Raw genomic sequence first — 56,626 nt, 5'->3', positions numbered from 1 at the left:
GCCGGGGAAGGGGCGTCGGTCGACCGGCGAGCGGGAGAGGGCCGGACCGTACGCACGCCGCACACACGGGGGAAATCTACGGAATGTGCAGGGTGTCGGTAACTTCCCGTCACTTTAGTCCACCCTGCCATTCGATCGATTCCCGATCAATCAGCCGGGCAGCGCGTCGCCCTGCCCGCCGTTCACCCGGTCGAATGGACAGCTGTGAGGCTTGTGGGTTACCTCACAACAAGTCTCGTTGACGTTCTTTGTCCCTTCTCACAGCACGACGGGGCCAGAGGTGAGAGCTAACGTCATATCCATGTCGACTTCCGCGCACTCTCCCGTCGAGCTTTCCGTGCCCGCTGCCGACCCGGCCCGCACCGGGGGCACCGTCACCGACCGCCTCGTCGAGGCGAACGTCCGGTACGCCGCCGAATTCGACGACCCGGGCATGGACGCCAAGCCGGTGCTGCGCGTCGCCGTGGTCGCCTGCATGGACGCGAGGCTCGACCTGCACGACGCACTCGGTCTGTCGCTCGGCGACTGCCACACCATCCGCAACGCGGGCGGCGTGGTCACCGATGACGTGATCCGTTCGCTGACCATCAGCCAGCGGGCTCTCGGCACCCGCAGCGTCATACTCATTCATCACACGAACTGCGGCCTGGAATCGATCACCGAGGAATTCCGCCAAGAGCTGGAGGTGGAGGTCGGTCAGCGTCCGGTCTGGGCGGTCGAGGCATACAAGGACGCCGACCAGGACGTACGGCAGTCGATGCAACGCGTGCGCACCTCGCCGTTCCTGCTGCACACCGACGACGTCCGCGGCTTCGTCTTCGATGTGACCAGCGGCTTGCTGCGCGAGATCCTTCCCGTCTCCTGACCACCCGGACGGGTGTTCGTCGGGAACCGATAACCCCACCGACCCCGACATATCGCCCCCACTTGTCCACAGGCGAGTGACACGAAGCGGTAACGGCAACAAGAATGCGCATGTGGCATCCCGCCGGACGTTTCCGGAGGGGTGTCCGTGTTTCGGGGTGGGCCGGCCGCTGCATGCGCGTCGGCCCGTGGATGGGGTATCCCCTGCTCCTGGTGAGCGTGGGGCAGGGCCGAGGAGGGCCGGGTGACGACCTATGACGATCGAGCGAGCCTCACAGATCTGACCACGACTGCGGAGCGGGTGCGCAGGTCGGTGGAGAGCGTGATCGAAGGCAAGCCTGAGGTCGTACGGCTTTCGCTGACCGTGCTGCTGGCGGAGGGGCATCTCCTCATCGAGGATGTCCCCGGGGTCGGGAAGACAATGCTGGCCAAGGCGCTGGCGCGGTCCATCGACTGCTCGGTGCGGCGCATTCAGTTCACACCGGACCTGCTGCCTTCGGACATCACCGGTGTGTCCATCTTCGACCAGCAGCGGCGCGACTTCGAGTTCAAACCGGGCGCGATCTTCGCCCAGATCGTGATCGGCGACGAGATCAACCGGGCCTCGCCGAAGACCCAGTCGGCACTGCTGGAGTCGATGGAGGAGCGCCAGGTCACCATCGACGGGCACACGTACGAGCTGCCCGACCCGTTCATGGTGGTGGCCACCCAGAACCCGGTGGAGATGGAGGGCACCTATCCGCTGCCCGAAGCCCAGCGCGACCGGTTCATGGCCCGGGTGTCGATCGGCTATCCGAGTGCGGACGCCGAGCTGCAGATGCTCGATGTGCACGGCGGGACCTCGCCGCTCGACGATCTGCAGCCGGTGGCGCACGCTCACGACATCGTGAAACTGATCGACGCCGTACGAACGGTCCATGTGGCCGACGCCGTGCGGCGGTACGCGGTGGAGCTCGTCGGGGCCACCCGCAGCCATCCCGATCTCCGGCTCGGCGCCTCGCCGCGAGCCACCCTGCATCTGCTGCGCGCGGCGAAGGCCTCCGCGGCGCTGAGTGGCCGGGACTACTGCCTGCCGGACGATGTGCAGGCGCTGGCGGTCGCGGTGCTCTCGCACCGGCTGCTGCCGACGGCACAGGCCCAGCTGAACCGTCGTACCGCCGAGCAGGTCGTGCTGGAGATCCTGCAGCAGACTCCGGTACCCACCGCCGGCGGCGGTGCCGCCCAGGTGCAGCCCCAGCACCAGCCGGGCCGTCCGGTGTACAGCCGGCAGCAGCCCGGCGTACGGCGGGTGTGATGACCTCCGGGGGGCCGGCCGCGATGGACGACGGCGACGACAAGGGCGGTCTGCGGGCCGCTCTGAGCGGGCTGACCACGCGCGGGCGGTCCTTCCTCGCGGCCGGTATCGCCGCGGCGATCTGCGCGTATGTGCTGGGACAGGCGGATCTGCTGCGGGTCGGGCTGCTGCTCGCCGCGCTGCCACTTGTCTGTGTCGTGGTGCTCGTCCGCACCCGTTACCGGGTCGCGGGCACTCGGCGGCTCTCGCCGTCCCGGGTGCCCGCGGGCACGGAGGCGCGGGTCCATCTGCGCATGGAGAACGTGTCGCGGCTGCCGAGCGGGCTGCTGATGCTGCAGGACCGGGTGCCCTATGTGCTCGGGCCGCGGCCCCGGTTCGTGCTGGACCGGGTGGAGGCGGGCGGCCGTCGCGAGGTCTCCTACCGGGTGCGGTCGGATCTGCGCGGGCGCTATCCGCTGGGGCCGCTGCAGCTGCGGTTGAGCGATCCGTTCGGGATGTGCGAGCTGACTCGTTCGTTCAGCGCGTACGACACCCTCGTCGTCATTCCGCGGACCGAGCCGCTGCCGCCGGTACGGCTGGCGGGCGAGGCCTCCGGGTACGGCGAGGGACGGCAGCGTTCGCTGGCGCTGGCCGGTGACGACGACGTGATTCCGCGCGGCTACCGGCACGGCGACGATCTGCGCCGGGTCCACTGGCGCTCCACTGCGCGCTACGGCGAGCTGATGGTGCGCCGCGAGGAGCAGCCGCAGCGGGCCAGGTGCACGGTGCTGCTGGACACCCGACGGATCGCCTATCAGGGGACGGGGCCCGACTCCGCCTTCGAGTGGGCGGTGTCCGGTGCGGCATCCACGCTGGTGCACATGCTGGAGCGGGGCTTCGCGGTCCGGCTGCTGACCGACGACGGGAACGCGGTTCCGGGCGAGGGCGAAGGAGGCTTCGCCGGATCGACGCAGGAGTCCGCCGACTCCGCGGGGCTGATGATGGACACCCTGGCGGTGGTCGATCACTCCGACGGGGGCGGTCTGTCACGTGCGTACGACGTGCTGCGCGGCGGCAACGAAGGGCTGCTGATCGCGTTCTTCGGTGATCTGGACGAGGAGCAGGCGGCGGTGGCGGCCCGGATGCGGCAGCGCAGTGGCGGCGCCGTCGCGTTCGTACTGGACAACACGGCCTGGGCGCAGGGCGCCGTCGCGCCCGCGGGGGCGGACACGGCGTTCGAACGGCGGCTGCGGCTGCTGCGCGAATCGGGCTGGACGGCGGTGGCGGTGGCGCCGGGGACCGGTCTCGCCCGGTATTGGCAGCAGGCGGGACACCAGGGCCTGGCGACGCAGTCCGCTGCCGTCGGCGGCACCACAGGTGGCACGACAGGTTTCTCCGGGGGATGGTCATGAGCGGTCGTGGTCGGCTGACGCTGTGCGCTTTCGCGGCGACGCTGATGGCGGCGGGCTCGATGCTGCCGCTGGTCGAGCCCGCCGGGTGGATCCTGCAGGCCGCGTTTCTGCTGGCGGTCCAGAGCGGGATGGGCGCGCTCGCCCGCCGGGTGCCCATGCCCCGGATGCTGATCGTCGCGGCGCAGACACTGGTCACGCTTGTTCTGCTGACGATGGTGTTCGCCAGGACTCAGGCGTTGGCCGGTGTCCTGCCGGGTCCGGAGGCCGTCCAGCGGCTCGCGGCTCTGCTGACGTCGGGCGCCGAGGATGTCGGGAGGTACGCCGCTCCGGCGCCCGTGACGGACGGCATCCGGCTGATGCTGATCGGCGGTGTGCTGCTGGTCGGCCTGGCCGTGGACGCCCTCGCTGTGACGTTCCGCAGCGCGGCCCCGGCCGGTCTGCCGCTCCTCGCGCTGTACTCGGTGGCCGCGGGACTTTCCGAGGGCGGAGCGGACTGGCTCTGGTTCCTGCTCGCGGCCGGTGGCTATCTGCTGCTTCTGCTGGCCGAGGGCCGGGACCGGCTCTCCCAGTGGGGGCGGGTCTTCAGCGGCGCGGCCGGCCCCGCCGGCGGACCGGCGGTCGGTGCGGCGTTCTCCGGCAGCCGCCCGACGGCCCCGGTCCGCACCGGACGCCGCATCGGCGCGCTTGCGCTGGGGATCTCACTGGTCGTACCGGCGGCGCTGCCCGCGCTCGACAGCGGTCTGCTGGCCGGTACGGGCGACACGAACGGCAAGGGGAGCGGCGGAGGCACCATCTCCGCGGTCAACCCCCTGGTCTCGCTGCAGAACAATCTGAACCAGCCGGAGAACCGCGAGGTGATGTCCTACCGCACCGATTCCGGTGACCCGCAGGGCTTCTATCTGCGGATCCTGGCCCTGGATCAGTTCAACGGAAGCGAGTGGCGGCCCTCCACGCGCAGTCTGAAGGATGTACCGAAGCGGCTCCCGACCCCGGACGGCCTCGGCCCGGACGTCCTGGCCACGGAGATCAGGTCGAACATCTCCGCTTCCCGTTCCTACCAGCAGACCTATCTGCCGCTCCCCTACCCCGCCACCGAGGTCAGGATCGGCGGGCGCTGGCGGTACGAGCCGATGGGGCGGACGCTCGTCGGTGACCGCGGGGAGACGACCCGCGGTGCGCAGTACCAGGTCTCCAGTCTGATGGTCCAGCCGACCGCCGACCAGCTCGCCGCGGCAGGCACCGCGCCGGCCGCTCTGCAGCGCGAGTACACCAGTGTCCCCGACTCCCTGCCGAAGGTGGTCAGGCAGACCGCGGACAGGGTGACGAAGGGCGCCGCCAACAACTACGAGCGGGCGGTGAAGCTGCAGAACTTCTTCGCCTCGGAAGGCGGCTTCACCTACGACACCTCGGTGAACTCGGGCACCGGGAGCGCGGCGATCGGCCGGTTCCTGAAGGACAAGCGGGGCTTCTGCGTCCACTTCTCGTTCACCATGGCCGCGATGGCGCGGACGCTGGGCATTCCGGCCCGGGTCGCGGTGGGCTTCACTCCCGGCACTGCGCAGCCGAACGGTTCGGTGTCGGTGGGGCTGCGCGATGCTCATGCCTGGCCCGAGCTGTATTTCGAGGGCATCGGGTGGACCCGTTTCGAACCGACCCCGACGCGGGGCACCGCCCCGTCCTACACCCAGTCGGACGCCCCCGCCGGCGGCACGTTCGACCCGGCCCAGCCGGAGAAGGGCGCCTCGGCCGCTCCGACGGTCGCGCCGTCCGTCGCGGACAGCTGCCCGGCCCAGATGCGCAAGCAGGGCGAGTGCGGCAGCTCGGCGGTGCCGGGGGTAGCGGCTCCGACGGATTCCGGGACGCCGACAGGCACCGTCCTCGGGCTGGTCCTGGCCGCCCTGGTGATCCTGGCACTGCCATTGCTGCCAATGCTCTGGCGGGTTCGGGCGCGCAGGCGCCGGCTGAGTTTCTCCACCGGGCGTACGCCGGCTGATGCTACGGCCAGAACACTGGCGGCCTGGCAGGAGATCATCGACACGGCGTGGGACCACGGCATCGAGCCGGATGACTCCCGGACCCCGCGCAAGGCGGCGGCCCGGGTGGTGCGGCTGGGGCAGCTCGGCCCCGACGAGGCCGCCGCGGTACACCGCGTGGCGGGGGCGGTGGAGCAGGTGCTCTACGCGCCGGAGCCCCGGTCGGGTACCGGGCTCGCCGAGGACGTGGAGACGGTGCGCGCCGGACTGCGGGCGTCGGCCGGGCGGTTCGCCCGGATCCGCGCAGTCGCGGCACCACGCTCGGCCGTTCGGGTGATCTGGGCGGCCTCGGACCGCTGGGCGGCGTTCACCGGCAGGTGGGCGGCGCGGTGGGGCCGGGACCGGTGGACCGGTTGGCTGCGACGGCCTTCCCGCCAGCAGGGGTGACGGGGCCGGCCTGCGACCCGGCTCCGTCACGCCGGCAGGGGTGACGGTGGCCCTGGCCTGCGGCCCTGCCTCTGTCCTCAGTCGCCGGACGGGCCGGTAGGCGCCCCGGGCCCGCCCGGCAGCCTTTCGCCCCCGGCAGCGGACAGGCTTGAAGCTTCCTGGGACCCGCTCCTGACAGTCCCTTGCCCTGAATGGCCGGACAGGTTTGGAGCTTCCTCGCGCTGCCCCGGCTGGAGGTGCGTCCTCAAGCGCCGGGCAGGCTCGATTTTCGGGCCTGCCCGGCATTTGAGGGCAGCGGCGGGCCGAAGGCCGACCCCGGGCACACATGAGGGGCGGCCGCAGAAATTGCAGCCGCCCCTCACCCAAGACTGTCCGAGGCCCTATTGGCCCTGCTCGTCACGGCGGCGCTGCCACCGCTCCTCGATCCGATTCATCACGGTCCGGCGTTGCCTGGGCTGACGGCCCTCGCCGCCGCCTCCGGCTGCCTGTCGCTCGCCCGGCTTGGGCGCCTTGCGCCAACCTGTGACCGCAAGGACCGCGCAGCCGAGCATGACGAGGAACCCCACCACGCTGATCCAGATCTGCTGGGCGACCATTCCGGCCATGAGGAGCGCGATACCCACCAGGAAGCCTGCGACCGCCTGGTAGACCCGTCGCCGGGTGTACGTACGCAGCCCGCTTCCCTCGAGCGCTGTCGCGAACTTGGGATCTTCGGCGTACAGCGCTCGCTCCATTTGCTCGAGCATTCGCTGCTCGTGCTCCGAGAGCGGCACGGAGTCCTCCTCGTCGTCGGCCGCGGGGGGCGGCCGGTATGCGGCCCTTCCAGGATAGGCAGGGAATCGCCCCCGTGAAACCCGCCCTCTTTGCCAATCAGCCCGTCCGGGCCGCCATGACGGCCCAGCTGCTGAGGCGTTGATTCCCCAACCTCCGATCCGTCATGCCGGATGGTGTCCCCCGATCATACGTGGCGAAGCCCCCGATCGGGCGTCCTGGGACGTACTCCATCTGCGGCTGCGTCCCTGATCAGCCGCGCTACAGCTGAGCTACCACCCGTCGGCGGCCGCGCACTCAGGCGCGCTTCGTGCCCAGAACGTGCAGCTGCGTCGCGACCGAGTGGAAGGCGGGCAGTTCGGCCGCGGCCGCCTCCAGCTTGAGCAGGGCCTCCATGGCACCGGGCTCGGTGTCCACCAGGACGCCCGGTACGAGGTCGGCGAAGACCCGTACGCCGTGGACCGCGCCGACCTCGACGTCCGCCGCGGAGACCAGCTCGGTGAGCTGCTCCGCGGTGTAGCGCCGGGGCATCGGGTCCCCGTCTCCCCAGCGGCCCGCCGGGTCGCTGAGCGCCTTCCGGGCCTCGGTGAAGTGACCGGCGAGCGCCCGGGCCAGGACCGCGCCACCGAGCCCGGCGGCGAGCAGGCTGAGCGCACCGGACGGACGGAGCGCCTCGACCGCGTTGCGCACACCCTCGGCGGGGTCGTCCACGTACTCCAGGACTCCGTGGCACAGCACCGCGTCGTAACCACCGGGCTCCACCACCTCGAACAGGCCGTGGATGTCGCCCTGGACCCCGCGGACCCGGTCGGCGACCCCGGCCTCGGCGGCTCGGCGCTCCAGGGCGAAGAGCGCGTTGGGGCTGGGGTCGACGACGGTGACCCGGTGGCCGAGACGGGCGACCGGCACCGCGAAGTTGCCGGTGCCGCCGCCGGTGTCCAGGACGTCCAGGGCGTCCCTGCCGGTCGCCTTGACCTGGCGGTCGAGGGCGTCCTTCAGGACCTCCCAGACCACAGCGGTACGGAGGGATGCGCGGGGGCGCAGCTGGTCCGACACGGCAGATGACTCCTCGGCACGGTGCCGCCACTGACGGCGGAGCGTGAACAGTGCAGGTGGTACAAGTGCTGTCCACCCTATTGCCTCGCGCCCCCGTCGCCGTCATCCTGCGTCGGGCCGCTCCCTCCGGGCCTGCGGGAGCACCGGCTGAAGCGCCAGCAGCCGCTCGACCAGGCGCAGGAACATCGCCGCGTCACGCAGCAGATCGTCGGCGTCCCGCCGGCTGGCAGCGCCCGGTATACCGGCTTCCGCGCGGGCCCTGCGACGGGCGCCGGAGGCGAACAGCGCGCTCCATTCGGTCAGCTCGGGGGCTATTTCCGGGAGAACCTCCCAGGCGCTGCGGATCCGCTCCCGGCGCCTCCGGGAGGTCTCGGGGCGGCCCCGCACGGCGAGCACGGCGGCAGCGGTGCGCAGCGCGGCAAGGTGGGCGGTGGCATACCGCTCGTTCGGCACATCGAGAACGGCGGCCTCGTCGAGGCCGGTGCGGGCCTGGGCGAGCAGATCGAGGGCGGCGGGCGGCGCCGCGGTACGGCGCATAACGGGATGGACATCGCTTGCCGGACCGGTCAGTGAGGGGGCAGGGCCGTCTGCGCGGCGCCGGGGTGCGGCTGCTGCGGACGAGTGGGCCATGACGAAACCTCCTGTCTCGTGCAACGGCTCCGTGGCCGTATGTATCCATCGTGAGGGGCACCACTGACAATCGGGCCCGCCCACCCCCTGACCTGCCGTTTTGCTTCGATCGCGAGTTCGGGATACTTTTTAGACTGACCAGTCAGTCTAAAAAGTAGGGGAGGGTCTGTGGACAGCCCGCACGGTGCAGCTGTCACCGCCGAGGATTTGGGGCTCGAGGGACCACGCGGCTGGGCCTTCCGGGGCGTGGGCATCAAGGCCGGGCCCGGCTCACTCGTGGCGATCGAGGGCCCGTCCGGCTCCGGCCGCACCTGCCTGCTGCTCGCCCTCGCCGGCCGGATGCGCCCCACCGAGGGCCAGGCGGAGATCGACGGACTGCGTCTGCCGCGCCAGATGGCCGCCGTACGCCGCATCAGCGCACTGGGCCCGGTGCCCGGGGTCAACGAGCTCGACCCGGCCTTCACCGTCGCCGAGCACCTGCGGGAGCGGGCCCTGCTGCAGCGCCGCTTCGACGGTTCGCTGCGCGCTCTGCTGCGTCCGCGCGCCGAGCGCATCGCCACCGCGCAGGAACGGATCGACGCGGCGCTGGACGCCGCCGGACTAGACCCCGCCGCCATGCCCAAGGCCGAGCGGACCTCCGTCCGGGATCTGGAACGGCTGGAGGCGCTGCGGCTGTCCATCGCCCTCGCGCTGATCGGCCGGCCCCGGCTGCTCGCGGTGGACGACACCGATCTCAAGCTCTCCGACGCCGAACGGGCCCAGGCCTGGGAGCTGTTGCGGTCCATCGCCGACAGCGGGACGACCGTGCTCGCCGTGTGCAGCCAGGCGCCCGAGGGCGCCGTCACCGTACGTACCGACACCACGGCCGCACCGGCGGACGCGCAGGACACCTCAGCCGAGGAAACCACGACCGAGGAGGGACCGGCCGATGCGTTCGCCGAGACTGGCCGCGCTTGAGCTGAAGCGTTTCGGCAGGGGAAAGCTGCCGGTCGCCGCACTGATCGCGCTCCTGCTTCTGCCGCTGCTCTACGGCGCCCTGTACCTGTGCTCCTTCTGGGACCCGTACAGCCGCCTCGACAAGATCCCGGTCGCGCTGGTCAACGACGACAAGGGCACCACCGCCGCCGGAAAGCACATCGCGGTCGGCGACGAGATCACCGGCGAGCTCCTCGACTCCAAGACCTTCGAGTGGCACGAGGTGAGTTCCGCCGAGGCGCACAAGGGCGTCGAGGACGGTACGTACTACCTCTCGCTCACCATGCCGTCGGACTTCAGCAAGCGGATCGCGTCCAGTTCGGGTGACTCCCCCGAGACCGGTGCCCTCCAGGTGCGGACCAACGACGCCAACAACTACATCGTCGGGCAGATCTCCCGGACGGTGTTCTCCGAGGTGCGCACCGCCGCGTCGACCACCACCTCACGCGGCTTCCTCGACCAGATCTTCATCAGCTTCTCCGACCTCCACGATGCGACGGCGGAGGCCGCCAAGGGCGCCGACGACCTCAAGGGCGGCATCGGCAAGGCGAAGAAGGGATCGCAGGATCTCGCGGACGGACTGAAGGACGCCAAGGCCGGCAGCAGCAGTCTGGCCGGTGGGATCGTCAAGCTGAACAAGGGCGCGGGCGACCTCGAAACCGGCTCCCGGCAGGTCGCCGACGGCACCCAGCTGCTCGCCGACAAGGTCAACGGGGTGGCGGCCGACGTCCGCCCGTTCCTGAAGGACAACGGCAAGTCCATCGGCGACACCGCCCGGCTGGTCGCCGACACCTCGCAGACCGTACGGGACAACCTCGACCTGATGGTGAAGGCGGCGCCCACCGCGGCCACCGCGGCCCACACGGCCTCCGACGAACTGGCCGAGGTCTACCGCACCACGTGCACGGAGCAGCCACTCGCCGACCCCACCGCCTGCCCGCCGCTGAAGCGCGCGAAGACCGCGGCGGCCGATGTCGCGAAGGTCGCCGACGATGTGAATGTGCTGGTCACGAACCAGAACGGCGATCTGAAGAAGCTGCGCACCCAGCTGACCACGCTGCAACAGCAGGCCAACGACCTCGCCGAGAGCGCGCCGCACCTGGACGAGGACCTCAAGTCCGCCGTGAAGAAGGTCAACACGCTCAACACCGGCGCCCACAAGGTCGCCAAGGGAGCGGACGAACTGCACACCGGCCTGGCCACGGCCAAGACCGGCTCCGCCGACCTGGACACCGGGGTGAGCAATCTCAAGAAGGGCGCGAACGACCTGGACGGCGGGCTGATCCGGCTCAGCGACGGTTCGGCCACCCTCGCCCAGGGACTCAACGACGGCGTCGGCGAGATCCCCGACTACGGCAAGAAGGACCGCGACGCGCGTACGGAAGTCATGGCCGACCCGGTACAGCTCGCCTCCAAGTCGCTGCACGCGGCCCCCAACTACGGGACCGGCTTCGCCCCTTACTTCATCCCGCTCTCCCTCTGGGTCGGTGCGATGGTGGCGTACATGCTGATCCAGCCGCTCAATCGGCGCGCACTCGCCGCCGGGGCCTCCGCGTGGCGGATCGCCTTCGCGGGCTGGCTGCCGGTGGCCGCCATCGGTGTGCTGCAGGTGGCCGCCCTGATGTCCGTACTGCACTGGGGGCTCGGTCTGCAGATGACCCGTGCCGCCGGAACGATCGGCTTCCTGGCGCTGGTCACCTGCTGCTTCGCAGCGATCGTGCAGTGGCTCAACGCCCGGTTCGGGGCTGCGGGACGGATTCTTGTGCTGGCGGTGCTGATGCTCCAGCTGACCTCGGCCGGGGGCACCTATCCCGTCGAGACCAGCCCCGGATTCTTCAACGCGATCCACCCCTACCTGCCGATGAGCTACGTCGTCGAGGGGCTGCGCCGGCTGATCACGGGCGGCGGGCTCGGTCCGGTCTGGCAGGGCTGCGCGGTGCTGCTGGCCTTCACGGTGGGGGCGCTCGCCCTGACCGCGGTCGCCGCACGCCGCAAGCAGGTATGGACCCTGGACCGGCTTCACCCGGAGCTGAGCCTGTGAGCACACCCGGACCTGTGAGAATCAGGGGCATGGAAAGCAGTAGCACCACGCGCCGCCAGGCCACCCGGCAGAAGCTCTACGAGGCGGCCGTGACTCTCATCGCAGAGAAGGGCTTCTCGGCGACCACGGTGGACGAGATCGCCGAGCGCGCCGGGGTCGCCAAGGGCACGGTCTACTACAACTTCAAGAGCAAGACCGAGCTCTTCGAGGAGCTGCTGCGCCACGGCGTCGGGCTGCTCACGGCATCGCTGAGCTCGGCGGCGGAGGAGACCGAGGGGAGCGGCGGCACCCGGGTCCAGGCCCTGGACGCGATGATCAGGGCCGGCCTGGTCTTCATCGACCGCTATCCGGCCTTCACCCAGCTGTACGTCGCAGAGCTGTGGCGCACCAACCGGGCCTGGCAGTCGACCCTCCTGGTGGTGCGTCAGGAGGCCGTCGCCGTGGTCGAGAAGGTGCTGCGCGAGGGCGTGAAGAACGGTGAGCTCAGCGAGGAGATCGACATCCAGCTGACGGCTGCCGCCCTGGTCGGCATGGTGCTGGTGGCGGCCCTGGACTGGCAGGCGTTCCAGCCGGAGCGGTCGATCGACGATGTGCACTCGGCGCTGTCGCTGCTGCTGCACGGGCGCGTCAGCGGGCGCTGATCCCCGAGGGGGCCGGCCCCCGCTGCCGGGACACCCCCGCCGCGGCCGCCCGCACCGAGGCACAAAGACGCCGGTCCGGCGAGGCTCGATCCCCCCGAGCCTGCGCCGGACCGGCGTCTGCTGTGCAGCCGGAGAACCTTCCCCCGTGACCCCCGTTTTCCCCCGTGGTCCCCGGGCTCTCCGTCGTGCCCCCGCTCCGGAAGGAGTGCCGCGCCCGTTCCGCCGCCCCGTGTCGGCGGTGCCGGTGCCGCGCCCCTCTCCGTGGGCTCAAGTCTCCCGTCCGCGCAGGTGGGAGCCCATCCGCGCACCTACTCATCTCGTTGCCTAGGTACGGATACTCAGGGCTGCGCACCGAACCCCACTCCGGGCCGATCGCCGTCTGGTTACGATCGCGTCCGTGTCCGTACTCCCTCTGGTGTTCACAAGCGGCTGGGCGAGCGGGATCAACGCCTATGCGGTGGTCCTGCTGCTCGGTGTCTTCGGCGCGACCGGGATCACCGACGAGGTGCCCGCATCGCTGCAGCGCACCGATGTCCTCGTCGTGGCCGGTGTGCTCTTCCTGTGCGAGGTGGTGGCGGACAAGGTCCCGTACGTGGACTCGGTCTGGGACTCGGCGCACACCGTCATCAGGCCGGTCGCCGGTGCCGTCGTGGCGGCGCTGCTGGCCGGCGAGAGCGGTTCGCTGCCGGAGCTCGCGGCCGGGGCCGTGGGCGGTTCCACCGCGCTGATGAGCCATCTGGTGAAAGCCGGCACCAGGATGGCGGTCAACACCTCCCCCGAGCCGTTCAGCAATATCGCGGTGAGCACGGCCGAGGACCTGGGCGTCGCAGGAATCGTCACGTTCGCGATATTCCATCCGCTGGCAGCTGCGGGCATCGCCGCGGCACTGCTGCTGCTCGGCATGGTGATACTGGTCTTCCTGGCCTCCCGGATCCGCCGGTTCCTGCGCCGCAGGGCCCAGCGCCGCGAGGAGAAACGCCTGGCCGGGACCGGTGCGCACTGGCCACTGGACTGAGTGTCGGAGGCGGCCGCTAAGGTCACTGACATGGCACGAATTGCGGTGATCGGCGCCGGGATGGGCGCGATGGCGGCGGCCGCCCGGCTCGCCGTGGCAGGCCACCGGGTGACGGTGTACGAGCGGTCGGAGACCTTCGGCGGCTCGGTCGGCCGGTATGTCCATGAGGGCTTCGCCTTCGACACCGGTCCCACACTGCTGCATCTGCCCGCGGTCTACCGCGACCTGTTCGTGAAGACGGGCAAGGAGCCGCTGGAGCGGTGCGTCACGATGACCCAGGTCGATCCGGCGAGCCGCCACATCTTCGCGGACGGCACGGCGGTTTCGCTGCCGAATGCCTCACGGGCCGGGGTGGTCGCCGCCCTGGACACCGCGCTCGGGGGCGGCGCGGGCGTGACCTGGGGCGAGTTCCTCGACCGGGCGCGCGATGCCTGGGACCGGTCCCGGCGTCCGCTGCTGGAGGAGCCGTTGCGCTCGGACTGGCAGGTGCTCGGCCGTGATCCGTATCCCGCGCTCCGGCAGCGCCGGCTGCTGCGCTCGGCCCGTCAGGCGGGCACGGTGACGGAGGTCGGCGCGTGGGAGCTCTCGGACCCCCGGCTGGCCGCCCTGTTCGACGGGTACGCCCTGTCGTACGGGCTCGACCCCCTGCGCGCCCCGGCGGCGGCCGCCCTGCTGCCGTACATGGAGGAGACCTTCGGCAGTTGGTATGTCTCCGGCGGGATCCGGGCCCTGGCGCAGGCGGTGTACGAGCGGTGTCTGGCCCGGAAGGTGGAGTTCGTCTTCGGCGGCGAGGTGGCCCGGGTCGTCGAGAAGGACGGCCGGGCGGCGGGCGTCGAGCTCCTGGACGGGACGGTTGCCGAGGCCGGCCATGTGGTGCTGGGGGCGCGTCCGAATCCGGACCTGGTGCCCGGTCAGGAGCTGTGGCGGGACGGCGATGTCGCGGTGCAGCCGGGGCAGGGAGTGGTGCCGGGCCGCTTCCTGGTCCTGCTGTCGCTGCGCGGCCCCCGGCCCGCGGATGCCGTGCACCGGACCCTGGTGCACCCGGCGGTCGGCGGGGCGGAGCGCGAGGCGGTGTTCGGCGGAAGGCTCGCCGACCGCCCGACGGTGACGGTGCTGCGCCCGGACGACCCGTCGACCCGCCCCGACGACGCGCACGAGGCGGTGACGCTGATGGCGACGGTCGCCCCGCACGGCGCGGTGGACTGGACGGACGCGGCGCTGCGCGAGCGGTGCGCCGAAGCATTGATCGAAGCGGCCGACGCAGCCGTGCCCGGCATACGGGAGCGGCTGCTCCACGCCGAGGTGCGGACCCCGGCCGAGACGGCGGCCGACACCGGCGCCGAGGGCGGCTCGGTGCCCGCGCCCGCGCTGGCCGGGGCGGGGGGCGCGTATCTGCATCCCGGCAATCGCACCCGGCTGCCGGGGCTCTACGCCGCGGGCGGCTGGTCTCATCCGGGTGGCGGGCTCGCCCACGCGGGGATGTCGGGGGCGCTGGTCGCCGGGCTGATCGTGGAGGGGGACGGGTTCCGGGGCTCCCAATGAGGGAGAGGCCGCCGGTCGGCGGTGCCACCGGGGTGCCGGGCACGTCCGATCTCGGTCACTCCCGCGGCACCCTGCTCCTGCCGGTCCGAGGTCAGTAGCGGTACTGCTGCTCGTTGTAGCCGGTGTCGTAGCCGTTCGGGTACGGGGCAGGCTGTGCGGGCTCCTCCGGAGGTGCGGGCGGGTACTGCTCGCCCTCGCGCTGCTGTGGCACCCAGACGCCGCCGGGCGGGGTGTCGGAGGCGTACTGCTGCTGGCCGCCGTGGCTGTCGTAGCCGTTGCCGTAGCTGTCGTACGCGGCGTGCTGCGTGGAGCCGCCGGTGGTGCCGGTCCCGATGTAAGGGTCGGAGTACGCGGCGTACTGCTGCTGGCCCGTGCCGTAGTCGTACTGCCCGGCGAACGAGTCCTGACCGGCGAACGAGTCCTGGCCGGGCGCCGCGTACGTGGAGTGGTCGGCGTAGGGGTCGTACGCCGCGTACTGGGGCTGCTGCTCGGGCTGCCGGCCCCGGTTCTGTCCCTGCTGCGACTGCGGGTGAACGCTGTAGACGCCGTACTGCCCGGTGTCGTCCGGCATCGGCTCCGGCTCGTAGACCGCGGCCCCCGGTGCCGTGGCATCCGCCCGCTGCGGGACCTGCTCGTCGTACTCCATCTCCAGGTCCGACACCTCGAGCGTGGGCCCGCGGCTGCCCCGGTCGCCCCCGCCCCGGCGGCGACGGCTCTCGCCGGGGCTGCCCCCTATCGCCCAGCCGGTCGAGAAGCCGCGCCTGAAGGACAGCGTGACGTACGTCTGACCGGTTGCGAACGCGATCGCGCCGACGGCGATGACGAACACGGACGGCATCAGTACGCCGACGACCACACAGCCGAAGCCCGCGAAGGCGAGCAGACGCCAGCGAAGGCGCGCCTTGTACTGCAGGAGCACCTCGCCGAGCAGCCACAGCGCGACGATTCCGAACGCGATATAGAGGACTGTCCAGCCCATGCCCGCCCCCTCCTACGGCCACCGCCCCGTGTCGTGGCGGGTACGGCCGGTCACGACTGCTTGTGCAGTCCGAGATTTTCGTAGATTTCGAGCGTCGCCGTCGAGTTGTTGAGCGTAATGAAGTGCAGTCCGGGCACACCCTCGGATCGCAGCCTCGCGCAGAACTGCGTTGCGAAGTCGATGCCAATGGAGCGTACAGCGGCGGGATCGTCCTTGGCGGCGAGGATGCGTTCTTTCAGCGCGGAAGGGAAAGACGCGTTGCTGAGCTGCGCAAACCGGTCCAACTGCTTGACGCTGGTCAGCGGCATGACCTCGGGGATGATCGGCGTTTCGCAACCCGCAGCGACCACGCGGTCACGCATCCGCAAATAGTCCTCCGGATTGAAGAACATCTGGGTGATCGCATAGTCGGCGCCGGCGCGGCACTTGTCCACGAAATGCAGGGTGTCGGTGTCCCAGTCGGCCGAGCGCGGGTGCATCTCGGGAAATGCCGCGACGCCGACGCAGAAATCGCCGGATTCCTTGATGAGCCGGACGAGATCGGCCGCGTACCGCACCCCCTGCGGGTGCTCGACCCACTCGCCCATCGGGTCGCCGGGCGGGTCTCCGCGCACGGCGAGGATGTTCCGGATTCCGGCGTCGGCGTACTGCCCGATCATGTTGCGCAGCTCGGCGACGGAGTGGTTCACCGCCGTGAGGTGCGCGACCGGGGTGAGGGTGGAATCGGCGGCGATCTGCTGGGTGGCCTTGACCGTCCCGGCCCGGGTGGAGCCACCGGCCCCGTAGGTCACGGAGACGAAGCTCGGCCCCACCGCCTCGACACGGCGCAGCGCATTCCAGAGGTTCCGCTCGCCCTTCTCGGTCTTGGGCGCCCAGAACTCGAACGAATACGAAGTCTTGCCGGTCGCAAGGAGCTCACGCACCGTGCGCGCGTGATCTGTCCTGGTAGAAGGTGTGCCAAGGGCCATACGGGCAGGTTAACCAGAGCGCGACGACCACAGGACCAGACCAGCGGTAATTGCCCGAATTGACTGGTTGTTTGTCCACCCTTCGGACATCTGGCCGGATCACGCTCCGGTGCGCGCCCGGACTCGCTTGGCCAGCTCGGCGGTGGCGGCGGCCGGGTCGGTGGCCTCGGTGATCGCCCGTACGACGACCACCCGGCGCGCTCCGGCGTCCAGCACCTCGTCGAGATTGCCCGCGTCGATCCCGCCGATGGCGAACCACGGACGCCGCTGGTCGAGCGAGGCGGCGTACCGCACGAGGTCCAGGCCCGGGGCGTGGCGGCCGGGCTTGGTCGGGGTGGGCCAGCAGGGGCCGGTGCAGAAGTAGTCCACCCCGGGCTCGGCGACGGCCGCGTCGACCTCGGACTCGGCGTGGGTGGAGCGGCCGATCACCACGTCCTCGCCGATGATGGCGCGGGCGGCGGGGACCGGCAGGTCGCCCTGGCCGAGGTGCAGCACATCGGAGCCGATGGCGTGGGCGACATCGGCCCGGTCGTTCACCGCGAGGAGGCTGCCGTGGCGCCTGCAGGCTTCGGCGAAGACCGTCAGGTGTTCGAGCTCCTCGGCCGCTTCCATGCCCTTGTCGCGCAGCTGGACGATGTCCACCCCATTGGAGAGGACGGCGTCGAGGAACGCGGAGAGGTCACCTTGGCGCCTGCGGGCGTCCGTGCACAGATAGAGCCGGGCATCGGACAGCAGCACGCGAGGCGTGGACATGATGCGGTTCCCCCTGGAGAGCGTTGCGGAGCGGCTGTCGGTACGGAGCGGGGGTACGGGCCGCGCACTGCTGCGCGGCCCGCCCCTCACATACGGCCTGCGGTCAGACGGCGAGCGCCTGGGCGCGGCGCTTCACCTCCGTGCCGCGATTCTCGCTCAGTGCCTGGGCAGGGGTGCCCGGCAGGGTCGGGTCGGGAGTGAAGAGCCATTCCAGCATCTCTTCGTCGGTGTAGCCGTCGTCCCTCAGGAGCGTCAGGGTTCCGGAGAGCCCCTTGACCACCTTGTTGCCGTCGATGAAGGCGGCAGGCACCTGGAGCGCCCGGTTCTCACCACGTCGTACGGCGATGAGCTGGCCCTCCTTGACCAGCTGCCGCACGCGCGTCACCTCGACATCGAGCATTTCGGCGATGTCGGGAAGGTGGAGCCAGGCGGGGACGAGAGCATCGATCTTTGCGTCAATCTCGGTCACAGGGACAAGCGTGCCATCCCGGACCGACAGCCGGTAGCCGGACTCAGCCCTTCAGGGCGTCGCGGACCACGTCCGCGACGCGGCAGTGGCTCTGCCGGTCGCGGGTGACCCAGCCGTGCGCGGTCGTCAGGGAGCGCGAGTAGCAGGCTCCGGTGTCCGTGGTGCCCCGATACTTCTCGGTCGAGGCTCCGTCGGCGGACTGGACCACACCACCCGTGCGGACGAGGTTGCCGGTCGAGTCCACGGTGTCGTCCGTGACCGCGTCCGTGTGCCACGCGTGTGCGGAGCCCTTACGGGACGTGTCGACGAGCACACGGCGCTGGGTGACATCGGCCCTTATGTCGTAGTTGTTGTAATCGCCGTACACCGGGATGTCCATGTCCACATCGATGGGGTAGGACCAGATGTGCCGCTGCGCGTCCGTGCGCCCGCGGGTCTTGGTCGTCACCGTGGTGGAACCGTGGTCACGCTGATGCATCACCTGATGGCTGCCCGTGCGGGAGACGTTGTCCGTGTTGGTGTAAGCGAACTTCTGCTCGACGGTGGTGGTGACCCGGCCCTTCGAGGTCTCGACGTAGCCCGAGATCTTCCAGGAGCGGCCGGTCGACACGGAGACGTCGGTGGAGCCGTCCTTGCCCGGGGTCTGGACGGTCTTCACGACCGGGGTGTGACTGAGCGTGTTGGTGGTCACCTTGCCGCTCGTGCGGGACGCGTGCGCGTCCGTGTCGAGGAAGAGCGAACCATCGACGGTCCAGCCGTCGGCCGCACCGTACGGGGTGATGCTGATGGCGTGCGGCTTGCCGTCGGCCAGCAGACCCGCGAAGGGGGTGAGGTCGATGTCGTACGCCTCGGTCTTGAACTGGTCGATGGCCGGGATCGGGCGCCACAGGGTCGGCACGATGCCGCCGGAGTACACCACGGGGTACGGCTGGGCGAGACCGGCAGGCTGTCCGTCCACCGCGACCTGCACCTCACGGTAGGGGCCGCCGCCGCAGAGATAGTCCGGAGCGGTTTCCGCCAGGTCGCTGGGGACCGCGTCGAACCACTGCTCGTCACAGCCGCCCCCGCGTGCGTAGACCTCCAGGCGCGCGTTGGTCAGATTGCGCGGGAAGGTGACCTCGGTGCGGGTGGAGCCGCCCTTGCCGACGTTCATCCAGGGGGCGCCGCCGGAGCCGGTGTCACCGAGTGGGACAATGCTGTCAGCCGTGGTGGCGGCCGGGTGGCGCTTGTCGGCCTGATAGTACGTGACCGTCAACTTGATCTTGTACACGCCGGTGTACGTCTCGTTGACGACATTGCCCAGTTCGAGCTGGAGCTTCTGCGGGTCCTTGAGGAGCGGCGCGAAGTCGGTGATGTCCTTGGCGACGTGCCAGCTGATGCCGTCGTCGTCGGGCTCGGCGGTGCTGGTGCGGAAGACCTCCGCGCCACCGATGAAAACCGCGGCGAGGCGGTCGTACTGACGCCCCTTCACGCTGCCCGACCAGTCGAGGACGACCTTGTTCCACGGCCCCTTGCACTTCTCGGGCGGGGTGAGCTTGGTGGTGTACGGCGGTCCGCCGAGGGTGTAGCCGAAGTCGTGGTCGACGGCCGTCACCGAGCAGTGCTTGGTGTCCGGGCGGGAAACCGGCGGCAGCGCGTCGATCGGGTCCTGGTAGTCGACAGCCGGGTTGGAACCGGGCTGGGGAGCGGTGCCCGCGTACGCCGGGGCGGCGAGTGCGCCTCCGACGAGGGCGATCGACGCCGAGGCCATGGAGATTCCGCGCAGCGCGCGGGCCCATCTGTGTCGAAACATGCGCATCCTTCGAAGAGACATGAAATGAGCACCCTAAAAGATGCACAGTGCACTAACTTTCGCCTCTCCCCAAGGGGTCGTCCACATGGCGGACGTCAACGTCCGTTACCCGTAGGCCTACTGACGAGTCGCCGACTTCAGCGGTACGGACGGGTCACCGGCCCGCTCCGGATCGAGCCGTGCCCCCGCCTCGATGAGCTTGCGCCCCTGCGCCAGATCGCGTGGCCGGCCGACGGCGAGGACCGCGACCAGGACGCCGCCCCGCAGCCAGCACACCGACCAGGAGGGACCGGCCGGATCGCCGCGCCACAGCAGGGTGTCGGCGCTCCCGTGGTGGCCCGCGTACTGCACGAACCGGTCGAACTGCTCGGACCAGAAGTACGGCACGGGGTCGTACGTCTGCGGCGCCGGGCCGTCCTCGGCCACCGCCCCGATGATGTTGGCGGCGGCGGTCCGAGGGCCCTGGAGGGCATTGTCCCAGTGGTGGATGAGAAGGCGTTCGCCGTACCGCAAGGAGGGGAACGAGGCGCAGTCACCGACCGCGTACACATCGGGGAGCGAGGTGCGCAGCGCCCCGTCGGCGGTCACCGATCCGTCGGGGCCGAGCGCGATGCCGGAGCCGGCCAGCCAGCCCGTGGCGGGCCGTGCGCCGATTCCGACGACGACCGCCCCGGCCGGGATCGTGCGGCCGTCCGCGAGGATCACCCGGCCGGGTTCGATGCGGGCGACCCGGGCTCCGGTGAGGAGTCCGGCGCCGCTCTCGGCGTACCAGGCGGCCATCGGGGTGGCGACCTCGGCGGGCATGACGCCCGCGAGGGGCCGGTCGGCGGCCTCGACGACGGTGACCTCGCAGCCCGCGGCGCGGGCCGCGGTGGCGAACTCGGCGCCGATCCAGCCCGCGCCGACGACCACGACGCTGTGCTGCCCGTCGAGTACGGGCCGCAGCCGTGCCGCGTCGTCGAGGGTGCGCAGCAGATGGACGCCGGGAACGCCCTCGGCGCCGGGCAGGACGACCGGTTCGGCGCCGGTCGCGATCACCAGGACGTCGTATGCAACGGGTCCTGACGGGGTGTCCAGCTCATGCGCGTCCGGCCGCACACCGGTGACTTCGCGGCCCAGCTGCAGATCGATGTCCAGCGCCTCGAAGTCGACGTCGAAGGCGGAGTCCTCGGCCTTGCCGAGCAGTACCGCCTTGGACAGCGGGGGCCGGTCGTAGGGCTGGTGCGGTTCGGCGCCGATCAGGGCGACGGAGCCGGTGAAGCCCTGTTCCCGCAGGGCCACCGCCGTCTGCACACCGGCCATGCCCGCGCCGACGATGACGACGCGGCGCCCTGCCTGCCGGTCCGGCTGCTCTGACTGCTGCTGCTCGCTCACCCGTACACCTTAAGCACCTGACGGATCGTCAGGAAAGGGGGGAGCTCTTCGACCGTGCTCGTCCCGCTGCCCTGCAACTCGGTGCACAACTGCTCGACCAGCGCCCGGTTTTGGTGAACATGGGCACGATCGAGTGAACGGCGTGACGATCTGTGGGTATGCCCGGCTGGGTGTGCGTAACGTGTGTGGCGCGATCTGGGACGCCGGGTGTGGCGTCGTCAGCAGTCGGGGCCCGTATCACCGGAGTGATGGTTCGGGGCCTCCTCGTCGCCTCTGGCCACACCCACCCAGGTCGTGGGGATTCCGCCCACCTGGGACGGACCGCATACGGGATATGCGTCGCCGCCCAGGACGCGAAAGCGGAGGACCAGCGCACCCAAGACCGTTCGGGGCGTGCCGGTGGGACAGGACCCGTTCCTGCTCACTGCCCAGGAACGGTTTAGGGTGGCCAACGTAAAACACTCGCGGGAGCCCGGACGCACCGGGCTGAGAGGGAGGCTGGGCGGCCTCCGACCGTACGAACCTGATCCGGGTCATGCCGGCGAAGGGAGGGGTTGGGCACCCATGCGTTCTTCTCGGAACGGAAACGGATCCGACGTCCTTGTCATCGGGGGCGGGATCATCGGTCTGGTGACCGCCTGGCGGGCCGCGCAACGCGGACTGCGCACCGCGGTCGCCGATCCTGAACCGGGTGGCGGAGCCGCCCGGGTGGCGGCCGGCATGCTGGCCGCCGTCACCGAACTCCACTACGGCGAACAGATGCTGCTCGGCCTCAATGTCGCCTCGGCCGCCCGCTATCCGGCCTTCGCGGCCGAGCTGGAGGCGGCGAGCGGACAGGAGACCGGCTTCCGCACCTGCGGCACCCTGGCCGTCGCGCTGGACTCCGACGACCGTGCCCATCTGCGGGAACTGCACGTCCTGCAACAGCGTTCGGGCCTGGAGTCGGAGTGGCTCACCGGCCGCGAATGCCGCCGCCTGGAGCCGATGCTCGCGCCGGGCGTCCGCGGCGGTCTGCGGGTCGACGGCGACCACCAGATCGATCCCCGCCGGCTGGCCGCCGCACTGCTGACCGCCTGCGAGCGGGCCGGGGTGGTCTTCCACCGCGGCTGGGTGGAGCGCCTGACGGTGATACGCGACCGGGCCGCCGGAGCCGTGCTCGCCGGGGGTACGGAGCTCGCCGCCGACCAGGTCGTGCTCGCCGCGGGCAGCCTCAGCGGCCGGCTCCCGGGGCTGCCGGACGAGATCGTGCCGCAGGTCCGGCCGGTGAAGGGGCAGGTGCTGCGGCTGACCGTGCCCGCCGCGTACGCACCGTTCCTCACCCGGACGGTCCGGGCCGTGGTCCGGGGCAGCCACGTCTATCTCGTACCGCGCGAGAACGGCGAACTGGTCGTCGGCGCCACCAGCGAGGAGATGGGCTGGGACACCACCGTCACCGCGGGCGGCGTCTACGAGCTGCTGCGGGACGCCCACGAGCTGGTGCCCGGCATCACCGAGCTGCCGCTCACCGAGACCCGGGCCGGCCTGCGCCCCGCCTCCCCCGACAACTCCCCGCTGCTCGGCCCCACCGCCCTGCCCAGCCTCCACCTCGCCACCGGCCACCACCGCAACGGGGTGCTGCTGACCCCCGTCACCGGTGACGTCATGGCAGAGCTCCTCACCACAGGCGAGGTGCCCGAGGTGGCCCGCCCCTTCACCCCGCACCGTTTCTCGTCCGCCGCCGTCCGGGTACGTCAGGAGCAGCCCGCATGACCGATCCAGCGCCCCTCTCCGGGCCCGCGCCCCTCTCCGTGTCCGTGAACGGCGAGGTCCGCCTCCTCGCCGCGGGCACCACCCTGGACACCCTTGTCGCCACCCTGACCGCCACGCACTCCGGCGTCGCGGCCGCCGTCAACGAGACCGTCGTCCCACGCAGCCGGTGGTCCACCGCGACGCTCGCCGACGGCGACCGGATCGAAGTTCTCACCGCGGTCCAGGGAGGCTGACCATGTCCGACGATCTCTTCACCCTCGGCGACACCGTCTTCGGCTCCCGGCTGATCATGGGAACCGGCGGGGCGCCCAGCCTCGACGTGCTGGAACGCTCCCTGACCGCCTCCGGCACCGAGCTCACCACCGTCGCGATGCGCCGCCTCGATCCGACCGTGCAGGGCTCGGTGCTCTCCGTGCTCCAGAGGCTCTCCATCCGCGTGCTGCCGAACACAGCGGGCTGCTTCACCGCGGGCGAGGCCGTGCTGACCGCCCGGCTGGCCCGCGAGGCGCTCGGCACCACCTGGATCAAGCTGGAGGTGGTGGCCGACGAGCGGACCCTGTTGCCCGACCCGATCGAGCTGCTGGACGCCGCGGAGACTCTGGTGGACGACGGCTTCACCGTGCTGCCGTACACCAATGACGACCCGGTACTGGCCCGCAGGCTCCAGGACGTGGGGTGCGCGGCGATCATGCCGCTCGGCTCCCCCATCGGCTCCGGCCTCGGCATCCGCAATCCGCACAACTTCCAGCTGATCGTCGAGCAGGCCCGAGTACCGGTGATTCTCGACGCGGGCGCCGGGACGGCCTCGGACGCGGCGCTCGCGATGGAGCTGGGGTGCGCGGCGGTGATGCTGGCGTCCGCGGTGACCCGGGCCCAGGAGCCCGAGCTGATGGCTGCGGCGATGCGGCATGCGGTGGAGGGCGGGCGGCTGGCGTACCGCGCCGGCCGGATCCCGCGCCGCCATTTCGCCGAGGCCTCGTCGCCGGTGGAGGGGCGCGCGGTGCTGGACCCGGAGCGCCCGGCGTTCTGACCCACCGGACCGCCGCCGGCGGCTGCGGCGCGCATGTCCCTGTCACGGCTCGGCTGCAGTACGGCCCCGGGTCTGCCCCGGCCCGTGAGCCGTGTCCGTGGCGGCTCGTAGACTCGCATGCGTGGATACGACCCTCCAGGACCCTCTCGTCGGGCAGCTGCTCGACGGCCGCTACCGTGTCGATGCCCGCATCGCCGTGGGCGGCATGGCCACGGTCTACCGGGCCGTGGACACCCGGCTGGACCGGGTGCTCGCCCTCAAGGTGATGCACCCGGCGCTCGCCACGGACGCCTCGTTCGTCGAACGCTTCATCCGCGAGGCCAAGTCCGTGGCCCGGCTCGCGCACCCCAATGTCGTCGCGGTCTTCGACCAGGGCGCCCAGGGGCAGTACGTCTACCTCGCCATGGAGTACGTCGCGGGCTGCACCCTGCGCGACGTGCTGCGCAAGCGCGGCGCCCTGCAGCCGAGGGCCGCACTGGACATCCTGGAGCCGGTCCTCGCCGCCCTCGGCGCCGCGCACCGCGCGGGCTTCGTGCACCGCGACATGAAGCCTGAGAACGTCCTGATAGGGGACGACGGCCGGGTCAAGGTCGCCGACTTCGGTCTCGTACGGGCCGTGGGCGCCGTCACCAACACCACCGGGTCCGTCCTGGGCACCGTCTCCTATCTCGCCCCCGAGCAGATAGAGCACGGCACGGCGGACACCCGCACCGATGTGTACGCCTGCGGTGTCGTCCTGTACGAGATGCTGACCGGCTCCAAGCCGCACGCCGGCGACACCCCCGCCCAGGTCATCTACCAGCACCTCAACGAGGACGTCCCGGCCCCGTCGGCCGCCGTCCCGGGGCTCCCGGTCGAGCTCGACGACCTGGTGGCCGTCGCCACCGCCCGTAACCCCGAGGTCCGCCCGTTCGACGCGGTGGCGCTGCTCGCCGAGACCCGCGAGGCCCGCTCCGGCCTCACCGACGCCCAGCTGGACGCCGTGCCTCCGCAGGCTCTCGCCGAGGTGCACGACGCCGCCGAGGACCGCACGAGCGTGATCCCGCGGCTGCTCCCGGCCGACCAGGGCGTCGCGCACCACACCAGCCGACTGGAGATGCCCCCGCCGACACAGCCCGCGCCGCACGGCCTGCGCCGCCGCGGACCGCGGCGCTCCGTCATCACCGTGGTCGTCGCGGTGCTGCTGGCGCTGGGGATCGGCACCGGTGTCTGGTACATCAACTCCGGGCAGTTCGCCCGGGTCCCCTCGGTGCTCGGCCAGACCGAGAAGACCGCCCAGGCACGGCTCTCGGACGCCGGCCTGGAACTCAAGAGCGTCGAACGGGCCTACAGCGACACCGTCGAGCGCGGCAAGGTCATCAGCAGCGACCCCGAGTCCGGCGCCCGCATCCGGGGGAACGACGCGGTGACGCTCATCGTCTCGCGCGGCCCGGAGATCGTGAAGGTGCCCGATGTGCAGGACCTCTCACTCGGGGATGCCAGGCGTGCGCTGAAGGAGGCGGGTCTGGTGCCCGGCATGGTCACCAAGGAGTTCAGCCAGGAGACGGGACGGGGCGAAGTGATCCGCACGGATCCGGCGGCGGGCACCGAGCGCCACCCGGACTCCGCGGTCGCCCTCGTCGTCAGCAAGGGCGCTCCGGTCGACGTCCCGGATGTCACCGGCCTGTCCATCGAGGACGCCACCGCCGCGCTGGACGAGAAGGGGCTGAAGGCAAAGGTGCTGCCCGACCGGGTCAGCTCCCCCGAGGACGCGGGCGACATCGCCCGTCAGTCGCCGGGCGAGGGCACCGAGGCCGCCGAGGGCGACACCATCACGCTCACGGTCTCCAAGGGGCCGCGGATGATCGACGTGCCGGACGTCATCGGGAAGGACGTCGACGACGCCACGAGCAGGCTTGAGGACGCGGGCTTCGAGGTCAAGGTCGACCGCCCGTTCCTCTCCTTCGGCGACACCATCGACAGCCAGTCCGTCGACGGCGGCAAGCAGGCCCCCGAGGGCAGCACCATCACCATCAGGACCAAGGGACTCTAGATCCATATGCGCAATCCAGTCGGCGGCCATGTTCCCGTGGCCGGCGGCCTCGCCAAGGTCGGCCTCCCCTACGCCCGCGAGATGGGGGCGGAGGCCGTCCAGGTCTTCGTCGCCAACCCGCGCGGCTGGGCGACGCCCGCCGGCAACCCGGCCCAGGACGAGCAGTTCCGCGCCGAGTGCGCCGCCGATTCCATACCGGCGTACGTCCACGCCCCGTACCTGATCAACTTCGGTTCGCACACCGTGGCCACCGTCGAGAAGTCCGTGGACTCGCTGCGCCACTCACTGCGCCGGGCCCGCGAGATCGGCGCCCTGGGCGTCGTGGTGCACACCGGATCGGCAACGGGCGGCCGGCCGCGCGAGCAGGCCCTTGCACAGGTACGCACGCACATGCGGCCGCTGCTGGACGAGCTGACGCACGACGACGATCCGTATCTGCTGCTGGAGTCGACCGCCGGGCAGGGGTTCTCGCTCTGCTCGCGGACCTGGGACTTCGGCCCGTACTTCGACGCACTCGACGCCCATCCCAAGCTCGGCATCTGCCTCGACACCTGCCACATCTACGCGGCGGGCCACGATCTGACGGGCCCGACGGGCATGCGGCAGACACTGGACCTGCTGGTGGACACGGTCGGCGAGGGCCGGCTGAAACTGATCCACGCCAATGACTCCAAGGATGTGGTGGGAGCGCACAAGGACCGGCACGAGAACATCGGCGCCGGGCACATCGGCGAGGAGCCGTTCCGGGAGCTTTTCACTCATCCGGCGACCGCCGGTGTACCGCTGATCATCGAGACGCCGGGCGGGAAGGAGGGGCATGCGGCGGATGTGGCGCGACTGAAGCGGCTGGGCGACCGGGGCTGAGCGCCTCGCCCACGCAGCGATTCCCCCGGTTGAGGAATACCCCATGGGGGTATACGGTTCTTGCTGTCGGCAGGAACCGCTACTCGGCATTGGGGGATCGCCATGAAGCGCGACACGCAGCACGAACAGCACAGCCACCATGAGCGGGGCGAGCAGCACGGGCAGCACACAGATCACAGCCAGCACATAGACCACGGTGAGCACGCAGCCCACTCAGGTCACACCGACCACACCGGCCGCCACCCCGGCAAGGCCGGCTGGGCCATGGCCGCACAGGCCACCCTGCACTGCCTCACCGGATGCGCCATCGGCGAGATCCTCGGCATGGCGATCGGCACGGCGCTCGACTGGGGCAACATGGAGACGATGGCGCTCGCGATCGTCCTGGCCTTCTTCTTCGGCTACACGCTGACGCTGCGCTCCATCCGGAAGGCGGGCGTCGACTTCCGTACGGCCCTGCGGGTCGCCCTCGCCGCCGACACACTCTCCATCGCGGTGATGGAGCTGATCGACAACGGCGTGATCGCACTGTGGCCGGGCGCCATGGACGCCACTCTCTCCGACACGCTGTTCTGGGGAGCGCTCGCACTCTCGCTCGCCGTCGCCTTCGTCGTCACCACACCGGTCAACAAGTGGATGATCGGCCGCGGCAAGGGCCACGCGGTGGTGCACCAGTACCACCACTGAGGGCGGACCGGGCCGGCCCGGGAGCCGTCAGGTCAGAGCTCGGGACCTTCCCCGGACTCTTCCTGGTAGGAGTATCGCTGCTCGCGCCACGGGTCGCCGATGTTGTGATAGCCGCGCTCCTCCCAGAAGCCGCGGCGGTCGGCCGTCATGTACTCGACACCCCGGACCCACTTGGGCCCCTTCCAGGCATAGAGGTGCGGCACGACGAGCCGGAGCGGGAAGCCGTGCTCGGCGGTGAGCAGCTCACCGCCCTTGTGGGTGGCGAAAAGCGTTCGGTCCGAGGCGAAGTCGGAGAGCCGAAGGTTCGAGCTGAAGCCGTACTCGGCCCAGACCATCACATGGGTGACGTTCGGCGCGGGTGGCGCGAGTTCCAGGACCGTGCGGGCGAGCACCCCGCCCCATTCGGCGCCGAGCATGCTGAATTTGGTGACGCAGTGCAGGTCGGCGACGACCGAGGTGAACGGCAGTACCGAGAACTCCTGGTGGTTCCAGCAGTGCTTCTCGCCGTCCGCCGTGGCGCCGAAGACCCGGAACTCCCAGCGGTCGGGCTTGAACTTGGGGACGGGCCCGTAGTGGGTAACCGGCCAACCGCGCTGGAGTCGCTGTCCCGGCGGAAGCTCGGACTGCTCCGACGCGCTGATTTCCCGGCTTTCCGGCTGACCCATGACTCCATGGTGACAGACAGGCAGGGGTGGTCCCGACCAGGGCAAGTTCAATTCGGGCAACTCGTACTAAGCATGTACTTACTGGACGATCACCGGGTGCGGTGCGAGGATGCGGCCAACTTGCCCCGTTCACCGGTTGGAAGGAGCCTCTGCGATGCAGGGCGACCCCGAGGTCCTTGAGTTCCTGAACGAGCAGCTGACCGCCGAGTTGACCGCCATCAATCAGTACTTCCTGCATGCAAAGATGCAGGACAACTTCGGCTGGACGAAGCTCGCGAAGTACACCCGCTCCGAGTCGTTCGACGAGATGAAGCACGCCGAGATCCTCACGGACCGCATCCTCTTCCTCGATGGGCTGCCCAACTACCAGCGGCTGTTCCACGTGCGGGTGGGTCAGACCGTCACCGAGATGTTCCAGGCCGACCGCCAGGTCGAGGTGGAGGCGATCGACCGCCTCAAGCGCGGGATCGAGCTGATGCGCGGCAAGGGCGACATCACGTCCGCAAACATCTTTGAGTCGATCCTGGAGGACGAGGAGCACCACATCGACTACCTCGACACCCAGCTGGAACTGGTCGAGAAGCTCGGCGAGCCGCTCTACATCGCCCAGCAGATCGAGCAGCCCGACAGCTAGGGCCTGTCCGGCGGATCAGGCCGCTTCGGGGAGCCGGATGCCCGGGGCCATGCCGGGAGCGATACCCGGATCGACCTCGGGGACGGTGTCCGTGGCGGCGTCGGCGGCAGTGTCCGGCGTCCGCTTCCGGTCGATCAGCTCGCGGCGCGGGCAGGCACCGCGGCCGAGCACGGCCTGGATCGCGCGGACGCAGCCGCCACAGTCCGTGCCCGCCTTGCAGGCGGAGGCTATCTGCCGGGGCGTGCATGCCCCTGCTTCCGCATGTTCCTTGACCTGCTTCTCCGTAATGCCGAAGCACGAGCAGACGTACATGCGGTTCACCTCCCGGCGGGATCGGTCGTCGGCGCCACCCCGTTAATCGGTGAGGCCAACCTAACCTTACCTGCCGCCCCAAGCCCTTGAAAGCCTCCGAACGCCCTGTGGGGCACGGATCACATCGATCCGTGCCCCACAGTCGTACGCGCGCTGCCTGCGGTGATGCCTACTGGTCCCGGTACATCTCGGCGACCAGGAACGCCAGGTCGAGGGACTGGCTGCGGTTGAGCCGCGGGTCGCATGCCGTCTCGTAGCGCTGGTGCAGATCGTCCACGAAGATCTCGTGTCCGCCACCGACGCACTCGGTGACATCGTCACCGGTGAGCTCGACGTGGATGCCGCCCGGGTGCGTGCCGAGACCCTTGTGCACCTCGAAGAAGCCCTTGACCTCGTCAAGGACGTCGTCGAAGCGACGGGTCTTGTGGCCGGAGGCGGCCTCGAAGGTGTTGCCGTGCATCGGGTCGGTCACCCACGCCACGGTGGCACCGGAGGCGGTGACCTTCTCGACCAGGTCGGGGAGCTTGTCGCGGACCTTGTCGGCGCCCATGCGGACGATGAAGGTCAGCCGGCCGGGCTCGCGCTCGGGGTCGAGGCGTTCGATGTAGCCGAGCGCCTCGTCGACGGTGGTCGTCGGGCCGAGCTTGATGCCGATGGGGTTACGGATCTTCGAGGCGAACTCGATGTGCGCGCCGTCCATCTGGCGGGTGCGCTCACCGATCCAGACCATGTGGCCGGAGGTGTCGTACAGCCGGCCGGTGCGCGAGTCGGTGCGGGTCAGCGCCGACTCGTAGTCCAGCAGCAGACCCTCGTGCGAGGAGTAGAACTCGACCGCCTTGAACTCGGCCGGGTCCGTACCGCACGCCTTCATGAAGTTCAGCGCGTTGTCGATCTCGCGGGCGAGCGCCTCGTAGCGCTGGCCGGACGGCGACGACTTCACGAAGTCCTGGTTCCAGGCGTGCACCTGGCGCAGGTCGGCGTAACCGCCGGTGGTGAAGGCGCGGACCAGGTTCAGCGTGGAAGCGGATGCGTGGTACATCTGCTTCAGCCGCTCGGGGTCCGGGACGCGGGCCTTCTCGGTGAAGGCGAAGCCGTTGACGGAGTCGCCGCGGTAGGTCGGCAGGGTGACGCCGTCGCGGGTCTCGGTCGACTTGGAGCGCGGCTTGGAGTACTGCCCGGCGATCCGGCCCACCTTGACGACGGGCACGGAGGCCGCGTAGGTCAGGACGGCACTCATCTGGAGCAGCGTCTTCAGCTTGGCCCGGATGTGGTCGGCCGACACGCCGTCGAAGGCCTCGGCGCAGTCACCGCCCTGCAGCAGGAACGCCTCGCCCTTGGCGACGGCTCCCATGCGGGCACGCAGCTGGTCGCACTCGCCCGCGAAGACGAGGGGGGGATACGACGCGAGGTCCGCGAGTACATCGCGCAGAGCCTCGGCATCGGGGTACTCGGGCTGCTGCGCCGCGGGAAGGTCTCGCCAGGTGTTGCCACCGGCGACGGAGGTATTGGCGTTCACGGTCACACCGACAACATTACGGGGTTCGGCGGTGCGTCCATCCGTAGGCTCAATAGTTGAGACGCGCGCTCGGATGACGTGGTCATCCGTTAGGGTTCGGAACATGTTCGCGCAGACAAACCAGAACTGGTGGTGGACCGCTCATCCGGCGGCCCACTGATCGATCGCGCGCAACAGACCACGCGAAGGCCGCCCGAGGGGCGGCCTTCTCTGCGTTTCGGGAGCCGTTCCTCCATCCGGAAGGAACACCCCAATGTCTCAGCCTCACCGCACCGACCTCGTCATCGAGAGGCTCCTCCGCGACGACTGCCCGCCGTTCGCGCTGCTGCGCCGGCGCACCCCCGGCCGCGACCAGGACACCGTCGAGGTGCTGATCGGCCGGGTGCGGGAAGCGGACCGGCTCGCCGATCTCCCGGTCGGTGCGCTGCCCTCGCTCGCCCTGGTGCCGTTCCGGCAGATCGCCGAGCGCGGTTTCGATGTGCGCGACGACGGGACGCCGCTGTCCGTGCTGGCCGCGGAGGAGACGTACGAGCTGCCGCTGTCCGAGGTGCTGGACCACCTGCCGGTCCATGACGTGCGGGTCGAGGGCGGCGCCTTCGACGTCCCCGACGAGGAGTACGCCGGGATCGTCCGGCGGGTCATCGAGGACGAGATCGGGCAGGGAGAGGGAGCGAACTTCGTCATCCGGCGGACCTTCCGGGGCGAGATCCCCGGCTTCGGCCGGGCCGACGCACTGGCCCTCTTCCGGCGGCTGCTGGCCGGTGAGCGAGGCGCGTACTGGACGTTCGTCGTGCACACAGGTGACAGCGGGCCCGGAGGGCCCTCGTCATCGGGGCGGCGGGCGACGGGTGGGCGGACGCTCGTCGGTGCCAGCCCCGAGGTGCATGTGCGGATGTCCGGCGGGACGGTCGTGATGAACCCGATCAGCGGGACGTACCGCTACCCCGCCGAGGGCCCGACCGCCGAGAATCTGCTGACCTTCCTCTCCGACCGCAAGGAGAGGGACGAGCTCTCCATGGTGGTCGACGAGGAACTCAAGATGATGTGCACCGTCGGCGACATGGGCGGGGTGGTGGTCGGGCCGCGGCTCAAGGAGATGGCCCATCTCGCACACACGGAGTACGAGCTGCGCGGGCGTTCCTCGCTCGATGTGCGGGAGGTGCTGAAGGAGACCATGTTCGCGGCGACGGTCACCGGCTCCCCCGTGCAGAACGCCTGCCGGGTCATCGAGCGGTACGAGCCCGGCGGCCGCGGCTACTACGCGGGCGCGCTGGCGCTGCTGCGGCAGGAGCCGGGCGGGGCGCAGACCCTTGACTCACCGATCCTGATCCGTACCGCCGACATCTCGGCCGACGGGCAATTGCAGGTACCGGTCGGGGCGACGCTCGTACGCCACTCCGATCCGGACAGCGAGGTCGCCGAGACCCATGCGAAGGCGGCCGGCGTGCTGGCCGCGCTGGGGGTGCGGCCGGGCCGGCCCGGGCCGAGGCGGCACCTCCGCAGCTGGCGGCCGACCCGCGGGTGCAGGCGGCACTGGACGCCCGGCGCGACGGTCTCGCACCGTTCTGGCTGCGGATGCAGGAGCGTACGCACGAGCTGTCCGGCCATGCGCTGGTGATCGACGGTGAGGACACCTTCACCGCGATGCTGGCGCATCTGCTGCGCTCCTCGGGTCTGGAGGTGTCGGTGCACCGCTACGACGAGCCGGGGCTGCGCGAGCGCGTGCGGGCGCACGAGGGCCCGGTCGTGCTGGGCCCGGGGCCCGGAGATCCGGGTGACACCACCGACCCGAAGATGCGGCTGCTGCGCGAGTTCGCCGCGGAGCTGGTCCGTGATCACCGGCACGGGCTGTTGGGGGTCTGCCTCGGCCATGAGCTGATCGCGGCGGAGCTGGGGCTGGAGATCGTCCGCAAGACCGTGCCGTACCAGGGCACGCAGACCCGGATCGATCTGTTCGGGCGGCCGGAGACGGTCGGCTTCTACAACAGCTTCACCGCGCGCTGCGACGACGGCGCGGTCACCGAGCTGGCGGCGCACGGTGTCGAGGCGAGCCTGGACGAGGCGACCGGGGAGCTTCACGCACTGCGCGGTCCGGGCTTCGCCTCGGTGCAGTTCCACCCGGAGTCGGTGCTGACACTGCGCGGCGCGACAATCGTGGCCGGGCTGCTGGCGGGGCTGCCGGTGGCCGGCTGAAGGAGCTCGGGAACCCCGGAGAGGCTCCGGGGTTCCCGGCTCACCGGGAAAGCACCGGGACGAGGACGTTGTCGCTGGGGCGGTCGGCCAGATAGTCGGCGACGTTCTGGACGGTGGCGTCGATGATCTGGGCCACGGCGTCCTGCGTGTAGTACGCCTGGTGCGAGGTAACGACGACGTTCGGGAAGGTGACGAGCCGGGCGAGCGTGTCGTCGTCGATGCCCTCCAGGGACTTGTCGAAGAAGAAGAGCCCGGCCTCCGCCTCGTACACATCGAGCCCGACCCCCAGGAGACGGCCCGCGCGCAACTCGGCGACCAGCGCCGTGGTGTCGATGAGTCCACCGCGGCTGGAGTTGATCAGGATCGCGTCGTCCTTCATGTGTGCGAGGGCGTGCTTGCCGATGATGTGGTGGGTCGAAGGCAGCAGCGGGACGTGCAGGCTGATCAGGTCGGAATCGGTGAGGAGCTGTTCCTTCTCCACGTATTCCATGCCGAGCGCGACACAGGCGGGGTTCTCAGCGATGTCCCAGCCGAGCAGCTTCATGCCGAAGCCGTGGGCGATCCGGGTGAAGGCCTCGCCGATCTTGCCCGTACCGATCACACCGGCCGTGCGGCCGTGCATGTCCCGGCCGAGGAGCCCGTCGAGCCGGAAATCGAAGTCGCGGGTGCGGCTCGCGGCCCGGATGATGCGGCGGTTGACCGCCATCGCGAGCGTCCAGGCGAATTCCGCGACCGCGTAAGGCGAGTAGGAGGAGACCCGGGCGACCCGCAGGGCGAGCCGCTCGGCGACATCGAGATCGATGTTGTTGAAGCCGGTGGAGCGCTGGGCGATCATCTGCGTGCCACCCGCTGCAAGGGTCTGCAGGACGCTGCTGCCCAGGTCGGCGTTGACGCTGGTGGAGATGATCTCGTGGCCCGCCGCGATGGGGGCGGTGTCCTGGGTGAGGAAGACGTCCAGGCAACGGACCTCGTGCTGTCCGGCGAAGGCCTTCTCGAGCAGCGGCTTCTCGTCGGACTGCACACCGAATGCCAGGATTTCCATGACTTCTCCCGTTCATTGCGCAGATCAGGGGACATGGGCCGGTCATCGCGAATATACGACCCATGCCCCCGGTGCGCCGCTCAGCCGAAGAAGACACCTGCCTCCGCGTAGAGGGCCGGGTCGACGGTCTTGAGCCGGGCAGTCGCCTCCGCGATCGGCACCCGGACGATGCCGGTGCCCTTCAGGGCGACCATCGTGCCGAAGTCACCGTCCCGCACGGCATCGATCGCGTGCAGGCCGAAGCGGGTGGCCAGCCAGCGGTCGAAGGCGCTGGGGGTGCCGCCGCGCTGAACATGGCCGAGGACGGTCGTTCTGGCCTCCTTGCCGGTACGGCTCTCGATCTCCTTGGCCAGCCATTCGCCGACACCGGAGAGCCGGACATGACCGAAGGAGTCGTGCGATCCGTCCTTGAGAATCATCTCGCCCTGCGCGGGCATGGCTCCTTCGGCGACCACCACGATCGGTGCGTAGCTCGCCCTGAAACGGGAGGCCACCCAGGCGCACACCTGATCGATGTCGAAGCGCTGTTCCGGGATGAGGATGACATTCGCACCGCCGGCCAGTCCCGAGTGGAGCGCGATCCAGCCCGCATGACGGCCCATCACCTCGACGACGAGAACCCGCATATGGGATTCGGCGGTGGTGTGCAGCCGGTCGATGGCCTCGGTCGCGATGCCGACAGCCGTGTCGAATCCGAAGGTGTAGTCGGTTGCGGAGAGGTCGTTGTCGATGGTCTTGGGAACGCCGACGCACTTGATGCCATGTTCGCCGGACAGGGTCGCCGCCACGCCCAGGGTGTCCTCGCCGCCGATCGTGATGAGCGAATCGACCTCGCACTTGGCGAGATTGTCCCTGATCCGGCGGACGCCGTGCTCCGCGCCGAGCGGATTGGTGCGCGAGGAACCGAGGATGGTGCCGCCGCGCGGCAGGATGCCGCGCACCGCCGGAATGGAGAGCGGCACCGTCTCGCCCTCCAGCGGGCCGCGCCAGCCGTCCCGGAATCCGATGAAGTCGTAGCCGTATTCCTGCACGCCCTTGCGGACGATGGCGCGGATGACCGCATTGAGCCCGGGGCAGTCGCCGCCCCCGGTCAGCACTCCGACCCGCATGGAAGCATCCCTTCGCCGAGTGAGCTCGCTGATGACCACGCTAATGGTGATCCAGGTCACTCAGGAATGGGTCGGAAGGTCAAATTCCGTGCAATCCGGGCAGGTTGGGTCAGGCGTCGTCGAGGCCGCGCTCGATCGCGTACCGCACGAGCTCCACCCGGTTGTGCAACTGGAGCTTGCCCAGGGTGTTCTGCACGTGGTTCTGGACGGTGCGGTGCGAGATGACCAGACGCTCGGCGATCTGCTTGTACGAGAGCCCCTTGGCGACCAGCCGCAGCACCTCGGTCTCGCGCTCGGTGAGCTGCGGGGCCTTGGGTTCGTCGGAGGCGACGGACGTGGGGTCGGACGCGAGCCTTCGGTACTCGCCGAGGACCAGTCCGGCAAGGCCCGGGGTGAAGACGGGGTCGCCGACGGCGGTGGAGCGCACGGCCTCGGTCAGCTCCTGCGTACTGGCCGACTTGAGCAGATAGCCGGTGGCGCCGGACTTGACCGCCTCCAGCACGTCGGCGTGCTCGCCGCTCGCGGAGAGCACCAGGACGCGCAGTCCGGGGTGGGAGCCGACGAGTTCCTTGCAGACCTGTACGCCGGGCATGCCGGGCAGGTTGAGGTCGAGTACGAGGACGTCGGGGGTGGCGGCCTTCGCCCTGCGGACGGCCTGTGGCCCGTCACCGGCGGTCGCCACCACTTCGAAACCGGACTCGGAAAGATCGCGGGCGACGGCATCGCGCCACATCGGGTGGTCGTCGACGACCATCACCCTGATGGTCCGCTCCTCGGCACCCTGGATGTTCTCCGTGCTCATCTTGCTGATCCCGCCTTCCCCCGTGAAACCTTCGGAACCTTCAACTCGACCTCGGTGCCCTGGCCGGGCACCGAAATCAACTCTGCCGTGCCGCCCAGGTCACGCAGCCTTCCCCGGATCGACAGGGCGACCCCCATCCGCCCCTCGCCCTCGGCCTGGGCGAGCCGCCCGTCCGGGATGCCGGGGCCGTCGTCCCGGACCGTCACGATCACCTCGTCCGGCCAGTCCTCGACGAGGATCCAGGCCTGGGCATTCTCCCCCGCGTGGACCCTGACATTGTCCAGGGCGGCACTGACAGCGGCCGCCAGTTCCTTCGCCGCCCCGGGAGCGAGCAGCACCGGTGCGCCGGGCTCCGCGAAACTGATCCGGGAGCCGGCGTGCGGGGCGAGCAGGGAGCGCAGATCGCAGTCGGCCTGCCCGGACGGTTCGTCGTCGACCTCGACGCTGCGGACCACGGCGCCCTCGGCGGCGTCCTCGGAGACCCGGGTGGTGGGCACCAGACCGCTGGAGACCAGGGTGCGCAGGGCGACTTCCTGCTCCCCGGCCATCCGGCCCAGTTCGGCGGCCTCGCCGCCCAGCGCCGTGCCGCGGCGCTGCACCATCGCGAGGACCTGGAGCACGCTGTCGTGGATGTCGCGGGCCAGCCGTTCCCGCTCGCGGGTGGCGGCCTCGATCTCCAGGGCGCGGGCGAGGGTGCGCTCACTGGCCCTGGCCACCTCGACGACGTAACCGATGGCGATGGAGGCGACCCAGACCAGCAGGACGTTGTGGAAGGTGTCCCGGCTGGGGTCGCCGCGCTCGATGATGTTGGCGACTGCGACGAAGGTGGAGGCGAAGGCCGCCCAGCGCCAGCCGCCCTTGATCGCGAAGGCCAGCACGGAACCGGCGGTCCAGATGGACGACAGCGTCGGACCGTCGATGTGCTGGGCGTCGAAGTCGGCGAGCGGGGTGAGCAGGATGCCGAAGAGGGCGAGAGCCAGGTCGGCGCCGAGGAAACGCTTCGTGCAGGCGGCGGCGCCCGCGACCTTCGGGAGGGTGCCGAGCGTCCAGGCCGCCATCACCACCAGGAAGGCGACGGCCACCCAGGGCCGCTCGTACCTGTCCCGGCCGAAGACGGCGAGCAGGACCGCGTAGACCATCGTCAGAATGCGGTACGCCGTCAGCGCACGCCACAGCGGCTGCTCGACCGACATGCGTACGACCCGCTCGCGCCTGGCCACTTCCCCACCCCCCGGAAACGACGCGGTTACGCGCCGGACCGTTCCGTCACCCTTGCGTTCCGGACTCTCTGGCCGCGTGCTTCTGCTCCTCGGCGCGGCGCTTCGCCTCGTCGGCGATCTGCCGCTTTGCGGCGGTCGCGTAGATGTCGACGTACTCCTGGCCGGAGAGCTTCATGATCTCGTACATCACCTCGTCGGTGACCGAGCGCAGGATGAAGCGGTCCCCCTCCATGCCGTGGTAGCGGCTGAAGTCGAGCGGCTTGCCGATCCTGATCCCCGGGCGCATCAGCTTGGGGATCACCTGGCCCGGCGGCTGGATCTTCTCCGTGTCGATCATCGCGACGGGGATGACGGGCGCTCCGGTGGCCAGCGCCACCCGGGCGAGCCCGCCGGGCTTGCCGCGGTAGAGACGGCCGTCGGGCGAGCGGGTGCCCTCCGGATAGATACCGAAGAGCCCGCCGCTCTCGATGACCTCGATGCCCGCTTTGATGGCCGCCTCGCCGGCGCCGCGGGCACCCGAGCGGTCCACCGGGAGCTGGCCGACGCCCTTGAAGAAGGCGGCGGTCAGCTTGCCCTTCACGCCGGGCGCGGTGAAGTACTCGGACTTGGCGATGAAGGTGACCTTGCGGTCCAGGACGGCCGGCAGGAAGAAGGAGTCGGAGAACGACAGGTGGTTGCTCGCGAGGATCGCCGGTCCCTGCGCGGGGATGTTCTCCAGGCCCTCCACCCATGGCCTGAAGGCGAGCTTCAACGACCCGCCGATGGAGAACTTCATTGCGCCGTAGATCAACTCGGGTGCCTCCTGTGTGCTGTCCGACAGACCATAACCCGTGGTGCCGTCCGCGCTCCCGCCCGGCACGGAGCCGAGGCGGCGGCCGGGGCCGTGACGGCCCTGGTCGGTGTCGGTCCGGTCGCGTACGGTGAAGTAATCCTTCTGCACTCCCCCTTTCGCTCCCCTTCGAGCCTCACGAACAGGAGACCCCGGTGCCGGTCCTGCCTGGAGCCGAGCCGTTCCGCCACGAGGGCGGAGAGGTCGGCGTCCTTCTCTGTCACGGATTTACCGGTTCCCCGCAGTCGCTGCGCCCCTGGGCCGACTATCTGGCGGAGCGCGGGCTCACCGTCTCGCTGCCGCTGCTGCCCGGGCACGGCACCCGATGGGAGGACATGCAGCTCACGGGCTGGCAGGACTGGTACGCGGAGGTGGACCGGGAGCTGCGTGCCCTCATGGAGCAGTGCAGCCAGGTCTTCGTCTTCGGGCTTTCCATGGGCGGAGCGCTCACGCTGCGGCTGGCGGCGAAGCACGGGGACACGATCAGCGGTCTGGTGCTCGTCAATCCGGCGAACAAGGTGCACGGCCTGTCGGCGTACGCGCTGCCGGTCGCCCGCCATCTGGTGCGGACGACGAAGGGGCTGGCGAGCGATATCGCCCTGGAGGGCTCCGCCGAGGTGGGGTACGACCGGGTGCCGTTGCACGCGGCGCATTCGCTGCGGAATTTCTTCCGACTGGTCGACGCCGAGCTGCCCCAGGTCACCCAGCCGATCGTCCTGCTGCACAGCCCGCAGGACCATGTGGTGCCGCCCGCCGACTCGGCCCGGATCCTCAGCCGGGTGTCGTCGACGGATGTCGAGGAGATCCTGCTGGAACAGAGCTACCACGTGGCGACGTTGGACCACGATGCGGAGCGGATCTTCGACGAGAGCTACCGGTTCATCGGCCGCCTCGCTCCGAGCGCAGGAAAGAAGGGGAGCACGTCAGGTGGCTGAGCACGACGCGGAGCGCGCGGGCAGCGAGGAGGGACGCGAGCCCCTGCCCGCGGAAGGAGCTGCTCTTCCCGCGGAGGGGGCGGCTCTTCCCGCGGAAGGAGCTGCTCTTCCCGCGGAGGGAACGTCCGTCCCCGACGACGGTACGGGTCCGCAGGATGCCGCTGCCCAGAAAGTGCCGCCGGGCGCCGACGGCGAGCGGTCCGACCGGTCGATCGACGAGGACGCCGTGTGGCAGGCGATCGTGGCGGGGTACGGCGAGGAGCCGCCGGACCCGCCGGGCGCCAAGCCGTTCAGGTCGATCGAGGATCTCGCACTGCCGGAGGACGATCAGTCGGGGGTCCTGGATCCGGACAAGGGGGTCGGGAAGAAGACCCCGAAGCCGCCGGAGAAGCCGCTCGGCAGCTCGATCGTGTTCGCCCCCGGCGTCGCCGGTCCGCGCGACTACGAGCTCGAGGAGCCGAAGGACGGCGACATCGACGACAGCGACGAGGGGCATTTCGTCCCTCCGGAGCCGCCGCCGCTGCCGGAGGCCGATGTCACGGCGAAGTTCGCCTGGCTCGCGGTCGTCGGCGGTCCGGTGCTGATGCTGGTCGCGGTGCTGCTGCGGTGGGACATGACCTGGTGGCTCACGACGGTCTGCATCGGCGGATTCCTGGGCGGTTTCGTCACGCTGGTGGCGCGGATGGAGGACGACGACGAGGACGGCGACGACCCGGGGCGCGGAGCGGTGGTCTGAGACCGGGCCGGTCGAGGTGGCCTTGAGCTGCTGCCGTGCAGCTCAGGGCCTGGTCGCGGGCACCCGTAGTGCCGCCAGTACCGGCAGGTGGTCCGTGGCCGCCCGCAGGTCCGCGTCGGTGACACCGGGCAGCCCTGCGGGGACACCGCAGCCGAGCACCTCGATCCCGTGCGTCGCGAACACGGCGTCGATGCGCCGCCGCGGATGGTCCGGCGAGAAGGTGTTCTCGTCACCCCACGGCCTCACGGCCCAGCAGTCCTGGAGCCGCCCGGCCAGCCGCCGGAACGCCGTCCCGGTCGGCACGTCATTGAGGTCGCCGGCCGCGATGGCGTGCTCGACGCCCATCGCGTCCAGCCGTTCCAGCAGCATCTGCGCCTGGGCCAGGCGTTCGTCGCGCTGCAGGCTCAGATGGAAGCTCAGCAGACCGATCCGGGTGCCCGCGATCCGTACCACCGACGTGGCGAAGCCCCTGCGGTGCAGTCCGGGGGTGAGTGGCAGCAGCACGTCTTCCGTCCGCTCCACGGCGGCCCGCAGCGAGCAGAGCAGCAGCGGCCCGGCCGCCGTGGCGCCGCCGCTCAGGACGACCAGGTCGGTGCGGGCCGCGAGCCAGGCGGCGCGCTTGCGCCAGCGGAAGAAGCGCGGGGCTTCCTGGACGAGGACGAGGTCGGGGGCGCAGGCGCTGATGACGCGGGCCAGTGCCTCGCGGTCGTCGCGCATCGACCGGACGTTGTAGCTGAGCACTCTGATGACGGCCGAACCGTCCGGCTCGGTACGGGAGTCGGGCAGCGGCGTCAGGACCATGCGCCTCACGATACGACGGACGCCCGCCGCTCCCCAGGGGGCACGACGGGCGTCCGGCTCTGTCCGGTTCCGGGTGGTTCAGCCCTGGCGGGCCAGGTCGGCCGCGCCCACCAGGCCTGCCTTGCCGCCCAGTTGGGCCGCGAGCACCTGGGCGTGCGGACGCCATTCGCCGCCGATCAGCCAGCGCCGGAACGACTTGCGGATCGGGTCGAGGACGAGCTCGCCCTCGTCCGACACGCCGCCGCCGACGATGAACGCGGACGGGTCGAAGAGCGAGGCGAGGTCGGCGAGTCCGGCGCCGGCCCAGCGGGCCAGCTCGCGGAACGAATCGATCGCCACCGCGTCGCCCTGCCGGGCGGCCGCGCTGATGTGCTTGCCCTCGATGCCGTCCACCGTGCCGTCGCCGAGCGACAGCAGGATCGTGGCGTTCTCGGGGGTGGCGTTGGCGCGCTGCTTCGCGTACCGGACGAGTGCGCGCCCGGATGCGTACTGCTCCCAGCAGCCCTGGCTGCCGCAGCCGCAGAGCAGGCCGTCCGGGACGACCCGGATGTGGCCGAACTCGGCGGCCACACCGAAGCGTCCGCGGCGCAGCTTGTTGCCGATGATGATGCCGCCGCCGAGACCGGTGCCGAGCGTGATGCAGATGACGTCGTCGTGGCCCTGTCCGGCGCCGAAGCGGTATTCGCCCCAGGCGGCGGCGTTGGCGTCGTTCTCGACGACGACCGGAAGGCCGACGCGCTGTTCGACCTTGTCCTTCAGCGGCTCGTGCCGCCAGTTGATGTTCGGCGCGAACAGCACGGTGGCGCGCTTGTCGTCGACATATCCGGCGGCGCCGATGCCGACGGCGTCGATCTGGTGGCCCTCGCTCGCACCGGACACGGCCGTCGCGATCGCGTCGACAATGCCGTCAGCCGTCGGCGGGGTCGGCACCTTGAACATCGAGAGGATCTGTCCCTCTTCGTCGACCACTCCAGCTGCGATCTTCGTGCCGCCGATATCGACGCCGATGGTGAGTCCCATGAATCCCTCAGTTTCGGTCGAGCCCCGCTGTGGCCAACGGTACCCGAGCCGGGGACCCGACCCATCGGTGCCGCTCAGTCCAGGTCGATGTGTTCGCCCGCGGCGGGGCCCTCGTCGCGCGGGTCGGTGGGGTCGCCGGCCTTCTTTTCGGTGCCTGCGGGGGCCCCGGCGCCCTGGGTCCAGCGGCGTTCCTGGCCTTCCACGGCGGAGCGGTAGGCGGCGAGGAGTTCGTTGCCGGCCGCGGCGATGTGGTCGAAGACGTCCGGGTTGCGTTCGATGACGGGCTCGACGGCGGACTTGGCCTGCTTGATGATCTGCTGCACGGTGCCCTGGGCCGCCGCGCCGAACAGCGGCGACCGGAGGGACGAGACCTTGTCGGCCACGGCGTCGACCAGCTTGCGCAGCTCCTCGGCTGCGGAGCCGGGCGGCGGGCCCTGCTGGGCGCGGCGGCGGGCCTTCTCCGCTTCGAGGTCCTCGGCGCAGGCCTTCGCCCACGCGTCGTCGTCGACGGGACGATCGGTGGCTTCGCTCATGGCGGACTCCTGCGACGTGGTTTGCCGGCGGCCCGGCATACGGGGCACGTACTACCGACGTTACCCGAACCGTGATGCGCCGTTCAGCTCGTCCGGGGCCACAGACCGGGGTCCGGCGTGAACCGGACCCGGAGCACCCCGTCGGTGAGGGCGGCGCCGGAGACGGTGCAACGGCGCAGCCCGGACTCCAGGGGGACGATCCGGTGGAACGGGCCCACGGTGAGGAGCAGTTCGTCGCCGCGGCGCACCAGCTGGAGGTCCGACTTGTCGGCGCCGGGCAGGGGCAGGCACCAGACCAGAACGGAGTCGCCCTCGCCGGGCGGCGGGGCGGCCACGATCCGGCTGCCGGGCAGCAGCGGCCGCAGCTCGTCGAGGCCGTCCGGGGCGTTCGGGTCCTCGATCCACCAGGGGTCGTCGGCCCGGCCGGGGCTCCGGTCGTCCAGTTCCGCGGCGAGTCCGTCGCCCTCGAAGAGGCCGCCGCCGGTGCCCGCCTCCTCGAAGACGGTGCAGCCGGCTCCGGTGTCGAGGAGGGTGAGGTCGTCCAGGCCCCGGGGATCGCGGCCGAGGTGGGGAACTTCGCACAGGGCTGCCGCGGGCACCCATTCCTCGTACCAGTGGTCGATGGTCTTCTCCTGCTGCGCGGCGAGGGCTGCGAACCAGGGGTCGCCGGAGTGCCTGGGCAGTGCCCGGTTCACCGCGAGGGTGTCGACGCGCAGTCCGTGCAGGGCGAGTCCGGTGCGGGCGGTGCGCAGGGCGTCCTCGGCGGCGGGGCCGGGTTCGGCGACCATCCGCAGCGTGGTGTTGCGGTCCTCGATCAGTGCCTGGACGGCGGCCAGCTCGGCGTCCCTGCGGGCGGCGGCCTCGTACAGCCACTGGGCGGGCATGGGTACGCCGGCGAGCTGGGCGAGCATCGGGCGCAGGGCGCGTGCGGCCTGGCGTTCCTGGGGCAGCAGCCGGCGCAGATAGCGGCGCAGCTGTTCGGGCAGGGCGAGTACGGCGAGCGCTTCGCGCAGCGGCGGCAGGTCGACGACGAGGAGTTCGTAGCCGCCCGGCGACCAGTCGCCCTGGGCGGCGCGGCGCAGGGCGTGCAGGAGGGCGAGCTGGGCGCTGCCGGGGAGTTCGGTGAGTTCCTCGCCGTCCAGCCGGTTCCCGCCGAGCAGGTCGAGCACGCCGGACGCCTGGTTCTGGAGGGTGAGCAGTTCGCTGCGGAAGTGTTCGCCGGAGTCGATGCGGGCGGACCACAGGCCGTCCGTGACCTCGGTGGGTTCTGTGCCTTCGGGGAAGCCGGGTATGGCGTCCGCGGAGAGCAGCAGGGTGCGGCGTCCGCGACGGGCCGCGGCCAGCGCGGTCGCCGCCGCGACGGTGGTACGGCCGGCGCCGCCGGGGCCGGTGACGAGGACCGTACGCACCGGGTCAGGCCTTCGGAACGGACTCGACGCGCTTCTTCAGGCCGGCCAGGGCGCGGTCGATGATGACCTTCTCGGCCTTGCGCTTGATCATGCCGAGCATCGGGATCTTGACGTCGACGGTCAGCCGGTAGGTGACCTCGGTGCGGTCGCCGTCGCCGAGCGGGGCCAGCGCGTAGGAGCCGTCGATGGCGCGCAGCATCTGGGACTTGACGAGGGTCCAGCTGACCTCGTAGTCGCCGATCCAGGTGTACGCGAGGGTGTGGTCGTCCTTGATCGCTCCGGCGTCGAGGACAAGACGGACCTTCTCGGCGCGGCCCTGGTCGTCGGTGGAGAGGACCTCGGCCTCCTTGACCTCGCCGGTCCACTCCGGATAGCGGGCGAAGTCGGCGATCACTCCCATGACGTCGGCCGGCGCCGCCTCGATCGTGATGCTCGAGCTGGTGTGTTCAGCCATCGCCGTGGCTCCTCCAGTGCGGTGTACCGGTGCGTCGGCAGAGGCCTGCCGTCAGAAGGCTATCGCGTGTGCGCGGCGCCTCGTTCCAGGGTCCGGCGCCGGTGCGGTCACCATTCCAGGGCCCAGGGCCTGCCGGTGGACGCGAAGTGGCCGACGTTCACGCATTCGGTGGTGCCGATCCGCATCCGGCGGACCAGCGGCTGGTGGACATGGCCGAACAGTGCGTACCGGGGGCGGGTCCTGCGGATGGCGTCGAGCAGGGCCCGGCTGCCGCGTTCGAAGCGGCGCGCCACCGTGTCGTACGTCAGCTCCGGCACATCGGGGGGAATGTGGGTGCAGAGCACGTCCACCGGGCCGACGGCCTCGATCTTGGCCGCGTACTCCTCGTCGCTGATCTCGTACGGGGTGTTCATCGGGGTCTTCAGGCCGCCGCCGACGAAGCCGAATACGCGGCCGCCGATCTCGACGCGGTCGCCGTCGAGGACGGTGGTGCCCGGGCGTGCGTACTCGGGCCACAGGTCGGGAATGTCGACGTTGCCGTAGGTGGCGTACGTCGGAGTGGGGAAGGCGGCGAAGAGTTCGGCGTACTGCTTGCGCACCGCCGAGACGATCGCGGCGTTGCGGTCCATGCCCGCCCACAGGCCGCGGCCGAACTCGCGCGCCTCCTCGTAGCGGCGAGCGGTGCGCAGTTCGACGATCCGGTCGGCGTTCTCCACGCCGAACAGATCGGGGAAGATGCCGCGCGAGTGGTCGGCGTAGTCGAGGAAGAGGACCAGGTCACCGAGGCAGATCAGCGCGTCGGCGCCGTCCCCGGCGCGGGCCAGGGCCTCGGTGCTGCCGTGCACGTCACTGACCACATGAACGCGCGTGCGCCGTGCGGTCGAGATTTCTCGGCTGTTCGGTCCGGCTGGCATGACGATCACCCTAGAACTCTGCTGTCCACCTGGGTAGAGGCCGCCGGACCTGCGACGACCTCCGGGTGGTAACCGCAGTGGACTACTGTGCGCGCAAGGATCACCGTTGTGTGTGACGCATAAGACATCTAGCCGGAACCCTCTATCGGGAACCGAGTACCGGTGGGTAACGTCCGGGCAGTCCAGTCGTGCTCACCTCACTGAGCACCCGCCATTCTTGGACCGCAGCCGGTGCGTCACACAGAGCCGTGGCACCGGAGCCCGATGAGGAGCAGCAGTCTTGCGCGAGTTCAGCCTTCCGGCCCTGTACGAGGTCCCCTCGGACGGCAACCTGACGGATCTCATCCGCCGCAATGCCGCTCAGCATCCCGATGTTGCGGTGATGAGCCGCAAAGTGGCGGGAGTGTGGACCGATGTCGACGCCACACAGTTCCTGGCCGAGGTCAGAGCCGTCGCCAAGGGCCTGATCGCCGCGGGCATCGAAGCGGGCGACCGGGTGGCCCTGCTCTCCCGCACCCGCTACGAGTGGGTACTGCTCGACTTCGCAATCTGGAGCGCGGGCGCGGTCACCGTCCCGGTGTACGAGACCAGCTCGCCCGAGCAGATCCAGTGGATCCTCGGTGACTCCGGTGCCGCCTTGTGCATCGTGGAGTCGGAGGCGCACCAGGCCTCCGTGGTCTCGGTCCAGGCGGACCTGCCTGCCCTGAAGGGCATCTGGCAGTTCGAGGACGACGCGGTCCGCCAACTGTCGGCGACCGGCGAGGACGTCTCGGACGAGACCCTGGACCTGCGGATGGCGAGCGCCAAGGCGGACGACCCGGCCACCATCGTCTACACCTCGGGCACCACCGGCCGTCCCAAGGGCTGTGTGCTCACGCACCGCAGCTTCTTCGCGGAGTGCGGCAATGTGGTGGAGCGGCTGAAGCCCCTCTTCCGTACCGGCGAGTGTTCGGTGCTGCTCTTCCTGCCCGCCGCGCATGTCTTCGGACGGCTGGTCGAGGTGGCCTCGGTGATGGCCCCGATCAAGCTCGGCTGCGTACCGGACATCAAGAATCTCACCGATGAACTGGCCTCCTTCCGGCCGACGTTGATCCTCGGTGTGCCGCGGGTCTTCGAGAAGGTCTACAACTCGGCGCGCGCCAAGGCGCAGGCCGACGGCAAGGGCAAGATCTTCGACAAGGCCGCGAACACGGCGATCGCGTACAGCCGCGCGCTGGGCACCCCTCAGGGCCCGTCCATGGGCCTGAAGTTCAAGCACAAGGTCTTCGACCGGCTGGTCTACAGCAAGCTGCGGGCCGTCCTCGGCGGACGCGGCGAGTACGCGATCTCCGGCGGCGCACCGCTGGGCGAGCGGCTCGGCCACTTCTACCGCGGTATCGGCTTCACGGTGCTTGAGGGCTATGGCCTCACCGAGACGTGCGCGGCCACCGCGTTCAATCCGTGGGACCGGCAGAAGATCGGTACGGTCGGCCAGCCGCTGCCCGGCTCGGTCGTCCGGATCGCCGACGACGGCGAGGTGCTGCTGCACGGCGAGCACCTGTTCACCGGCTACTGGAACAACGAGGTGGCGTCGGCCGAGGCGCTGGCCGACGGCTGGTTCCACACGGGCGACATCGGCACGCTCGACGAGGACGGTTATCTCGCGATCACCGGACGCAAGAAGGAGATCATCGTCACGGCGGGCGGCAAGAACGTCGCTCCCGCGGTGATCGAGGACCGCATCCGCGGGCACGCCCTGGTCGCCGAGTGCATGGTGGTCGGCGACGGACGGCCGTTCGTGGGCGCGCTGATCACCCTGGACGAGGAGTTCCTGGGCCGCTGGGCCGAGGAGCACGGCAAGCCGGCCGGCTCGACGGCCGTGTCGCTGCGTGAGGACCCGGAGCTGCTGGCCGAGGTGCAGCGGGCGGTGGACGACGGGAACGCCGCAGTGTCCAAGGCGGAGTCGGTACGCAAGTTCCGCATCCTGGCATCCCAGTTCACCGAGGAGGCGGGTCACATCACACCGTCGCTGAAGCTGAAGCGGAATGTGGTGGCGAAGGACTTCGCGGACGAGGTCGAGTCGATCTACCGGGGCTGACCCCGAAGTACGCGTGAGGGGGCCCGCACGGCGTGTGCGGGCCCCCTCTCATGTGGCGCGGGCCTCCTCGGCGTACCGCGTCACATGGGGTCAGAGCAGCGCACGAAGCCTGTCGGCCTGCAGGTCCCAGCGCCACTTCTCCTCGACCCAGGCCCGCCCCCGCTCCCCCATCCGCTGCCGCAGCTCCGGGTCACGGAGCAGGGTGACGATCCGGTCGGCCGACTCCTCCACGGAGCCGCCGCGCACCACCCACCCGGTCTCGCCGTCGAGCACGGCGTCCGGCGCGCCGCCCGAGTCGCCCGCCACCACCGGCAGTCCGGTCGCGGACGCCTCCAGGAAGACGATGCCGAGGCCTTCCACGTCGAGGCCGCCGCGACGGGTCCGGCACGGCATGGCGAAGACGTCGCCCGCGCCGCAGTGGGCAGGCAGTTCGTCCCACGGCACCGGCCCGGTGAAGCGCACCGAGTCGCCGACCCCCGTCTCCTCGGCCAGCCGCTTCAGCTCCTCGGCGTACGGTCCGCCACCGACGATCAACAGGACCGTGTCCGGCACCTGCGCCAGGATCGCGGGCATCGCGAGGATCAACGTGTCCTGGCCCTTGCGCGGCACGAGCCGTGACACACAGACGACGACGGGCCGGTCCGAGAGCCCGAGCCGGGCCCTGATCAGGTCCCCGCCGGAGTCCGGGTGGAAGGTCTTCTCGTCGACGCCGGGCGGCAGTTGGACCATGCGGTCCGCCGCCTCGGGGCTGAGTGCGGTGGCGATCCGGGAGCGGGTGTACTCCCCCAGGTAGGTGATCGCGTCCGTGCTTTCCCCGATCCTTCCCAGCAGTTGCCGGGCCGCGGGCAGCTGGGCCCAGCCCGCCTCGTGCCCGTGCGTGGTGGCGACCAGACGGCGGGCACCTGCCCTGCGCAGCGCCGGAGCCATCAGCCCGAGCGGGGCCGCGGCGCCGAACCAGACGGATGTGCAGCCGTGTACGCGCAGCAGCTGCACCGCGCGCCGGGTGACCCGCGGGGTCGGCAGCAGCATCGTCGTACGGTCCCGGACGACGGTGAACGGCTGCTCGGCGTCGAAGGCGGCGGTGGCCGCGATACCTTCGGGGCTGCGCTTCCAGGTGGAGGCGTATACGACGATCTGTCCGGGGTCCAGGCGCAGTGCCATGTTGTGCAGGAATGCCTGGATGCCGCCGGGGCGGGGCGGGAAGTCGTTGGTCACGATCAGGGTCTTGTCCATCCCGGCCGACAGTACCGGGCGGCCGGGCCGATGGCTCGCACAGGCCGGGCGGGCATCATGGCTCGTCCTACTCGCCGAGCACCCACTGACGAAACGGATGAGGAGTCCATGACGGGATCGACCGGCGCGCGGCTCGCTGTAGCGGTGTGGGCCCTCACCAGGGTCGCGCTGCTGCTCTGCGTCACGAAGGTGATCACACTGCCCGGACCGGACGTGACCAGTGATGTCTCGGTGATCTACCACGGCTGGTCCGAGGTCCTGAAGAGCGGTACGTACCCGCGGTCCGACGTCACCTGGCAGTACCCGCCCCTCGCCGCGCTCGCCATCCTCTCCCCCGCCCTGCTGCCGTTCCTGGACTACGCCTCGGCCTTCTTCGTCCTCGCGTTCCTGTGCGACGGACTGGTGCTGGGGCTGCTGCTGTACGCGGGCCGCCGGACCGGCCGGTGGACGGCGGGCGCCTGGGTGTGGGTGGCGGGGGTGCCGCTGCTCGGTACGACCGCGTACGCCCGCTACGACGTGATGGTGGCGGCGGTGGCGGTGGCGGCGCTGCTTGCGGGGATGCGGCATCCGCGGATGCTGGGGGTACTGGCCGCCGTGGGTGCGCTGCTGAAGGTGTGGCCGGTGCTGATCCTGGTCGGTACGGCGCGTGGGCCGCAGACGCGCCGGGCGTGGTCGGCCGCGGCGGTGGCGGCGGCCGGGCTGCTGGTGGTCTGCACCCTGGCGATGCCCGGTGCGCTGGCCTTTCTCGGCTTCCAGCGCGACCGGGGCACCGAGGTCGAGTCGTTGGGGGCGCTGGTCTTCCATGTGTGGCGGCAGTTCGGCTGGCAGGGCCGGGTGGAGCTGCACTACGGCTCGCTGGAGTTCCTGGGTCCGCATGTGCCGCTGGTGAGCACGCTCGCTCTCGGCCTGTCCGTCGTGGCCTTCGGCTGGCTGCTGGTGTGGCGGCTGCGGGCCTGTGACTTCCGGGTGAACACCCCGGCCGACGCGGCGTTCACGGCGGTGCTGCTGTTCACGACGACGAGCCGGGTGATCAGCCCCCAGTACATGCTGTGGCTGGTCGGCCTGGCGGCGGTCTGCCTGGTCTTCCGCGACAGCCGGATGGGGCTGCCGGCCGTTCTGGTGCTGCTCGCCACGGGCGTCACTCAGCTGGAGTTCCCGCTCGGGTTCGTCCATGTGGTGACCAGCGACGCGACGGGCGTGACGCTGATGTTCCTGCGCAACGGCCTGCTGGTCGCGGCGACGCTGATCGCCTGCCGGCAGCTGTGGCGACAGACGGTGTCCGGGGGCCGCGAGGGCGGGCGGCCGCCGGCCGCCCGGTCCGGCGTCGGCCTGGAGGCTGAGCCGGTCGGCTCCTGAGTGCGTCCCGCTCAGCCGAGCCGGGAGCGCAGATACTCCCGCCAGCGGGTTGTGAAGTCCTGCGGGGTCGTGGAGAGCACCTCCTGCATGGCCTGCTCCACCGCCCCGTCCCGCCCTGAGTGCCCTCCGACGGCCCGGTAGAAGGCGAACAGCTTCTCCTCGCCCCAGTGGTCGGCGATCAGCTCGCAGGCCAGCCAGGCGCCCTCGTACGCCCTCGCCAGGCGCGCGGCGTCTCCCGCGAAGCCGAAGTCCTCGTCCGCGGGGAGCTCGGCGGGCAGATCGCCGCGCAGGACGGCGCCGGCCAGTTCGGGCGCGGCCTGTGCGGCGGTACGGTCCTCGGCGCGGTAGGCCACCCAGTCCGCGAAGCCCTCGGAGAGCCAGGTCGGGGTGGCGGCGGAGGTGCGGGTGCGGGTGGCGACATGGGTGATCTCGTGGGTGAGGACGATCCGCTGCCCGAAGGTGCCGAGCATGCCGTACGCCTGAGGGTTGACGATCACCCGGTCCGCGGGCCCCCGGCCCGGACCGCCGGTCTGCGCGGTGGTGACGGCCGCGATGCCCCGGTAGTTCGCCGCCGGTGACCCCAGCAGATCCGCCATGTCCTGGACGGTGTGCGGTACGAGCACCACTACGCGGCCTGCCCAGCGTTCCGGCCAGGCGTCCGAGACGGCGGGCACCGCGCGGTCCGCCGCCCGGGCGATCCGGTGCAGCTCCTGCTCGGTGCGGCCGACCCCGAGGACGAGGCTGTGCTTTCCACCCACCACCTGGACATCGCCCTGCTGCCAGAGCTGCCGGCCGCCGTCCTTGCCCGCCCGGTCGCCGACGATGTACCAGCGGCCGTCCGCGCTGTCCCGTCTCAGATCGAGCACCCGGTCCGCGGCGACCGGGGCGGCGTCGTAGCCCTTGATCCGGTAGCGCAGCTGTACGTCCGCGGTCGCCCGGTCGGTGCCCTGTCCGGTCACGTCCGTCAGCCGGTACGTCCATGAGCTCAGCGGTATGTCCGCGAGGTTGTCCAGCTCCCTGCGCTGGGCCGTGCGCAACCCGGTGGCCCGCGGGTCTATGGCGGCCAGATAGGCGTCCGTGTCGTGTTCCAGCACGGCGGCTGCGCGGCGGTCCAGGGTGGCGCGGATGCCGCGGGCGGTGGAGTCCGGGGCTGCACCGTCGCCGGGGGCCGCGCAGGCGGAGGCGAACAGCAGCCCGGCGAGCAGCACTCCCGCCGTGCGCCGTCCTCCGTTACGTCCCCGCCGTGCGGTACGCCGCCTGTCAGCCACCCGGTCGAGGGTACGGGTCAGATGCGGGTGACCGAGGAGACGGGCATCATGCCGACGGGGTCGTAGCGCACCGGGGCGCCCGGGTACGGGGCGTGGATCACCTGGCCGTTGCCGACGTACATGCCGATGTGGCCGGCGTCCGCGCGGTAGGCGACCAGGTCGCCGGGGCGGGCCTCGGAGAGCGGCACCATGCGTCCCGCGTACCGCTGGGCCTGCGAGGTGCGCGGCAGGCTGACCCCGGCCTGGGCGTACGCCCACTGCATCAGCCCGGAACAGTCGAATCCGGCGGGTCCGTTGGCCCCCCAGACGTACGGGCGGCCCAGCGCCTCCCGGACCGCCATGACGGCTGCGGCGGCCCGTGCGGAGCCGGCCGGCAGAACGGCCATGGCCGGGAACGCGTCGTCACGGCCGGAGCGCGAGGACCGCTCGAAGTCCGCCCGGTCGGCGCTGGGCAGCGCGTCCAACAGCTGCTTGGCCCGGGCGAGCTTGCGCTCGACGGTCCGTTTGTGGCGGGTGGCGGCCGCCCTGTTGCGCTCCAGATCGGCCAGCGCCCGGGCGGCCTCCGCGCGAGTCTGTGCGAGAGAGCGCTGAGCCCGCTGGAGCTGCCGCAGCTCGGTGGCCTGATGCTCGGTCAGACGGTCCAGGGTGGCCGCCCGGTCGAGGTAGGTGTCCGGATCGGAGGAGAGCAGCAGAGCGAGCGAGGGATCGAGGCCGCCCGAGCGGTACTGCGCGCTCGCCACCGAACCGAGCGCCGTACGCATCCGGTTGAGGCGTTCCTGGTCGCGGGCCGCCCGGTCCTGGGTCCGCTTCAGCTCGCCGCGCAGCTGTTCGGCTTTCTCACCGGCCTTGTTGTACTGCTCGGTGGCCCGCTCCGCCTCGCTGTACAGCCGGTCGACCCGGGCCTTGGCGGTCCGGGGCGTGTCCTGCGGGCCGGCGTTCGCGGTGGCCGCCCCGAGTGTGGCGGCCGCGGTCGCCGCGGCGGCCGACAGAACAGTGACCCGGGCGCCCCGGTTGAGGCCGGGCTGTGTGGAACGGCGATGGGACACCACAGGACGCCGCACTCCCTTCCGCTGTACGCAGATGTGCGCAGCCCCTGCCACCCGGGGCGGGCGGACCGACGACCGGGAGCTGCACGGCAGGCAGACAGTAGTCGGACGATTACGGAGCGACCAAAGGCCGCGTCGGGCGGCAGGGCGGCAGAAACGGCGACGCCCCGCCGGTGACCTGTGGTCTCCGGCGGGGCGGGCTGTCTGCGCGGGCGCGGGAATTCGCCCGTTCGGGCGTCGTCAGCCGACGCGCACGCCGAACTGGAAGCTGCCGATGGTGTCCATCGACTCGAAGCGGACGAACGTGCCCGGGTACGGGGCGTGCAGGAGGGTGTTGTTGCCCGCATAGAGCCCCACGTGCGAGGTGTTGTTGAAGAAGACCAGGTCGCCCGGCTTCAGCGCGCTGCGCCCGATGTGGACACCGTCGTTGACCTGGGTGTACGTGACCCGGGAGATCTGGACGTTGGCCTGGGCGTAGGCCCACTGGGTCAGCCCGGAGCAGTCGAAGGATCCGGGGCCGGTGCCGCCGCGGCCGTACGGCTTGCCCACCTGGGTCTTGGCGGCGTTGAGGGCGGCGGCACCCCAGGCGGAGGCGGGGAGCTCGTTGCCCAGGTCGACCCGGTCGCCCGCGGAGCGGCTGGCGCGCTGCTGGTCCTCGCGCATCTTCGCGCGCTCGGCTTCGGTCATCGAGTTGAGCAGGCGCTGCGCCTTGTCCAGCTTGGTCTGGAGATCCTTCTTCTTCTCGCCGAGCGTCTTGCGTACGTCCGCGAGGTCACCGAGCTTGTCCTGGGCCTCCTTGCGCTGCTGCGCGAGGACCCGCTGCTTCTCCTGGATCTTCCCCAGGGTCTCGGTCTGCTTGGCCGTCAACTGGTCAAGGGCCGAGGCCTCGTCGAGGAAGGTGTCCGGGTTGGACGAGAGGAAGAGCTGCACCGACGGGTCGATGCCACCGGAGCGGTACTGAGCGGCGGCGAGCGAACCGAGGCCGTTGCGCAGGTTGTTGATCTCCTGCTGGCCGCGGGCCACCTTGTCCTGCAGCGCGCCGACTTCCTTCTCCAGCTTCTGCTGCTTCTCCTTGGCACCGTAGTACTTCTCGTTGGCCTCGCCGGCCTCGTGACTGAGCTTCTCGACCTCGGACTTGACTTCGCCCTTGGAGGGCTTCGGGTCGGCGTGGGCCGCCTGGGAGGTCAGGGCCACGGCCGCGGCGGCGGTCGCGGTGAGCACGGTCACACGGGCGCGGCTCGGCTGCTTGGGACGACGGTGGGACGCCACGGAGGCGAGCTCCTTCTTCCTCGAGCCGCCTACCGGGCTGTGGGGGACTTGAATCCCCGGCTCCGTGCACGTCACGGACTCGGCGGTGCCTTCGCTGTCACCCCGGATGGGTGATCAACCGTGCGAAGGTTCGAGGCCCGACCCTAGTGACCAACTTGTGATCAGTTCAAATCCTCACAAGAAAAATCTCGTCACGGGCTGCACTTCTTTACCCACGACACACGGGGTGTAGCGGCGACTTGACGGTCCGTTCCCTGATTTCCGCCGAGACCCGGCAAGTGCCACTAGACGCGCGAAAGGCGCTTCAGGAGCAAGACGGACGCAACGGGCCTGGCGCCCGACTTCGCCACACCGTCGGCGACTTCACGGTCGGTGGAGACCACCACGACCGGCCGGCCCGGCGGTTCGGCGCGCGCCAGTTGACGGATGAGTTCATCAGCGGTCACACCGGGCTTGCTGAACAGCACCCGGACCCCGCGCGGCGGTGCGAGCAGCACCGGGGCGGCCAGCTCGGCCCCGTCGAAGACACAGGTCATCTCGGCGCCGGTCTGCGCCGCGAGGACCGCGAGACCGCCCAGCAGCCTCAGCCGCTGCTTCTCCAGCGGGAGCTGCGGATAGCCGGTCTTGGTGACGTTGTAGCCGTCCACGATCAGATGCGCCTGCGGCAGCGCGAGCAGCTGGTCGAGCAGAGCCGGGTCGGTCTCCGAAAGGGCCCTTGCGGCAATGTCCTTGGGCGACATCCTGCCGGGCTCCACCGCGTCGGCACTGTCCGCGGGGCGGATCGAGGAAGGCGGCAGGGCCAGTTCGCGGCGGAGCCCGCTCGCCGCGTCGAGCACCGTGTCCAGCAGCAGCCGCAACCGCATGTCCTCGACCGAGCGGCCCTCCCTGGCGGCTCTGCGGCCCGCCTCGACGGACGCCTCGGCCTCACCGAGCCGTGCCTTGAGCCGACGGGACTCGCTCTCGGCCGCGGAGACCTGGGCGGCCGCCTCGGACCGTACGGCGTCGGTCTCGGCCCGGCTGCGGCGCAGCGCGGCCTCGCCGCGCTTGACCTCGTTGGCGACACTGCGCAGTTTGCGCTGAAGGGATTCGGCCTCCTTGCGGGCCGTGTCCAGCTCGCCGCGGAGCCGTTCGGTCTCGCTCTTCGTCTGGGAGCGGGCCTGGGCGAGTTCCTCGCGCAGCCGCTCCAGCTCGCGGCGGCTCTCCTCGTCGGCGCGCTCGGCATCGGCCCGCTGAGCCTCCTCGCCGGCGGAGGTGACCAGCTTTACCCAGCCGGCCGGGCGCAGCACGTAAGCCGCGGCGGCCACATCGACGGGGTCGGCTGCGGCGGGCGGCGAACCGGCCTCCAGCGCGGCCGTCAGCTCCGGCTGCTCCTCCTTGAGCCGCTCGCCGATGCGCTGCCGGAACAGTGCGTCGCCCTCCAGCGCGGCCGCCATCGCGTTCCCGGCGAACTTGGCGCGCCGGGTCGGCGTGAAGCGGGCGTACTGTCTCAGCTGGGCTGGCAGTTCGGTGACCGTCAGGCCGCCGAACGCGTCCGAGACCAGCGCGACGACCCGCCGTCGTACGCCCTCGGGCAGCGGGCGGTCGAGCGCCTCGACGGCGTCGTCGGCCGCCTCGGCCGACTCGGCGCCGCTAGCGGGCTGCTCCACCATCCGTCACCCCAAATTGTCTGTCCGCACGGCCCCGTCAGGAGTCGGCACCCGGCCTGTCCACCAGTTCGATCTGATCCACCGCGTTGCACCACCGGCAGCGCACCGACTCGATGGTCTCACTGACCACCTCGCGTTCCTCGACGGTGGACTCCCCGGCCAGGTCGAGATGGACGTATTCGATGACCTTGGAGGAACGCGTCACATCGAACCGTGTGAGATTTCCGCAGAGCGTGCAGCGCCAGCGGGTCCCGTCGGTCGGCTGGGGAACCGTCGTCATCGTGCGTCCTCTTTCGTCGAGCCTCGTGCCGCCTGCTTCAAGGATCTCGCGGTGCGCCGTCGAACTGCGGATGTCCTGCCGTAACCCTACGGCCTGGCCACGTCCCCCCGACACGGCGAGGCGGTCTGTCCCGTTCCCTCCGCTTGCGTCATGCTCTGTTCATGATCGATCGGCGGGCTGCGGCCGCCAGATTCACCAGTGGACTCCTACGGACGGTCACCTCGGGCGGACCGCCGGTGACCTACGCCCTGATCGCCCTGTGCTGTCTGGTCTTCCTGATCAGTCCGCTCTCCGGCTTCAACCCGTCCTACGGCACCGCCGACGCCCTGCTCGCCGCCCAGGCCGGGTATTTCGAACGCTGGGGCGTGATCCCGAGCGAGCTGTGGGACGGCTCCGCACGCGCCCTGCTCACCCCGCTCACCGCCCTCTTCGTGCACGGCAGCTGGCTGCATCTGCTCGGCAACATGCTCTTCCTGTACGTGTTCGGGGCGATGACCGAGGAGCGCATGGGCCATGCCGAGTTCACCTTCTTCTATCTCGGCTGCGGCTATCTCGCCCTGGCCGGCTATGCGGCCGCGCACGCCTCGTCCGACGAGACGCTCGTCGGTGCGTCGGGGGCGATCTCGGCGGTGCTGGGGGCGTTCCTCTACCTGTTCCCCAGGGCCCGGGTCACCAGCCTGTTCCCGTTCCTCTTCTTCCTGCCGCTGCGCTTCCCCGCCTGGATCGTGCTGATCTTCTGGTTCGTTCTGCAGTGGCTGGCGGTCCAGGGCGCGGACAGCGGGGGCCCCGGCGTGGCCTATCTGGCCCATGTGGTCGGCTTCGCCCTCGGCTTCCTCTACGCCTGGGGGCGTTACCGGGGTACGGATAGAGTGAGGACTCCAGCCACGGCCACCGAGGGAGAAAGCCAGCCGTGATCACCGCGATCGTGCTCATCAAAACCAGCGTGGACCGGATTCCCGAGATCGCCGAGGCCATCGCAGCGCTGGACAGCGTCAGCGAGGTCTTCTCGGTCACCGGTACGTACGACCTGATCGCCATGGTCCGGGTGGCCAAGCACGACGATCTGGCGGACGTCATCCCCGGCCGGATCAGCAAGATCCCCGGCGTCGAGGCCACCGACACGCATGTGGCCTTCCGTACGTACTCGCAGCACGACCTTGAGGCCGCCTTCGCCATCGGCCTCGACGCGTAGGTACGCCCCCCTATTACGGCGTAGCACTGCGGCGGGGGACGGGCACAGCCGAGCCCGTCCCCCGCCGCAGTGCTGCGCGCCCGTCAGAGCTGCGCTGCGCCCCGGTCCGGGACGCAGCGGCCGTCCTCGGTGCGGTACTTCCACCGGGCGCCCTTGCTCACCAGTTCCTTGACCGCGCGCACGAATCGCTCGATGTGCTCGTCCGGCGTACCGGCGCCGAAACTCACCCGGATCGCGTTGAGCGAGCCCTCGCCCGGCTCGGCCTCGGGCGCGCCGCACTCGCCGACTTCCTGCGGGTCGCTGCCCAGCAGGGTACGGACCAGCGGGTGGGCGCAGAACAGTCCGTCGCGGACCCCGATGCCGTACTCGGCGGAGAGCGCGGCCGCGAAGTGCGAGCTGTTCCAGCCCTCCACCACGAAGGAGATGACGCCGACCCGCGGGGCGTCGTCGCCGAACAGCGAGAGCACCTTGACCTCGGGGACCCCGGCGAGTCCGGCCCGGACCGCGGTGACGAGCTGCTGCTCCCGGGCGACCAGGTTGTCGAAGCCCGCCTCGGTCAGCGCCCTGCAGGCGGAGGCGATGGAGTACACGCCGATGACGTTGGGGGAACCGGCCTCGTGGCGGGCGGCGGTGGAGTGCCACTCGACGTCCACACCGCCGTCCGTGCGGCGGGCGACCTTGCGCGAGGCTCCGCCGCCGGCCAGGTAAGGCTCGGCGCCCTGCAGCCAGTCGGCCCGGCCCGCGAGCACACCCGAGCCGAACGGCGCGTACAGCTTGTGTCCGGAGAAGGCGACCCAG

At 70.6% G+C, this 56,626-nt stretch carries 53 protein-coding genes, 1 pseudogene and 1 riboswitch (1 of these 55 cut by a window edge); of the genes and pseudogenes, 24 read left to right on the top strand and 30 right to left on the bottom strand.

Annotation, left to right across the window (positions count from 1 at the left end):
• The first annotated feature begins 301 nt into the window (after positions 1-301).
• The 4 genes from NRF20_RS32695 (at position 302) to NRF20_RS32680 (ending at position 5,969) form a co-directional block, all read left to right on the top strand.
• On the top strand, positions 302-865 hold the full coding sequence (locus NRF20_RS32695) for a beta-class carbonic anhydrase (protein ID WP_398629637.1): 564 nt from the start codon (positions 302-304) through the stop codon (positions 863-865).
• A 243-nt stretch (positions 866-1,108) separates the two neighbouring features.
• Positions 1,109-2,158: an AAA family ATPase gene (locus tag NRF20_RS32690; protein WP_413753791.1), complete on the top strand. Its 1,050-nt coding sequence runs from the start codon at positions 1,109-1,111 to the stop codon at positions 2,156-2,158.
• Positions 2,158-3,549 carry a DUF58 domain-containing protein gene (locus NRF20_RS32685; RefSeq protein ID WP_413753790.1) on the top strand — a complete coding sequence of 464 codons (1,392 nt, stop codon included), beginning with the start codon at positions 2,158-2,160 and terminating at the stop codon, positions 3,547-3,549. The genes NRF20_RS32690 and NRF20_RS32685 overlap by 1 nt, the downstream gene beginning before the upstream one ends.
• A complete protein-coding gene (locus NRF20_RS32680) occupies positions 3,546-5,969 on the top strand; it encodes a DUF3488 and DUF4129 domain-containing transglutaminase family protein (RefSeq protein WP_413753789.1) in 2,424 nt (807 codons plus the stop codon). The genes NRF20_RS32685 and NRF20_RS32680 overlap by 4 nt, the downstream gene beginning before the upstream one ends.
• 380 nt (positions 5,970-6,349) lie before the next feature.
• On the opposite strand, the gene NRF20_RS32675 is transcribed toward NRF20_RS32680, so the two are convergent.
• The 3 genes from NRF20_RS32675 to NRF20_RS32665 all read right to left on the bottom strand — a co-directional run bounded on the left by NRF20_RS32675 (position 6,350) and on the right by NRF20_RS32665 (position 8,426).
• Positions 6,350-6,742, bottom strand: a complete 393-nt coding sequence (locus NRF20_RS32675) for a DUF3040 domain-containing protein (RefSeq protein WP_398629641.1) — start codon at positions 6,740-6,742, stop codon at positions 6,350-6,352.
• A 295-nt stretch (positions 6,743-7,037) separates the two neighbouring features.
• The gene (locus NRF20_RS32670; protein WP_398629642.1) at positions 7,038-7,796 is read right to left on the bottom strand and encodes a class I SAM-dependent methyltransferase; all 759 of its coding nucleotides are present in this window, start codon (positions 7,794-7,796) and stop codon (positions 7,038-7,040) included.
• 102 nt (positions 7,797-7,898) lie between these two features.
• Positions 7,899-8,426 (bottom strand): SAV_6107 family HEPN domain-containing protein, encoded by a 528-nt coding sequence (locus tag NRF20_RS32665; RefSeq protein ID WP_398629643.1) that lies wholly within the window; start codon positions 8,424-8,426, stop codon positions 7,899-7,901.
• A 168-nt stretch (positions 8,427-8,594) separates the two neighbouring features.
• Here NRF20_RS32665 and NRF20_RS32660 point away from each other — a divergent pair, with 168 nt between their 5' ends.
• The 5 genes from NRF20_RS32660 to NRF20_RS32640 all read left to right on the top strand — a co-directional run bounded on the left by NRF20_RS32660 (position 8,595) and on the right by NRF20_RS32640 (position 14,640).
• The gene (locus NRF20_RS32660) at positions 8,595-9,383 is read left to right on the top strand and encodes an ATP-binding cassette domain-containing protein (RefSeq protein WP_413753788.1); all 789 of its coding nucleotides are present in this window, start codon (positions 8,595-8,597) and stop codon (positions 9,381-9,383) included.
• On the top strand, positions 9,355-11,442 hold the full coding sequence (locus NRF20_RS32655) for a YhgE/Pip family protein (protein ID WP_413753787.1): 2,088 nt from the start codon (positions 9,355-9,357) through the stop codon (positions 11,440-11,442). Before NRF20_RS32660 ends, NRF20_RS32655 begins: the two co-directional genes overlap by 29 nt.
• A gap of 29 nt (positions 11,443-11,471) precedes the next feature.
• Positions 11,472-12,083 carry a TetR/AcrR family transcriptional regulator gene (locus NRF20_RS32650; protein WP_266361946.1) on the top strand — a complete coding sequence of 204 codons (612 nt, stop codon included), beginning with the start codon at positions 11,472-11,474 and terminating at the stop codon, positions 12,081-12,083.
• A gap of 397 nt (positions 12,084-12,480) precedes the next feature.
• Positions 12,481-13,098, top strand: coding sequence for a DUF4126 domain-containing protein (locus NRF20_RS32645; RefSeq protein ID WP_398629646.1), 618 nt, complete (start codon positions 12,481-12,483; stop codon positions 13,096-13,098).
• A gap of 30 nt (positions 13,099-13,128) precedes the next feature.
• A complete protein-coding gene (locus tag NRF20_RS32640; protein ID WP_413753786.1) occupies positions 13,129-14,640 on the top strand; it encodes a phytoene desaturase family protein in 1,512 nt (503 codons plus the stop codon).
• A gap of 91 nt (positions 14,641-14,731) precedes the next feature.
• Here NRF20_RS32640 and NRF20_RS32635 read toward each other — a convergent pair whose 3' ends face one another.
• The 6 genes from NRF20_RS32635 to NRF20_RS32610 form a co-directional block, all read right to left on the bottom strand.
• Positions 14,732-15,619, bottom strand: coding sequence for a hypothetical protein (locus NRF20_RS32635; RefSeq protein WP_413753785.1), 888 nt, complete (start codon positions 15,617-15,619; stop codon positions 14,732-14,734).
• 50 nt (positions 15,620-15,669) lie between these two features.
• Complete coding sequence (gene metF / locus NRF20_RS32630; protein ID WP_413753784.1) at positions 15,670-16,587, bottom strand: methylenetetrahydrofolate reductase [NAD(P)H]; 918 nt, start codon at positions 16,585-16,587, stop codon at positions 15,670-15,672.
• Between the two features lie 99 nt (positions 16,588-16,686).
• Complete coding sequence (thiE, locus tag NRF20_RS32625; protein WP_398629650.1) at positions 16,687-17,340, bottom strand: thiamine phosphate synthase; 654 nt, start codon at positions 17,338-17,340, stop codon at positions 16,687-16,689.
• A gap of 103 nt (positions 17,341-17,443) precedes the next feature.
• Complete coding sequence (locus NRF20_RS32620; protein ID WP_093893586.1) at positions 17,444-17,809, bottom strand: Rv2175c family DNA-binding protein; 366 nt, start codon at positions 17,807-17,809, stop codon at positions 17,444-17,446.
• Positions 17,810-17,852: 43 nt separating this feature from the next.
• Positions 17,853-19,601: a peptide-N4-asparagine amidase gene (locus NRF20_RS32615; RefSeq protein ID WP_413753783.1), complete on the bottom strand. Its 1,749-nt coding sequence runs from the start codon at positions 19,599-19,601 to the stop codon at positions 17,853-17,855.
• Positions 19,602-19,718: 117 nt separating this feature from the next.
• Entirely contained in the window at positions 19,719-20,975 is a 1,257-nt protein-coding gene (locus NRF20_RS32610) for an NAD(P)/FAD-dependent oxidoreductase (protein ID WP_413753782.1), read from the bottom strand.
• Positions 20,976-21,429: 454 nt separating this feature from the next.
• A riboswitch (TPP riboswitch) is annotated at positions 21,430-21,543 on the top strand.
• On the opposite strand from NRF20_RS32610, the gene thiO reads away from it, so the two are divergent.
• The 6 genes from thiO (at position 21,540) to NRF20_RS32580 (ending at position 27,337) form a co-directional block, all read left to right on the top strand.
• Positions 21,540-22,724: a glycine oxidase ThiO gene (gene thiO, locus NRF20_RS32605; RefSeq protein WP_413753781.1), complete on the top strand. Its 1,185-nt coding sequence runs from the start codon at positions 21,540-21,542 to the stop codon at positions 22,722-22,724. It overlaps the preceding riboswitch by 4 nt.
• Positions 22,721-22,957: a sulfur carrier protein ThiS gene (thiS, locus tag NRF20_RS32600; RefSeq protein ID WP_398629654.1), complete on the top strand. Its 237-nt coding sequence runs from the start codon at positions 22,721-22,723 to the stop codon at positions 22,955-22,957. The genes thiO and thiS overlap by 4 nt, the downstream gene beginning before the upstream one ends.
• A 2-nt stretch (positions 22,958-22,959) precedes the next feature.
• A complete protein-coding gene (locus NRF20_RS32595) occupies positions 22,960-23,754 on the top strand; it encodes a thiazole synthase (protein WP_398629655.1) in 795 nt (264 codons plus the stop codon).
• A 121-nt stretch (positions 23,755-23,875) separates the two neighbouring features.
• Complete coding sequence (gene pknB, locus NRF20_RS32590; RefSeq protein WP_398629656.1) at positions 23,876-25,786, top strand: Stk1 family PASTA domain-containing Ser/Thr kinase; 1,911 nt, start codon at positions 23,876-23,878, stop codon at positions 25,784-25,786.
• A gap of 6 nt (positions 25,787-25,792) precedes the next feature.
• Entirely contained in the window at positions 25,793-26,650 is an 858-nt protein-coding gene (locus NRF20_RS32585; RefSeq protein ID WP_398629657.1) for a deoxyribonuclease IV, read from the top strand.
• A gap of 102 nt (positions 26,651-26,752) precedes the next feature.
• Positions 26,753-27,337: a DUF4396 domain-containing protein gene (locus tag NRF20_RS32580; RefSeq protein ID WP_398629658.1), complete on the top strand. Its 585-nt coding sequence runs from the start codon at positions 26,753-26,755 to the stop codon at positions 27,335-27,337.
• Between the two features lie 32 nt (positions 27,338-27,369).
• Here NRF20_RS32580 and NRF20_RS32575 read toward each other — a convergent pair whose 3' ends face one another.
• Positions 27,370-28,002 carry a sulfite oxidase-like oxidoreductase gene (locus NRF20_RS32575; RefSeq protein ID WP_398629659.1) on the bottom strand — a complete coding sequence of 211 codons (633 nt, stop codon included), beginning with the start codon at positions 28,000-28,002 and terminating at the stop codon, positions 27,370-27,372.
• A 154-nt stretch (positions 28,003-28,156) separates the two neighbouring features.
• Between NRF20_RS32575 and bfr the strand changes: the two genes are divergently transcribed.
• Positions 28,157-28,636, top strand: a complete 480-nt coding sequence (gene bfr / locus NRF20_RS32570) for a bacterioferritin (RefSeq protein ID WP_093543851.1) — start codon at positions 28,157-28,159, stop codon at positions 28,634-28,636.
• 15 nt (positions 28,637-28,651) lie between these two features.
• Here the strand turns inward: bfr and NRF20_RS32565 are convergent, their stop codons facing one another.
• Positions 28,652-28,948 carry a bacterioferritin-associated ferredoxin gene (locus NRF20_RS32565; RefSeq protein WP_398629660.1) on the bottom strand — a complete coding sequence of 99 codons (297 nt, stop codon included), beginning with the start codon at positions 28,946-28,948 and terminating at the stop codon, positions 28,652-28,654.
• Positions 28,949-29,117: 169 nt separating this feature from the next.
• On the bottom strand, positions 29,118-30,470 hold the full coding sequence (locus NRF20_RS32560; RefSeq protein ID WP_398629661.1) for a class II 3-deoxy-7-phosphoheptulonate synthase: 1,353 nt from the start codon (positions 30,468-30,470) through the stop codon (positions 29,118-29,120).
• 67 nt (positions 30,471-30,537) lie between these two features.
• Here NRF20_RS32560 and NRF20_RS32555 point away from each other — a divergent pair, with 67 nt between their 5' ends.
• Both NRF20_RS32555 and NRF20_RS32550 read left to right on the top strand, forming a co-directional pair.
• The gene (locus tag NRF20_RS32555; RefSeq protein ID WP_107451293.1) at positions 30,538-30,624 is read left to right on the top strand and encodes a trp operon leader peptide; all 87 of its coding nucleotides are present in this window, start codon (positions 30,538-30,540) and stop codon (positions 30,622-30,624) included.
• Positions 30,625-30,717: 93 nt separating this feature from the next.
• Positions 30,718-32,657, top strand: a pseudogene (locus NRF20_RS32550) (anthranilate synthase family protein).
• Positions 32,658-32,697: 40 nt separating this feature from the next.
• Here the strand turns inward: NRF20_RS32550 and NRF20_RS32545 are convergent.
• From NRF20_RS32545 to NRF20_RS32525, 5 genes are all read right to left on the bottom strand, one after another.
• Entirely contained in the window at positions 32,698-33,699 is a 1,002-nt protein-coding gene (locus tag NRF20_RS32545) for a 2-hydroxyacid dehydrogenase (RefSeq protein WP_398629663.1), read from the bottom strand.
• Between the two features lie 80 nt (positions 33,700-33,779).
• Entirely contained in the window at positions 33,780-34,808 is a 1,029-nt protein-coding gene (locus NRF20_RS32540; protein WP_398629664.1) for a 6-phosphofructokinase, read from the bottom strand.
• Between the two features lie 109 nt (positions 34,809-34,917).
• On the bottom strand, positions 34,918-35,610 hold the full coding sequence (locus tag NRF20_RS32535) for a response regulator (protein WP_266361919.1): 693 nt from the start codon (positions 35,608-35,610) through the stop codon (positions 34,918-34,920).
• Entirely contained in the window at positions 35,607-36,830 is a 1,224-nt protein-coding gene (gene macS / locus NRF20_RS32530) for a MacS family sensor histidine kinase (RefSeq protein ID WP_398629665.1), read from the bottom strand. The genes NRF20_RS32535 and macS overlap by 4 nt, the downstream gene beginning before the upstream one ends.
• Before the next feature lie 46 nt (positions 36,831-36,876).
• The gene (locus NRF20_RS32525; RefSeq protein ID WP_382898901.1) at positions 36,877-37,605 is read right to left on the bottom strand and encodes a lysophospholipid acyltransferase family protein; all 729 of its coding nucleotides are present in this window, start codon (positions 37,603-37,605) and stop codon (positions 36,877-36,879) included.
• Between the two features lie 209 nt (positions 37,606-37,814).
• Here NRF20_RS32525 and NRF20_RS32520 point away from each other — a divergent pair, with 209 nt between their 5' ends.
• Positions 37,815-38,594 (top strand): alpha/beta hydrolase, encoded by a 780-nt coding sequence (locus tag NRF20_RS32520; protein WP_266365665.1) that lies wholly within the window; start codon positions 37,815-37,817, stop codon positions 38,592-38,594.
• Complete coding sequence (locus tag NRF20_RS32515; RefSeq protein ID WP_413753780.1) at positions 38,587-39,330, top strand: hypothetical protein; 744 nt, start codon at positions 38,587-38,589, stop codon at positions 39,328-39,330. Before NRF20_RS32520 ends, NRF20_RS32515 begins: the two co-directional genes overlap by 8 nt.
• A gap of 42 nt (positions 39,331-39,372) precedes the next feature.
• On the opposite strand, the gene NRF20_RS32510 is transcribed toward NRF20_RS32515, so the two are convergent.
• From NRF20_RS32510 to NRF20_RS32485, 6 genes are all read right to left on the bottom strand, one after another.
• Complete coding sequence (locus NRF20_RS32510) at positions 39,373-40,131, bottom strand: endonuclease/exonuclease/phosphatase family protein (protein WP_413753779.1); 759 nt, start codon at positions 40,129-40,131, stop codon at positions 39,373-39,375.
• Positions 40,132-40,209: 78 nt separating this feature from the next.
• Entirely contained in the window at positions 40,210-41,151 is a 942-nt protein-coding gene (locus tag NRF20_RS32505; protein WP_398629668.1) for an ROK family glucokinase, read from the bottom strand.
• Positions 41,152-41,225: 74 nt separating this feature from the next.
• On the bottom strand, positions 41,226-41,684 hold the full coding sequence (locus NRF20_RS32500) for a DUF5304 domain-containing protein (protein ID WP_266361913.1): 459 nt from the start codon (positions 41,682-41,684) through the stop codon (positions 41,226-41,228).
• A gap of 83 nt (positions 41,685-41,767) precedes the next feature.
• Positions 41,768-43,093, bottom strand: a complete 1,326-nt coding sequence (locus NRF20_RS32495) for an ArsA family ATPase (protein ID WP_413753778.1) — start codon at positions 43,091-43,093, stop codon at positions 41,768-41,770.
• A 4-nt stretch (positions 43,094-43,097) separates the two neighbouring features.
• Positions 43,098-43,547 carry an SRPBCC family protein gene (locus tag NRF20_RS32490; RefSeq protein WP_266361911.1) on the bottom strand — a complete coding sequence of 150 codons (450 nt, stop codon included), beginning with the start codon at positions 43,545-43,547 and terminating at the stop codon, positions 43,098-43,100.
• 107 nt (positions 43,548-43,654) lie between these two features.
• The gene (locus NRF20_RS32485; protein WP_398629670.1) at positions 43,655-44,461 is read right to left on the bottom strand and encodes a metallophosphoesterase; all 807 of its coding nucleotides are present in this window, start codon (positions 44,459-44,461) and stop codon (positions 43,655-43,657) included.
• Positions 44,462-44,741: 280 nt separating this feature from the next.
• Here NRF20_RS32485 and NRF20_RS32480 point away from each other — a divergent pair, with 280 nt between their 5' ends.
• The gene (locus NRF20_RS32480; protein ID WP_398629671.1) at positions 44,742-46,538 is read left to right on the top strand and encodes an AMP-dependent synthetase/ligase; all 1,797 of its coding nucleotides are present in this window, start codon (positions 44,742-44,744) and stop codon (positions 46,536-46,538) included.
• 90 nt (positions 46,539-46,628) lie between these two features.
• Here the strand turns inward: NRF20_RS32480 and NRF20_RS32475 are convergent, their stop codons facing one another.
• Positions 46,629-47,771, bottom strand: a complete 1,143-nt coding sequence (locus tag NRF20_RS32475) for a glycosyltransferase family 4 protein (protein WP_398629672.1) — start codon at positions 47,769-47,771, stop codon at positions 46,629-46,631.
• 108 nt (positions 47,772-47,879) lie between these two features.
• On the opposite strand from NRF20_RS32475, the gene NRF20_RS32470 reads away from it, so the two are divergent.
• Positions 47,880-49,127, top strand: coding sequence for a glycosyltransferase 87 family protein (locus tag NRF20_RS32470; RefSeq protein WP_398629673.1), 1,248 nt, complete (start codon positions 47,880-47,882; stop codon positions 49,125-49,127).
• Between the two features lie 11 nt (positions 49,128-49,138).
• Here the strand turns inward: NRF20_RS32470 and NRF20_RS32465 are convergent, their stop codons facing one another.
• From NRF20_RS32465 to NRF20_RS32445, 5 genes are all read right to left on the bottom strand, one after another.
• Positions 49,139-50,395 carry a hypothetical protein gene (locus NRF20_RS32465; RefSeq protein ID WP_398629674.1) on the bottom strand — a complete coding sequence of 419 codons (1,257 nt, stop codon included), beginning with the start codon at positions 50,393-50,395 and terminating at the stop codon, positions 49,139-49,141.
• A 17-nt stretch (positions 50,396-50,412) separates the two neighbouring features.
• Positions 50,413-51,444 (bottom strand): NlpC/P60 family protein, encoded by a 1,032-nt coding sequence (locus tag NRF20_RS32460; RefSeq protein WP_398629675.1) that lies wholly within the window; start codon positions 51,442-51,444, stop codon positions 50,413-50,415.
• 237 nt (positions 51,445-51,681) lie between these two features.
• Positions 51,682-52,710 (bottom strand): NlpC/P60 family protein, encoded by a 1,029-nt coding sequence (locus tag NRF20_RS32455; protein WP_398629676.1) that lies wholly within the window; start codon positions 52,708-52,710, stop codon positions 51,682-51,684.
• Positions 52,711-52,994: 284 nt separating this feature from the next.
• Positions 52,995-54,356, bottom strand: coding sequence for an NYN domain-containing protein (locus tag NRF20_RS32450; RefSeq protein ID WP_398629677.1), 1,362 nt, complete (start codon positions 54,354-54,356; stop codon positions 52,995-52,997).
• Between the two features lie 37 nt (positions 54,357-54,393).
• Positions 54,394-54,636: a hypothetical protein gene (locus tag NRF20_RS32445; protein WP_093893615.1), complete on the bottom strand. Its 243-nt coding sequence runs from the start codon at positions 54,634-54,636 to the stop codon at positions 54,394-54,396.
• A gap of 161 nt (positions 54,637-54,797) precedes the next feature.
• On the opposite strand from NRF20_RS32445, the gene NRF20_RS32440 reads away from it, so the two are divergent.
• Both NRF20_RS32440 and NRF20_RS32435 read left to right on the top strand, forming a co-directional pair.
• Positions 54,798-55,550 (top strand): rhomboid family intramembrane serine protease, encoded by a 753-nt coding sequence (locus NRF20_RS32440; RefSeq protein ID WP_398629678.1) that lies wholly within the window; start codon positions 54,798-54,800, stop codon positions 55,548-55,550.
• The gene (locus NRF20_RS32435) at positions 55,547-55,828 is read left to right on the top strand and encodes an Lrp/AsnC family transcriptional regulator (protein ID WP_093543818.1); all 282 of its coding nucleotides are present in this window, start codon (positions 55,547-55,549) and stop codon (positions 55,826-55,828) included. The genes NRF20_RS32440 and NRF20_RS32435 overlap by 4 nt, the downstream gene beginning before the upstream one ends.
• A gap of 83 nt (positions 55,829-55,911) precedes the next feature.
• Here NRF20_RS32435 and NRF20_RS32430 read toward each other — a convergent pair whose 3' ends face one another.
• On the bottom strand, positions 55,912-56,626 hold the 3' end of the coding sequence (locus tag NRF20_RS32430) for an aminotransferase class V-fold PLP-dependent enzyme (RefSeq protein WP_398629679.1). It continues 716 nt past the right edge of the window; the window shows 715 of its 1,431 coding nt (coding positions 717-1,431); its start codon lies off the right edge, out of view; it ends in the stop codon at positions 55,912-55,914.

This window comes from Streptomyces sp. R-74717 (assembly GCF_047305335.1).
Lineage (GTDB): Bacteria > Actinomycetota > Actinomycetes > Streptomycetales > Streptomycetaceae > Streptomyces > Streptomyces atratus.
This window is presented reverse-complemented; position numbering and strand designations above follow the sequence as displayed.

Bases quoted from the DNA above. Each gene is read 5' to 3' on its own strand.
- NRF20_RS32485 (WP_398629670.1), bottom strand. From the start codon at position 44,461: ATGCCAGCCGGACCGAACAGCCGAGAAATCTCGACCGCACGGCGCACG.
- NRF20_RS32490 (WP_266361911.1), bottom strand. From the start codon at position 43,547: ATGGCTGAACACACCAGCTCGAGCATCACGATCGAGGCGGCGCCGGCC.
- NRF20_RS32470 (WP_398629673.1), top strand. From the start codon at position 47,880: ATGACGGGATCGACCGGCGCGCGGCTCGCTGTAGCGGTGTGGGCCCTC.
- NRF20_RS32650 (WP_266361946.1), top strand. From the start codon at position 11,472: ATGGAAAGCAGTAGCACCACGCGCCGCCAGGCCACCCGGCAGAAGCTC.
- thiO (WP_413753781.1), top strand. From the start codon at position 21,540: ATGCGTTCTTCTCGGAACGGAAACGGATCCGACGTCCTTGTCATCGGG.
- NRF20_RS32535 (WP_266361919.1), bottom strand. From the start codon at position 35,610: ATGAGCACGGAGAACATCCAGGGTGCCGAGGAGCGGACCATCAGGGTG.
- NRF20_RS32565 (WP_398629660.1), bottom strand. From the start codon at position 28,948: ATGTACGTCTGCTCGTGCTTCGGCATTACGGAGAAGCAGGTCAAGGAA.
- NRF20_RS32655 (WP_413753787.1), top strand. From the start codon at position 9,355: ATGCGTTCGCCGAGACTGGCCGCGCTTGAGCTGAAGCGTTTCGGCAGG.
- NRF20_RS32640 (WP_413753786.1), top strand. From the start codon at position 13,129: ATGGCACGAATTGCGGTGATCGGCGCCGGGATGGGCGCGATGGCGGCG.
- NRF20_RS32545 (WP_398629663.1), bottom strand. From the start codon at position 33,699: ATGGAAATCCTGGCATTCGGTGTGCAGTCCGACGAGAAGCCGCTGCTC.
- NRF20_RS32685 (WP_413753790.1), top strand. From the start codon at position 2,158: ATGACCTCCGGGGGGCCGGCCGCGATGGACGACGGCGACGACAAGGGC.
- metF (WP_413753784.1), bottom strand. From the start codon at position 16,587: ATGGCCCTTGGCACACCTTCTACCAGGACAGATCACGCGCGCACGGTG.
- NRF20_RS32580 (WP_398629658.1), top strand. From the start codon at position 26,753: ATGAAGCGCGACACGCAGCACGAACAGCACAGCCACCATGAGCGGGGC.
- NRF20_RS32475 (WP_398629672.1), bottom strand. From the start codon at position 47,771: ATGGACAAGACCCTGATCGTGACCAACGACTTCCCGCCCCGCCCCGGC.
- NRF20_RS32665 (WP_398629643.1), bottom strand. From the start codon at position 8,426: ATGGCCCACTCGTCCGCAGCAGCCGCACCCCGGCGCCGCGCAGACGGC.
- NRF20_RS32575 (WP_398629659.1), bottom strand. From the start codon at position 28,002: ATGGGTCAGCCGGAAAGCCGGGAAATCAGCGCGTCGGAGCAGTCCGAG.
- NRF20_RS32440 (WP_398629678.1), top strand. From the start codon at position 54,798: ATGATCGATCGGCGGGCTGCGGCCGCCAGATTCACCAGTGGACTCCTA.
- NRF20_RS32595 (WP_398629655.1), top strand. From the start codon at position 22,960: ATGTCCGACGATCTCTTCACCCTCGGCGACACCGTCTTCGGCTCCCGG.
- bfr (WP_093543851.1), top strand. From the start codon at position 28,157: ATGCAGGGCGACCCCGAGGTCCTTGAGTTCCTGAACGAGCAGCTGACC.
- NRF20_RS32525 (WP_382898901.1), bottom strand. From the start codon at position 37,605: ATGAAGTTCTCCATCGGCGGGTCGTTGAAGCTCGCCTTCAGGCCATGG.
- NRF20_RS32585 (WP_398629657.1), top strand. From the start codon at position 25,793: ATGCGCAATCCAGTCGGCGGCCATGTTCCCGTGGCCGGCGGCCTCGCC.
- thiS (WP_398629654.1), top strand. From the start codon at position 22,721: ATGACCGATCCAGCGCCCCTCTCCGGGCCCGCGCCCCTCTCCGTGTCC.
- NRF20_RS32540 (WP_398629664.1), bottom strand. From the start codon at position 34,808: ATGCGGGTCGGAGTGCTGACCGGGGGCGGCGACTGCCCCGGGCTCAAT.
- thiE (WP_398629650.1), bottom strand. From the start codon at position 17,340: ATGTCCACGCCTCGCGTGCTGCTGTCCGATGCCCGGCTCTATCTGTGC.
- NRF20_RS32615 (WP_413753783.1), bottom strand. From the start codon at position 19,601: ATGTTTCGACACAGATGGGCCCGCGCGCTGCGCGGAATCTCCATGGCC.
- NRF20_RS32555 (WP_107451293.1), top strand. From the start codon at position 30,538: ATGACGTGGTCATCCGTTAGGGTTCGGAACATGTTCGCGCAGACAAAC.
- NRF20_RS32500 (WP_266361913.1), bottom strand. From the start codon at position 41,684: ATGAGCGAAGCCACCGATCGTCCCGTCGACGACGACGCGTGGGCGAAG.
- NRF20_RS32510 (WP_413753779.1), bottom strand. From the start codon at position 40,131: ATGGTCCTGACGCCGCTGCCCGACTCCCGTACCGAGCCGGACGGTTCG.
- NRF20_RS32505 (WP_398629668.1), bottom strand. From the start codon at position 41,151: ATGGGACTCACCATCGGCGTCGATATCGGCGGCACGAAGATCGCAGCT.
- NRF20_RS32695 (WP_398629637.1), top strand. From the start codon at position 302: ATGTCGACTTCCGCGCACTCTCCCGTCGAGCTTTCCGTGCCCGCTGCC.
- NRF20_RS32445 (WP_093893615.1), bottom strand. From the start codon at position 54,636: ATGACGACGGTTCCCCAGCCGACCGACGGGACCCGCTGGCGCTGCACG.
- NRF20_RS32635 (WP_413753785.1), bottom strand. From the start codon at position 15,619: ATGGGCTGGACAGTCCTCTATATCGCGTTCGGAATCGTCGCGCTGTGG.
- NRF20_RS32680 (WP_413753789.1), top strand. From the start codon at position 3,546: ATGAGCGGTCGTGGTCGGCTGACGCTGTGCGCTTTCGCGGCGACGCTG.